The sequence below is a fragment of the Mucilaginibacter sp. R-33 genome (assembly GCF_049949235.1).
Lineage (GTDB): Bacteria > Bacteroidota > Bacteroidia > Sphingobacteriales > Sphingobacteriaceae > Mucilaginibacter.
Window position 1 is genome coordinate 2,537,547 of sequence record NZ_CP188089.1, and the last position, 57,671, is coordinate 2,595,217.

A 57,671-nucleotide genomic window follows, 5' to 3' on the forward strand; every position below is an offset into this window, starting at 1 on the left:
CGAAGTGGTGACCCGATTATGGTGCCAACCGAGGCTTATGAGCTTAGCGGGTTTTTCGGTTATGTTGTTTTCACTAACGGCCATATTGTCGATGGCGACCGTTTAACCATCTATTATGGAGCAGCCGATGAGTTTGTTTGCGGCGCACATTTCTCTATCAGTGCCATCCTCCAAACCTTAATTTATTATTAAAATAATAAATTACAACAAAACAAAACCGTATTTCCGGAGGTTTTTATAGAGTCTGTAATCGACAGGCCTGGATCAAGTAATCATGGCAGAAAATAAGATTAAAGAATGTAGTAAACGGATAGCTCAACAGGGGATGACCATTGCTTTTGCCGAAAGCGCTACGGCCGGCTGGCTTTGTTCGGAGTTTGCACTTACCGACGAATCCGGCCAGGTGCTCAAGGGCGGGATCGCCTGCTATGATGCCGATCTCAAAGTATCCCTGTTAGGAGTACCGAAAGGATTGATTGATCAGTTTACACCAGAGTCGATGGAGGTGACGAGGGAAATGGCATACCGCCTGGCACATCTTATCCCATCCGACATACAGGTAACCGTTACCGGGCTCACTACACCCGGTGGCAGCGAAACCCCGGAAAAACCGGTTGGAACTATGTTTGTATATGCGCTGATCCATGACAGGCACCTCAGTTTTCGAAAAGTATTTCAGGGATCATGCGAAGAAATTATTCAGCAAACTATCCAGGCTACCGCGGAGATGCTGATCAGGGGGCTAACTCAATTTAATTATCATCAACATATATCTACTATGGCAACAAAAAACAACAAAAAGACCGCAGCAGCGGCCAGTCGCAGTCCGGAAGCCGAGAGCGCGCTGAAAGAACTATTCATCGACGAGATCAAGGACCTTTATTGGGCCGAGAAGCATTTGGCCACCGCTCTGCCCAAATTGATCAAGGGAGCTACCTCAGAAGATCTGAAGCAAACTATCACCACCCACCTGGAAGAAACCAAAAACCATGTAACCCGACTGGAAAGCGTATTCGAGTCTATTGGTGAGAAAGCTTCGGCTAAAAAATGCCTGGCCATGGAAGGTTTGCTGAATGAAGCAACAGAATTGCTGTCAGATACCGACAAAGGCACCGAAGTACGCGACGTAGCGATCATTTCAGCGGCACAGAAAGTGGAGCATTATGAAATCGCGTCATACGGCACCTTGCGCACGCTGGCCGGTACATTAGGCTATAGCGAAGCGCAAAGCCTGCTTGAGGAAACCCTGGCCGAGGAGAAAAATGCCGATGCACTGTTAACCCAGGTAGCTGAAAACTATGTAAATGAAGCCGCAGCAGCGGAAACAGAATAAAACAAACCGATTGTTAGGGCGGCTTTCGCCGCCCTATTTATTAACCTTTTATTTTAGTGCTTAACCGAAAATTGCAGCAGGGACTTTGCGTTGGGAATAGCTGCCACTGCCGCGTCATTGTTAAAATAACACCATGCTTCCCGGACTTCCGGTTTTGAATTAATCTCATCGGCAAATTTCCGTAATTGAGCATCACTATAAGATGAGCGGTATAAATCCGGAACACCGTGAAAACGATAATATACCACAGGGCCGGTTACAACAGACTTATCCGGCAGTTCGGGATGGCTCATACCGCAAAAAGAAACACCACGCTCCCTAAGCCGTGAATAAACATCTTCCTGCCACCAGCCCGGGTGCCTGAATTCCAATACATTACTAAAGCTGGGATCCAATTGCGCCAACACGCGTGCCAAACGTTCTTCATCATAATGAAAGCGCGGCGGAAACTGGAACAATACAGGCCCTAACTTTTCCTGTAAACCATCGCGAATGGTATCATAAAAACTCGTGATCATATCCACGGTTCCGTGAAACTGCTTAAAATGGGTAATAGCCTTGGGGGCTTTCACCGCGAAGCGAAACTCAGCCGGCGCTTTTTCGTACCAGGTACGCAACATAGATAATTGCGGAAAACGGTAAAAGGTTACATTTAATTCCAGGGTACGGAATTGCCCGGCGTAAAACTCAAACCAGCGTTTTTGCGCCAACCCTTCCGGGTAAAAAGTATTTTTCCAGTGACGATAGTAAAACCCTGAACATCCTATATGCCAATCCATACATATCATTTTTTAATGGCGCTGATATCGCCATTCCGTTCCATATACACCTTGTCTATCTTTTCTAAATCTTCAGTAAGTGCAGATTTGCGTACACCCTGCATGACATCTTCGCGGCAAACCAGTGCCCGTTTCATCCGCTCTTCATCAAACCGGCCGCCACGAAAAAGCGGGATCTTCTCCCCTTCTACCCAACTAACTAAAGGACTGTTACGTGCAATAAGCCAGCCCAGCAGCCGGTGTAGCAGAACGATCACAAAGCAGCAAACAATAACCGGTACAAAAGCCGAGGCACCAACCACCGCCCTGCTCATAACAGCCCCAAGCGAAATACTGACGATATTATCAAGCGGGGTACGTAACCCAAAAGAGCGACGTCCTGAAATGCGGATCAGCATAAGCGCGATAAAAAAGATAACAACGCCGCGGCTACTCATTTGCAGCGCATTCAGGTCCTTCCCCTCTCCAAAAACAGTGATCAATAACTTTTCCATAACTCAATTTTTTAAAGGTCCGCTGCAAACAACTACGGGCTTGACGTTTTGGGCCGAACGATACCTTACCGCCAGCCAAATGTCCGCTGCAACAAACCCAATGATGATCAAAAATCTTATTTTGCTTATCATAATCTCAATAACTGACGCGCCACCGGCGCTTCCAGGTATCCGGTTACTCTGACCTCTTATTACTCCTGGTATAACGTTTTGATTTATTTTGTTGATTTACCCGCGCGGCATCAATAGAATGTGTTTTGGTAAGGTCACTTTCTTTTTGCGCCAGTTCGGACAAACGGATATAAAATTTGTATAGGTGATCCAGCTCCTCTTCACTCAGGTCCTCAATATTAACCATCCTGTTACTGGTACCTTCATGAGAAGCCAGCAATTCATTCAGTTTTAAATGGACGGCTTTCGAATCCTTATTCTGCGCCTTCTGAATAAGGAAGACCATTAAAAAAGTAATGATGGTTGTGCCGGTATTTATAATAAGTTGCCAGGTTTCCGAGTAGTGAAATACCGGCCCGGTAACAGCCCATATCACTATGGTGGACGCGGCTATAATAAAAGCGGCCGAACTGCCGGTTGCCGCGGTAGCCCAGTTAGAGAACCGCTCAAAGTAATTGATTTTCTTTTTCATGTTATTTCCAGCTAATAGTGATTTCGGCATTGCCGGGTATTAAATATTCAAAGTGGCCGCCTTTGATTTTTTTTCCGTCGATAGGCTTCTGATTAACACGCACTTCTACCCCTGGTAATTTACCGGTACTGCTCTTAACCACCATCAGGCGGCAGTCGATGCGATTATCGCCCGCCATGCGGACATGAAGATAATCTTGCTTCCTGGTGGTAAATCGGTAAACAGGATAATCAGTGAAGATCATGAAAGGCTGATCAGGTATACGGATATAGTGGCGCGGCAGGATCCCGAAAGCGTTGCCTGCCCCATATACTTCCTGACCTACCTGCCCTGATTTTTCCCAGCCGTCGTGTAAATCCTCAAGCGCGATCCACAGGTTCGGATCAACCTCTCCTATTTTGGGCTTTTCCTGGAGCATTTCTTTTGGAAGCATTGTTGGGTAATAATAAGCGGCTCGGTCTACAAGGTAACGGACATATTCGGTTATCAGGAGGCGTACTGATGGTAAAATCTCAATATCCTGGGCGTGGCGGAGGTAGTCATGCAGCGCGCAGAACACTTCCTGCTCTTCGTATACTGCCGTATAAGGAGCATCATTAAGCGGGAACAATGCAAAAAATGTCGGAAAGTTTTTTCCATAGCCATAATCACAGTCCCACAGCTTCACGTTGTTAAACACACCAGCCAGGCACAGGTAACTAAGCTCGCGGTAAATTTCTTTTTTGGTGATTTTATATAAGCGCAGCATTGCACCAGCTGAAAAGGCGGTATTGTTGGCCTGGTAGAACAGGTCGAAACCCTGGCCGCGCAAATGCATAGCGGCTTTTTCCGCTTCGGTTAAATAGCGTTTTTCGCCCGTAAGCTCCCAGGCCTGCAGCATGACATGGGCATATAAACCCGGCACATCCTTTTCACCTCCTTTGCCTGGCTGCGTTTCGGCTTTCACTACCTCAAGGGTATCTACTTTATAAAAAACCGGCCATTTGTAATTAAAATGATGCGCCACCCGTATCGAAAATTCCAAAGAATCTAAAAAGAGTTTGCTGGCAACCTTATCGCCTTTCAGCGCAAGACGCGACAGGTTTAACAAAGGGTGGTGCAGGTACCAGGAATCCATAACCAGCGGTTGTTTTTGCTCCTCCTCACCTTCCAGCGTATCGGCTACTTTTGGGTGCCAGCGCATTATGGTGCCGTATTTTTCACTATAGAATGATGGCAAGCCGGCTTTAACTTTTTTCATTACTTCCAGTTCCGCGCCGCTCCATTCCACATAATCAAGTAAAGGAAGCAGTACCGCCAGTTGCACCATGATTTCGGGAGGAGTGGCATAGTCTGATACATAGGCGTTAAAATAATGATGACCATCAAGTTGTACCCAGCAGCCCGGGCTGTCTATCAGGTCCTTTAGTCCTTTGCCAAGTATGTCGGGCCAATGAGTATAATTGGTTGCCGGTTTGGGTAAAGCCAGGTAAACTTCAGCCAGCAGGTTGAGATATTGCTGAACCATAGCCGCCTCATCAGCAGGCACTTCTTCCGAAAAAACAATAAAGGCATCACTCAAAGTATAGCTTTTACCTGCTGCCAGAGGTTTATTTTTAATGGTGGGCGGCAGGGCAAAGCCGATTTCAGGCCATTCGCCCCCTACACTATCTCCTGCGGAGGTTTCGGTTTGCTGGTTGTAACCGGCCAACGCGGTTAGATTTTGCAGGTACAATACCGAACCCGCTTTTGGCCGGCTCATACTAAAATAGAGCTGTCCCGAACGCGTACCAACCTGCCTGGTATGTATTTCTCCGTCGGCCATGCTTTCACTTCCGCCGGAACCAAGCGGTACAATGTCGCGCGGCCAGTAAGGGAACAATAAGGTGGAGGCCGGCGTTAACCTGGTGGTGTAATGAAGTACGGGCCGGTTTTCTGTGGGTAGCGTCAAAACAACTTCGTAGTCGCCCAGTAACGAGCCAATCTTCAATCGCACGTCGTTTTTCCTTTCTTTTATTGCGATCTGTAACCTGTCGTTTGGTGAATAGGCCAACCGGAAAGCAATCTGGCTGCTATTTGGCCATCCGGCCACCAGCCAGCAGCTGTCTCCAAGGTCATATATTTTAAAATCATAACTACCTGCTGTGGTTTTATATACCGGAATAAGGTCAGGCAAATGCAGGGCGGCTTTGGTATTCCTGAGCCAGGGTGATGCGTTCATAGGTTTAAATCGATTAACAATTAAAAAAATCGCTGAAAAATATCTTTTAAATGATAATTAAAACATCGCTTGCTGTTTTAAGTTTTAATTATAAAACTATCAGTCTATGAAAAAGTTAATTACACCACTATTCTTAAGCCTTTGCCTGTTATTGAGCAGCTGTGATGCCATTGTCGGTATTTTTAAAGCCGGTGCTGCCGTGGGCATTTTCGCGGTAATCGTCGTTATCGCGGTCATCATCTGGGTTATCTCATTGTTTCGCGGCCGCGGCAATTAACAGGTAAATCATGGAAAAAGAGCTGCAGAATTTCAAGATCGCCCGCTTCGCGCTTAATGCCCGTTATGATGACATCGGCGAAGCCTCCATCGAACAACTGAAACGCCATTTGCTTGATGCTTTGGGATCGCTGATCCACGCCGGTAACAAACCTGCCATCCAAAAATTATTGAGGCAATTACAGGTTATGGGTGAAGGCGGCAAATGCAAGGTGCCGCTTATGGAAAACTTACCCTATGACCGGGCGGCGCAACTGTACACAGCGCTTATCCGTTACCCGGATTTTATGGATAACTTTATGGGCAAGGAAGCTACTTGCCATCCCAGTGATAATATTGGGCCGCTGCTGGCGGTAGCTCAGTTTGGGCCGGTATCAGGTAAGGATTTCCTTGCTGCCATGGCCGTGGCGTACCAGATAGAATGCCGCCTCGTGCTGGAAATTCCAGTCATGAAGGAAGGCATCGATCATACCTTGCTTTTAGGCTACTCAATGACGGCTGGAATTGCCCGCCTGTTAAACCTGACTGAACAACAAACAGCTCATGCACTGGGCATTACCGGCACTTCAATAAGCCCCATGGTAAGCAGCCGGGCATCATATACCTATGAATGGAAGGGGTTTGCATCTTCTTTGGACGCACTGAACTGCGTTAACATCTGTTTCCTGGCCCGAGAAGGGATGACCGGCCCGGTGGCCATTTTTGAAGGCCCCAAGGGCTTTGATGATGTGTTTGGTATGAGGCTGGATTATGACTGGGATAGAGAGACCTTTGAACTGCTACCACGCTGCGTATTGAAGAAATATAATGTAGAAGTACATGCACAGGCCACACTGGAAGCCCTTGACGAGCTGCGCAAACAGCAGCAGGTTAACCCGGAAGAGATTGAAAGCGTTGAGCTGACCACATTTTTAACTGCCTATCACATCATAGGATCCGGTGCTTACGGCAACCGACAAATTGTAGAAACTAAGGAACAGGCTGATCACAGTTTATTTTATGCCGCCGCAGTGCTCCTTCTGGATGGCGAAGTTTATCCCGAACAATATGAGCCGGAAAGAATTAAAAATAACGATGTACAGCAATTGCTAAAGAAAGTGAAAGTAAGTACGGGCTTCCCGCTTCATCAACCGCTGATAGTTGCTGGTATCCTTGATCCTTATACCGTTGCTTATCCCGATAAAATGAAAACCAAGGTGGAGATCAGCCTGAAAAACGGCCAAACCCTAACCAGGGAACAGGAAGATTACCATGGCTTTTTTACCCGTCCGTTTACATGGAATGATACGATTGAAAAGTTCCGGCGGCTGAGCAACAATATTGTATCCGCAGAAATGCAGGAGCAACTGATCGGCACTGTTCGTAACCTCGAAAACATTCCCGAAATTTCAACCTTAATTAACCTGCTGGCAGCTATATAAAGAATTTATTTGAGCCACTATGGCAATTGCAGGGCTATGTCACAGCCGGAGATTTACGGCATGGCGCCAATCAAGCGGCAAAATGGCGCACATGATTAATGAGCTCATTCACATCAAAAGGCTTGGCCAGATAATCATTGGCGCCGCATTGTTTTTCGTGCATCGTATGCAACCCGTGACTTGCCGAAACAATAATTATAGGTATATCCTGCATACCTGGGTCATTCTTCAAATGTTTACAAATATCGCGGCCATCCATATCGCCCAGCATAACATCCAGCAACACAACATCTGGTCGTAAAGCCTGTATGGCTTCAAGGACGTCATGACCATTATCCAGTTCGGTCACCGCATATCCCTCCATTTCCAGGATCAGGTGCATTAATTCACGAATGTCCTTATCATCATCAACAACCAGGACTCTCTTCTGATAAGAGGCAATCATTATAGTTCTAAAAGCTACGTTTTAACATAGCTCCTTTCACACAAACATCATGCCCTGATATCGGAGGATTATTGAAAAATAAGTAGACACCCCATCTTCCGACCTGTTTAAAGCGGCCTTAAACAGCAACCAACTCTTCGTTTTCTATTGGCACAGTAAAACAGAACGTACTTCCTATCCCGGCCTTACTTTCAAACCATATGGTGCCATTGTTTCTTTCCACAAGCTCTTTACATAATAACAGCCCAAGACCGCTTCCTTTTTCACTGGCTGTACCAAAAGTAGTATATGAGGTATATTTGTTAAATATTTTTGATTGTGCTTCTTCAGGGATACCTTTCCCGTTGTCCCGAATCTTCAATATCCCAAAAGCCTCGCTTTTTTCCGCGGTTACGGTAACATGATCACCCGCTTTTGAAAACTTTACGGCATTCTCCAATAAGTTCCTGATCACAATATCAATCATAGTTTCGTCTCCGAATACCATCACGGGCTCAGCCATCTCCTCACTTGTTATTACCACTTTCTTTTCAGCGGCCCGTTGTTTCAGCAGCATAACATTTTGATCAATTAGCTTTCGCAGATCAAAACCGGCAGGGTTAAGTTGGATTCCGTCTAACTGGCTTTTTGCCCAGTATAGCAGGTTTTCAACCAAGCTGGAGGTTATAATCAGGGTCTCATCTATCTTTTCAATCCAGTAATCGCTTTCTTCTTCCGACAGGCTTTTTTCCTTTACAATATCCATCATATGGCTGATGGTATGGATCGGTCCCCTTAAATCGTGCCCGATAATTGAAAACAGGCGGTCCTTTACGTGTACAAGTTCTTCGAGGTGAAGATTTTGCTCAGATATGTTTTTATTTTGCAGAGCCAGTTGCTCACTGAGCTTCTTTTTTTGCATGTAATTTCTGAGCAGGATAAAAGCGAGCAATACTAAAAGTATGGTGCCCGCAGTTAAAATATCCCGCTTCAGGCTCACTTTCTCCAGTTCTTTCTGACCTATAATTTTATTTTTATTCAGCAAATCAATTTGCTGTTCCTTTTTTTCCAGCTCGTAAACAGACTGCATATTTCTGATAGTTTTCAGTCGTTGTTCGGTTTTCAAACTATCGTTCAAAGCCACTTCAAGGTTACGATAATACAGCGCCTGTTTATAATTACCTGTTTTTTTAAGGGTTAAGTACAATACGTTATAGGCAGTTTGAATAAGCTCAACAATGCCGGACCTCTTGCTTTCTTCAAGAGCTTTTTGTGCATAAAGTGTACTGGAGTTGTATTTGCCTGTATAATAAGATGTAAGTGCCAGCCCGCCATGACAGTATGCAACATCTTCATCATCACCTTCTTTTTGCGCGATATCAAGCGCCTTGTTTAAATAATCTTCGGCCAGCCGGTAATTTTTCTTTGTAATATAATTTTCGGCGATATTATACATGGTGGCGGCTATATAGATGGGGTTCTTTATTCGTTGAGCTATGGCTAACGCTTTTGAATTATAGGCAATAGCCGAATCGGGTTTTCCTTTTTTCTTAAATATTTCGCCAATATTTACCAATGGGCTGAAAGTGCCTTCATGTGCGGAGTCATTTTGCTTCAGGGCTATGTTGTAAGCTTGCTGGTTATAATAAAGCGCTTTTGAATAATCCTCCATAGAGGTGTACAGGCCGGCGATATTATTATATTCATTTCCGCTTAATCCTTCCATGCCCAGTTTTTCACTTATGCGCAGGCACTGTAAATGACTGTTAAGAGCTTCAGGCCATCTTCCTTTGTATCCAAGGGCTACCCCTTCTGCAAGATATGCCAAAGCTTTGCCTTTTTCAAAATTGATCTTTTTCGCAAGCTCAAGGGATTTTTGCGCCATCAACAATGCGCTGTCTGCATTTTTGCTCCAATACAACCTTGAAATAGCGTAATAGATCTTTACCCTGTCGGTGTCGTGTTTTGCTTTATCGAGATTTTTAATTTGCGTATTTATGCTGTTAACCTGGGCCTGGCAGGGTGACGCGCCCACAATCGTAAATCCACAGCAAGCCAGGATACCATGCATAATAACACACAGCGTATATAAACGAAGTTTACTAATCGTTGCAAAGCCGAACATTGATATGTTTTCTAAATGTTTATATAATGGTTTATTCCCTGACACTTTATGACCTGCTCAATATCCCCCTGCGTGTTAACGACCGAAGGCATGTTGCTTTTTGTGCAGGCGGATTGCAGTAAGAATAAGAACTAATATGAATATATAAATAGTCCAGGTATCCAGCGGACAATTATTATCCAGCGGGTCGCTGTCATCACACGGTGCGCCCGGATCATCGGCAAACAGCAAAATGGGGCTGATAACCAGGTACAAGGTCAATAATATCTTACTGACCCGGTAGATTGTTTTGCAGAGGTAAAATTTCATTTTTTATTAAATTTTTTAATCCCAATCAGCCTTTTGGTTGACTTGTCCGAAATCTCAACAATGTAGTTTCCGGGCAGCAGACTGCCTACGTTCTGTTGTATATTATTGCCATCCGTTTCCCGGTAAAACATTACCTGGCCGGTTATACCGGTTACTTTAAGTATCACCCTGTCTGGTGCATTTCTATTGATCTTAATATAAAGTTCGCTGTTAACCGGATTAGGATAAAGTGTAATTTGCTCATTAATAATGCCAGGTGCATTGAAGCTTACCGCTACTATTTTGCTATAGCTGATCGTATTAAAAGCATCATTTTGCTGCAAGCGGTAGTAATTGGTTCCTGCTGACGGGAACCTGTCTATATAAGTGTAAGACCCGCTGCCATTGCTTAACATAGATGTTAAAAGAACAAATTCCTTTGAGCCGTCCTGCCTTTGCAGTGTAAAGCCGGACAAGTTTCCTTCATGCTCAGTTCTCCAGGTTAACTGAATACCGTCTTTAACCGGGCTTGCCTCAAAACTCAGCAACCGGTAGTTTAATGAACTTTTTTTATGAAATACGATTTCGAACCTGTTTGCACCGTAGCTGGTTGTATCTGTTTTGTTGATATTGAACGGATAACGTTTATACTGGCTGAAAAGCAAAGAATCCTTTTTATAATGATCAAGCAGATATATGTCATATCTTGAATCAAGCGATTCAAACCCCGAGCCGGAAATTGTATCAGTGGTTGCCGAATTATTAACGTTCACAAATAACTTAACCCGGGTAGTGGAATCTATAACATTCATCCTGTTAATGGCGAGCATATTTGGACTCCTGTATCCGTAACTGGCCAGTGTCGAAACATTTCCAATCCCGTTTAACCGGTCTGAATCATAAAAAGGCTCATATTCGTTTTTGGATCCGGGATCAAATAATACCATGATCTCATCCGTATTAACCGAATCAGATGAGAGTTTCACCCGCATTAACTGGGGCCTGGCTAATGCCTGGCTTTTTTTGCTCATCAACATATAAAGGGTGCTCCCCAAGGAGCTGGGTTGCACCGTTGTTTTGGCTGCTTCATTAAAAGTCAATGAAGCCGAGGTTGTAGTAGCCTGCACAAAAAAGCCCTGCCCGCTTGCAATGTAACGGGTTGCATTATTGGTGCCAATGCCCCCCGGGATCAAAGCGGTATAAGTACCATAATTTTTATTGGTATAATTGAAAACATATATGGTAGCAGATACACCGGGGCCGTAAATACCGTTTGTTGAACTGCTTTGCGAAAACGTATCCCAATCAATAGAAGAGGCATATGGGTTGCCTACCAGGTTATAACCGGTTTGTGCTTTACTTAAAGTGGTGCTGCTGCTGTTCCACCATAGTTTTACCGGGATGCTGCCCTGGTTTAACGTACCGACAGCTACCATCGTTGAAGCATCCGGGTCAATATAGCTTCCGCCAAAGCGGTATTGTTTATTCAGTGCTGTTGTTGAGGTAACATTGTTAACATTATTTCCGGCATAATATAACATGTAGCCGTTACCTACCGGAAGTGTTGTTGTTGCAGTGGTGGTGCCTGTGCCGGTATAATAAGATATGGTGTTACCCGAAATGCCTGTTAAGCCCTTAAAATTTCCGGAGTTAAAAGTAGTGCTGCTTGCAGGCAGGTTCTCTTTGTATAAATAAACCGTAGAGGCGGCGTTGGTGACAGTAAATCCACCCGCCGTCCCGGTTGGGCCGGCAACAAAAACCCCGGTGAAATTGCCTGAATTGGCGTTCAGATAACTAAGGTTATAGGCACCTGTAGTGGTATTTACCGGGGAAGACAGAAGCCGGTAATTGCGGGTATTGGTAGCAATAGTCCCGGCCTTGAAATAACGTTCTGCATATACTGTTCCTGTAATACTGTACCCCGTAGGGATAGGATCGACAGAGGCCGTTTGAGATACACTGCTTTTGAGTACCATAATGGCCCCGGAGGCAACCGCCAGGTTCCCCTTGGTAATTTTGAGCTCGCTGTAAATATCAAGTGTATCACTATTAACCGTTATTGTTCCACCTGCCGAATTATTCACCTCCATAGTGCTTACATGCGCATACCCTGTAGAAGCTGCACCATTGTAGCTTTGGGCGGCACTGGTCCCATTCCAGGTTATCTTTGATGTGTTTAAATTATTCCAATCTATTTTTCCGGTGTCCTGGTTATAGATATTACATCCAACGCTTAAATTTGCCTGAAGGCTTATTGAAGCCGTACCGCTTAGTGTTAACCCGTATACCGAGGCATCAGAGTTAATTGTAATACTTTTTCCTGTAGGGATAATTAAAGTAGCTGTACCGTCAAAGGCAGGTGCCTGGTTGGTGGTACCAGCGGTGGTGTTATCCCAGTTGCTGGCATCGGTATAAGTCCCAGTAACGCCTTTATAAGTATAGGTTAGCGCGCCTGGTATACTCGCAGCATTAGTGACATTAACAGAGGTTGTACCAACAGTAGTAAACGTTACCGGGTTATTTTGATTTACATATTCTGCCTTAAGCCAATCGGCCGTTTTTGCAACATTGGAAACGCGTGGTTCATCAATTACCCCGTTAAAATAATAGCTGTTCCCCCCTTCTCCTACTCCAATATAAAAGCTTGTATTAGCCGAAGGATTATTGATAGTAGTTAATATTTTATATTGTGTTCCATCAACGTATGTACTGAGGGTCGTACCTGTATAAACACTTTGTATATAATGCCATGCGCCGCTGGCAAAAGCCGTTGGGTTGGGGATACTGAGCCGGTTTGTTGCGATACCCGATTCCGATTCAGGGATGTTATTAGTATAGATTCCCATTTTATAGCCGCCGCTAAGCCCTCCTGTGGCGTCCTGGTTTGTCATTACTTTTTGATCCAGGCCTGTAGCCCCTAATTTAACCCAGGCAGATAAGGTGAAGGGGCCTGTAACAGATACGGCATTGGTTGTAATTTTTTTACTTGATCCGTTAAAGCTGTAAGCCGTACCGATTTTACCGGTAACAAGGTCTGCCGAGGTCATCCCGCTGGAGGTGCCCGTATGCCCTCCCGCGGTACCATCAGCAACCGAACCCGTATAGCTCGATTCATTAAAATGAAATACTGCCAGGTAATTACTTGCCCAGGTATTTGCAAAAAATGCCGTATTGTGTGTTACCGTAGGTGATTTTGAACCGTAATAAAAAGATATGATATTGTTGGTAGCATAAGTTAAAGTAGGTATTTGTACCCAGACCAGCAGCGTTCCAGTGGTTTGGTTATAGCTTTCAACCTGGTAATACAACTCGCTGCCGCCACTTACAAATGCAAAATCGTAATTGGGACCGTTGGGATTTTGCACCTTATCCGCACAGGCATTTGAAATAATCAGGTTATTATCCTGTATGCTGAGTAATGCCGGAAAATTGGTAAGATTTGATGTGATGCCAAGCGAGGTTGTATTTAATGTGATGGTTTCACCAAAAGCATAATTACCATAGGTACCCAGGCTTACAGTTACATTTTGTGTTGATGACGACGAGCAGCCCGTAGCATTGGTTACAGTCAAAGTAATTGTTTTTGTTCCGGGCGTAGTCCATTGTACCGAAAACGGTCCTTGCCCGGTACCGGTTGAGGGTGTGCCTCCACTAAAATCCCAACTATAAGTTGAAGTTGAGGGGTCAGTCCCTGTATAAGTGACAGTTGCGTTTGAGTTAATATTTACCGAAGACGTCGCTGTAAATGCTGTTGAAGGGAGTGCATTTACAACCGCGGTTACATTTAATTGCGAGGTACAGCCATTTGAACCGGTTACAGTAAGTACATAAGTGCCCGCATTTGCTGATGTAACATTGCTGATGGTAGGATTTTGAGAGGCAGATGTAAAGCTGCCCGGCCCCGACCAGGAGTAGGTAGCGCCGCTTACTGTATTGGCCTGGAAAGTAAGCGTGCCCCCTGAACAAACCGGGGCGCTGCCTGCACCGTATAATGTATACACTTGAGCCGCAGTTAACTCTGTTTGATAAACAGCTATGTCATCCAATGAGCCGTTAAAATAATAACTGGATGGTGCACCCGGCCAACTTGCTAAATTGTCATAAGCAACCCGCCAATAACCTGTGTAAGCTCCTGCTGATGTCATCGTAGGGTCACTGGCCTGCAGTGCACCATCTACATACAGGTTGGCCCCATTAGTAGATGACATAGTTACAACTGCATGGTGCCATGCACCATCAGCATAGGATGCAGTAGTGTTTATTGTATTATATGTACTGCCAGGTTTAACCCCAAAGTATAGTTGTCCGCTGCTATTCATATAAATATGACGATCGTAACCCAAGATACCTGAGCTTGACCCAAATTCTGACGAACCGAAACCGACCAGCTTACCTCCTGCCGAACTTGTTTTAAACCACACACTGATAGAAAAAGTTTGCGGACTAATTAGTATAAGGCTGGAAGTAGCCATGTACTGACTTGAACCATTAAAACTATAGGCGCTGCTTGCTGCTCCATAACGATCAGTAGTAAGTGTGGGAGCATTCTGAGGTATTCCGTTATTTAAGTTACCGGAGGCATCATTGGCATTGCCGGTAAAAGGATAGGAAAGATATAAACTACCCGTAGTGGGTGCAGTTGATATAACAGGTTTGGCATTTACAGTTGCAGTTACGGCGATGCGTGGCGTGCTTGTTGCCCCGTTTTGAGTGTAGCTTACATAATAAGTGGTAGTTGTTGTTAGGGTTGGTGTAGTAAAGGTTGAGCCCGTTCCTAAAGATGAGCCGCCGGTAAGAGCTGCATACCAGTTATATACCCCGCCCGACGGGGAGCTTCCTGAAGCTGAAAGCGTTACGGTGCCCGAACCGCATGTTGAGCCGCCCGTACCTGTAGGTGTTGTAGGGTTAACCGTAATAGAAAATGTATTACTGGTACCTGCACCACTGGCATTATAGCCCGTTACAGTATAGTTGGTGGCGGCCATCGCTGCTGTCGGGGTACCGCTGATGCTGCCTGTTGAACTATTAAAGCTTAAGCCGGCAGGTAAGGATCCGCTCAGGAAAAAGCCACCCGTTGGGGTAGATTTATTCATCTGGTTGGCATAATAAGCCGAGGTATACAGTACGCCTTTACTGTCAATAGCAATCCCTTCAGGATCTGTAAGGGCTTTACTGGTAAGTAAGGTACTGCTTTGATTGTAAACATAAACTGTATTGGTAGCTGCATTGTCGCCCACATAAAAATTTCCGGCGCCATCAATGGTTATGGCTTGCGCTGATGTATACCCGCTAAGAAAAATAGATTGAAATGTTCCGGCCGAGTTATATTTTGTTACGTTCCCGGTGCCGTTATTTAACACGTAAATATTACCGGATGCATCCACAGCTACTCCAAGAGGAGTGCTTAAATTAGTAGTGGGCAGCGATAGTAACAGTGTACCGCTGGTGTTGTATTTTTGCACCGTAACGGCACCCTGATCGGCGATGTAAATGTTATTCGAATTGTCGATGGTCATTCCCAAAGCATAATTTAAGCCGCTGAGTATGGTTGACTGGTATACACCGCTTGAATTATATTTATATACGCTCCCCGTGCCCGGAGTGGCGCCAAGGTTTAATACGTAAGCGTTACCCGATGAGTCAAAAACCAGGTCTTTAGGGAGAGACATGGTAGCGCCGGTACCGAAGGTCCCCTGGTAGGTACCGCTTGAATTATACTTACTGATGGTATTGTTACCCGTATTGGTCACATAAATATTGCCGGCTGCATCGATAGCTACACCGCGGGGATTATTTAAGGTAGCGCCCGTAAGCGCCGTAGCCGCGCTATAACCTATCGCGCTAACGCCGTTAGTAACCGTAGGTGTCAGGGTAGTAATGGCTGTGCCAACTGTATAGACATTGGATGAAGTATAGGTAATGACCGGAATCGCGGCAAAAATGTTATTCCCCAGCAATATTAAAACAACCGATAGTAAAAAGTAAGCATGACGCCCTCTCATATTCACAGGTAAAAACGTTATTAAATAATATCTTTAATAATATCCCACCTTTATACGACCAGTCAAAACAATTGGTTTAGTTATTTACAGAAAATCAGCTATTTGAGCAAAGTATTATAGGCACGAGATCAACACTTAAACATATGCTTAATAATATGAAAGCTAATCCTCCGATAGACGCGCAGGAAATAAGCTATGGAGCGACTTCGGCTTTACTGCCTGATGAGCAGCGAACAGGATCGCCTTAATTTTCAAAGATTGTTATTACGCCAGTGGCTATCCCATAAAAGTATAGTCGCCGGCTTTCTTCATTCTTGGCCAAACAATAGTCGATAATCATTAAGGTTAGACTTGTAAAAAATAGTTAATCAGGGGAAAGCGAAATAATGCCGCCGTGACAGCGGCAATGTATGATCTGACTCGTCCATGCATTTTGATTACCGGGCGGGTATATCCGTATGGATATTTATTGTTACTGGTTTTACTGCGCTGTCATCACACTGCTTACGGTTAGCCTACAGACGATAAAAGCTGCGTTAACCACTCCGGTAAAGAGCCTGAAAGCGAGTAGCCAGAACAATTGCGGCTACGGTATATATATTGGAGTATAATGCTAAAAAAAACGTCGTAATTTTATTCAGACCGATTTTTGCTAAAGCGCCTTGAGGTTTGTTTTTACTAAGTCTTTATGCTAACCATTAAATTAACTGTTTAAAGATCGCGCGCAATTTGCATTACTTTTTCCGCTTCAATGCGACGGTGAATCTCATGCACCATGCTGTCCATTTCCCGCGCGCATTCGCGGAGTTTTGAAAAGATCTCTCTTCGCTCGTTCTCATCTTCGGCCATATCCAGCAGGTTTACCAATCCGAGCATGGTTGCCACAGGCCGCCTGATCTCATGCGAGCTTATCCATGCAATCTCACGGAGTAAACGGTTCTGCCTGTTAACCTCTTCTTCTTTTTCTTTACGGTAAGTTATATCCTGACAAACGATGATGTAACCCTGAAAAGCGTTATCTTCATCATATGCCGGGGTTAACTGGGCTGATACCCAAACCGGGGTTCTGTTTTTGGTATAAATGATCGTATCTATACCAAAAGCTTCCCTGGCCTGTTGTTTTCTTATTAACGTTTGGATCACCGGGTCATCGGGATCTGTCAAAAAATCACCCGGCATTTTATTTACCACTTCTTCCATAGCGTAGCCGGTCAGCTCTACAAACGCATTATTTACCCATTGTACCCTTCGCAGATCATCGGTAATAAGCACCATATTATTTACCTGTTTGATGATGCGTGCCAGCCGCTTATTTTCCTGGGTGCTGCGTTTAAGGGCATCAATATCTCTTACCGCCCCTATCAGTCGTATCGGTTGCTTTTGTTCGTTATAAATAAAATACCCCTGGTCCATCACGTATTTATATTCACCTTTACCGCAATTGAGCCGGTATTCGCATTCCCAGTTGGTTAAACCGGCACGGCTGATCCTTTCCTGGCTGCTCACTACTTCTTCCATATCATCCGGATGGATCAGCGACCGCCACCATTCCAGTTCATAACTGATTTCGTCGAGCGATATTTGCACCAAATGTGTAAGGCTTGTATTGTATATCAGTTTGTTTTCAACAATATTAAGGTCATAAACAACATCCCTCGTCGCCTGGGCCACCAGTTCGTAACGTTCAACTGCTTCTTTTAACCGTTCGTCTTTAAGCCTGTCTTCGGTAATGTCGGCGAAGTATACGGCAACACCTTCATCGGTAGGATAAGCAGCCATCCTGAGCCAGCGCTGCAGGATAACCGAGTAATCTTCGTGCCTTACAATAACCCTTTCTTCAAGCGCTTTATGGTAAACATGATAAAACTTATTTTCGGCTTTAGGAAAAAACTCAAAAATACTTGCACCAATAATCTGGCTTCTGTCTGTTTTAACCATCTCCCGAAAGATGTCGTTTATCCGGGTTATCTTCATTTGGCGGTCGAGCTCAAAAAAGCAATCGGTAATACTGTTCAGCGTATGCTCAAAGCTATACTGATACCGATTACGCTCCATTTCCAATTGCTTGAGCTCAGTAATATCCTGTAGCGAACCTGCTATCTTAAGTTCCTGCTCCCCGGTGCTTTCAACGCGGGCAAGCTGCCGGATATAACGGGTTGTGCCATCCAGGGCAGTGATGCGGTGCGTTACATCGAGTTGTTTACCGGTACTGATGAGCTCATGCAAAGCGTTGATCATCAGCGGCCGGTCTTCCGGAAAAATGTGATTTACATAAATATCGAATGCTTCGCGCCCATCCCGCTTCAAACCTGCGATGCGATAAACTTCGTCTGACCATATCAGCTTGTTTTCACGGGGGTAGAATTCCCATCCGGCCACCCGCGACAACAACTGGGTTTCACTAAGCTTGTGTTTTTCTTCTAAAAGCTCCTGGTTTACTTTTTCAAGAGCTTGCTCAAATGCTACCCGTTCGGTCATGTCACGAGCCATAACCATGATATGGGGCTTTTTATTGAACCAGATTTTATGCGAGGTAATATTTACATAAATCAGTTGCCCGTCCTTTTTAATGTGACGCCAGGTACCGCTATCATTGAGCTTACTGTCTACCCGATCGGACGAAGCAATCACATTCTCCCGGTCTTCCAAAGGCCTGATATCCAATATTGTCCGTTGCCTGAACTCCTCCGCACTGTAGCCATAAACCGCAACTGCGGCATCGTTTACCGAAATGAAACGGAGTGTCCCCGGCTCGTAAATCCACATTGGGTTTGGATTGGATTCATACATGCTCCGGTATTGCTTTTCGCTCTGTTTCAACCTTCGTTCTTCTGACCTGATCAAAACGTAAAGAGCAATTGCTGTAACCATCACAAACAGGCACCCCTTTCCTAAACTCAGCCACAGGTATTGGTGGGGGCTAAGTATTCCTTCGAAATAAAACAACAGCCGGTCACTGAACAGGATCCACAGCAGGCTAATCAACAAATAAGCAAAGGCAATTCCGAACGCCCCTTTTCTCATATATAGTCAGTAAAATCAATAAAGTTGTTAAACGTTATTGTTAATTAGTAAGTTACCAATTAAAAAAATTAAGCCCCTGAATTAAAATTAAACCGTTGTATAAATAGCAAGCCCCAATAATTGTAACATCTATGTTACCTTCGATATTTATTACCGGTAACGCCAAACCATCCCTTTGGTTTTTTTCGTAAAAACATAAATTATTGTATACCACTTAACATCATTGATACCCGGTATCTCCATGCGACTGAACTTTACCCGCAATTTACAGCTCGGCTACGGGTTTTCGATATTGATCCTGCTGATCGTCGGATTCTTTTCCTATAATACGATTAATAATTTGCTAAATAGCAATAACGCTGTTGGCCACAGCACGCTGGTGATCCAGAAGCTTGAACAAGCTATTTCATCGATGAAAGATGCAGAAACAGGGCAGCGTGGCTTTCTGCTTACCGGCAAAACCGCCTTCTTAGGCCCTTATAAGGGTGCCTATCTCAAAACACAGCGCCTGATTAGTGAGGTAAGTGCCTTAACCGCCGATAACGCTCTGCAGCAAGCCAACCTGGCAAGCATTCAAGCGATACTAACCCGGCGAATGGCCATCCTGGAACAACTTGTTTCAAAAAAACAACATCAACAGGTTGTTTCCACAGCCGATCTGGAAGAAGGAAGATCTGCCATGGATGCATTGCGCCTTGCCGTTGACCATGCAGAAGATACCGAAAGCAAACTATTGGACGAACGCAGGGCGGTTTTGGAACGTTATACCTTTGTTGCTCCTGCAGCCATAATCGCAATGCTCATACTCGCCGTTGTGATCGCCTCTCTGTCATATATTAGTGCAATTCGGGATGTAAAGGTAAAAGAACGCCTGCAGCAGGAACTGGAGGTGAAAGAACAGGAGACCGCGGCTTTTAACGAGGAGCTTACCGCGGCTAATGAAGAGATCAGCACAACAAACGAGGAACTCCTCTCAATCAATGGGGAGCTTTTGGAGGCACAGCAGGCACTTTCACGGATGAACGGATCGCTGGAGGAATTGGTAGCTTCACGCACTAAATCCCTTGCAGAAAGTGAAGAGGAAACGCAAGCTCTTAATGAGGAGCTTACCGCGATTAACGAAGAACTTGCGGCATCAAACGAAGAAATGCTGGCAAGTAATGAGGAACTACAAAAAAGCAGGGACGAAATACAAAAGAAGGAGCAGTTATTCCGTTCTATCGCCGTCAATATTCCCCGCTCGCTGGTCCTCGTTATTGACAGAGAACATAACCTGATAACGATGGAAGGTGAACTGATGCAAAAATTAGGGTACAATGGAGATAGTTATGCAGGTTTACATATGGCCGAACTTAACTCTCCGGAGCGATATGCCATAACCAGGGAGTATTATGAGCGGATGTTGAACGGTGAGCAGATAAGGACCGAACTTAAAAGCACCGGCGGCCATGATCTGCAGGTAGATTTTGTACCATTAACAGATGAACGGGGAATGGTGTATGCCGGACTGGTGATCGCGCTTGACATATCCGATCAGAAAAAAGCAGAGGAACGCAGTGCCAAACTGGCCGCCATCGTAGAATCATCAGATGATGCAATAATAGGCAAATCGCTGGAGGGGACGATCACCAGCTGGAACAAATCGGCAGAAAGGATCTTTGGTTACCCGGCCTCCGAAATGATAGGACAATCTATTCTTAAACTGGTTCCGGAAGACCGGCAGGATGAGGAACCGCAGATCATAACCCGCCTGAAAAACGGGGAACGCATGGAGCATTTTGAGACAAAAAGGCTGGCAAACGGTGGTCGTGTCCTGGACGTATCCCTAACCATTTCGCCTATACGCGACAAACACGGAAAGATCACCGGGGTTTCCAAGATCGCCAGGGATATTTCAGAACAGAAACAGGACGAGCTGCGAAAAAATGATTTTATAGGTATGGTGAGCCATGAACTTAAAACCCCATTAACCTCACTAATGGCGTTGATCCAGGTAGCTAATCTCAAATTGAAAAATAATCCTGATAGTTTTCTCGCGGGCGCTATGGAAAAGGCGGAGATCCAGGCGAAGAGAATGAGCAGCATGATCAACGGTTTCCTGAATATATCGCGCCTGGAATCAGGTAAAATCGCTATTAATAAAGAATTATTTGATTTGGACCTACTGATCAGGGAAGTTGTTGAGGAATACGGGCTCACTGTTTCCACTCATATTATTGACATTGATATCAGTAATCATGTGCAGGTTAACGCCGACAGGGAAAAGATCGGCTCGGTAATTTCCAACCTGATTAGCAACGCCGTTAAATACTCGCCCAAACGCGGGAAGATTGAAGTGAAATGCGCTCCGGTCAATGGCTTTGCCCAGGTTAGCATAAAAGATGAGGGGATGGGGGTTAATGCCCAGGACCTGCCGAGGATCTTTGACCGTTATTACCGGGTTGAAAGTAACCAAACCCGTCATATTTCAGGTTTCGGTATAGGGCTTTATTTAAGTGCCGAGATCGTCCGCCGGCACGAAGGACAGATCTGGGCAGAAAGCGAAAGCGGTACAGGATCTGTTTTTCACTTCAGTTTACCACTGGCTTAAACCGAGCATCATTACGGGTAACCGGGGATTTTTTATTAATTTACCTATCGCACCCGTTAAAGTTTAAAGTAACATACGATGCCCGAAAAAAACACCATTCTATTTACATTGCATCACCTGGGCAATAGCGAACGTATCCATACACTCCCCGGGCAATATCACAGTTTAATGTCGCTCATATGTGATAAGCTGGCAATTCCGGGCTTTGGGCTGTGCTGCGGAATGGGGAGCTGCGGCACCTGTTTGGTACAAATTACCGGCCATCACTCAACAATTAAAAGAAATGTATTGAGCTGCAGCATCCTGATCAATGAGGATCTATCAAATACGGATATATTTATACCGGATAGAATATATTAAAAGATCCCGTGAATGCTGATATAGCCTTGCTAATGTTTTTTTTATGCTATTTCTTTTTCGATGTTGTTAATCATTTCTTTTAACAAAGCTTTAAAATCACTGAATGCTAATAAATTACATCACACAAGTATAGCTTTTAAATTAGCAGATGTACTTGAATATACCTAAATTTAAAAAAAAGATTGATGCAGACAGGCTCCCAACCAAAGATGAAACGAGCTGACACGATACGAAAATGCAAACTGATTATCCTGTGCTTTCTTTTGGCCATTTCGGCAAACGCGCAGGAAATTACCAGGCGCCATGTTGATTCTTTGCTTTCGCAAAAAAGCTTCCTGGGTTCTGCCGCCAACCGCATCCATGTTGCGCTGCAACTGGCGGAGTTTTTCACCCATCTGCGCCACCCTTCCACTGCACAATTGGATAGTGCTTCTCACTTTATTAACCAGGCCGAACAGCTTAATTACCGCTCTCCGCAGTCTGAAACCAACTTTCGCATTGCATTGATCCGTTCGGCTTTTTACAAGTCGAAAGGCCAATCCAAAAACGGCCGCGCATTGCTTGAACAAACCACACAGCAAATTAAGCAGGCACATAACTGGGCGCTGCTCGGTAAAGCTTATTTTGAGTTATCTGAATATTACAGTCAGGATTTTTTGCAGCAAACCATGGTTTCCCGAATTCGCTATTTAAATCTGGCCGTCGGTGCTTTTGAACGTACAAACCAACTGGTTGAACTTGCCAGGTGTTACCGGTTATTAGCCGACCTGCACCAGATGATGAATGATTATACCCTTGCTTTTGCCGAAACTAAAAAGGCATTAGCCTATTATGACCAGGCTCACTACACCGAAACCCAGGGGCTTTACGCGTTATTAGGAAGGCTGTATTATACCCAGGGCGACTATAAAACAGCTATCAGCTATGAACTAAGGGCCCTGAAAATTGCCACCGCAAGCCACGCGGATAATGTGAGGTTAATATGCCAGATCAACAATAACCTGGGCTATGATTTTGTAAAGCTTGGCGACAATCAAAAGGCCATCAATTATTTTTCACGTGCTTTGGAAATTGCTAAATCAGAGAAAGATAATGCAACCATATACCTGCTGGCAGGCAATATAGTTGATGTTTACCTCCGGATGCATCAGCCCCAAAAAGCCAAAGCCTTTTTAACACAGGTGACTCAAAAATTTGCGCATCCCTCCGGTAAGTTATATGAAGGAGGCGATGAGGTAAGTCAAACCTATCTTAAAATTTACCTGGCATTAAAACAGTATGATACGGCTAAACTTTACTGCGACAAACTGATACAACAAACCAACAATCCCAACCTCAATTTATATGCGCGGACCAGCTATTATGAACTGATCATTAAGTTTTACACCGCAACCGCAAGGTTTGCCGAAGCGTTAAAATACCTCAAAATGAACCAGGACCTATTGAGGAAGATTGGTAATGACAATGACCTTGGCACCAATGAAACTCTTTGGTTTGGCCTGGATACCAGCCGGAGACAGTATCAGTCGGCTATTCATCATCTTATATCAGCCAATACCATCAAAGACTCGATATTTAATACCACCAAAAGCAAACAGATTGAGCAGTTGCAAATTGAGTATGAAACCCGGCAAAAAGAAGCACAAATTACACTTTTAAACCAAAAGAGCAAGCTTGAGCAGGCTAATTTACAGCAGGCCAACCTGGTTAAAAACCTTACTATCGGCGCCATATTTTTATTGCTGGTCATAGCGGCTTTATTATTCAGGCAAAACGTACATAAGCAAAAAAGCAACGAGGTGATCACTTCCAAAAACGTTTTGCTGGAAGATCTGCTGCTACAAAAGGAATGGTTGTTGAAAGAAGTACATCACCGTGTAAAAAACAACCTGCAAATTGTAATGAGCATTCTGAACACACAATCGGCTTATTTACAAAACGATATCGCGCTTGAAGCAATTCGCGGCAGCCAGCACCGGGTAAATGCTATCGCACTTTTACACCAGAAACTCTACAGCAGTACAACCACCGCCCTTGTATCTATGCCCGCTTATATCGGCGAATTGATCGATTACCTGAGCGATTCATTCGATACAGGTTACAGGCAGATCAAAATAAACCAGGTATTAAATCCTCTTAACCTTGATCCGGCCCTGGCGGTACCCATCGGTTTAATATTAAACGAAGCTATCACCAACGCTATAAAATATGCTTTTGATCATAGGGGCGGCGAGATCAAGGTGAGCCTGTCAACATCAGACGATGAAAACGCAATTTTAAAGGTATCTGATACCGGTCGCGGCCTCCCTCCCGACTTTGACTTTAGTGAAGCTAATTCCCTTGGGATGGAAATGATGAAAGCGCTTGGCAGACAGTTAAAAGGGAAATTTGTAATTGAAAATGGCCATGGCGTTACCGTAATGATAACCTTTCCTATTGAACAAAACCGGGAAGAAGCTTTTGTAGAAAAGGACTATTTATAGTGCACGTTAATTGAAAACCCTTCGACCCGGCAAAATCTTAGATTGTTCATAAATATTTAACATATCACAATGAAAAATAAACTTCTTTTAATCAAAAGCTTTTCGGGTTGATCGTTGTTTTTTCACAGCGCAGTCGTTTTATTACCGTTAGCTTTCGTCTTCTAAAAACTTGAAGTAAAGCACAATATTCACTAACACTTTTCGACCAATGATTGAAAAAACTAAAAAAACTTATTTATTTATACCAGGTGGGTGACATGGTGCGTGGGTATTTGATCCAATAACAACGCGAATGAAATCGTATGAAAAAGATTGTTTTTCTTTAACATTACCCGGACTCGAGCAAAAAACCGTTAGCCAACACAAGATCATCAATTTGACAACTCATATTCAATTTGTCATTGATTTTATTGTTGAAAAGAAATTGACCAATGTGATATTATGCGGGCATAGCTATGCTGGAATGGTTATTACAGGTGTAGCTGATATTATTCCTGAAAATATTTTCGGGCTTGTACACATAGATGCCTATATTCCAAAAGACGGGGATTCATGTTGGAAGCTAACTAGCGATCAATATCGCGAGCTTTTTGCAGCTGGCGCCGCGGCGGATGGATTTAATGTAGTTAGCAGACCAGGTTCTGATAGTAGAAGGCGCCCACACCCTTTGGCTACCTTTATGCAAAGTCTACGATTAATTGGTAACTACAAGCAAATTCGAAATCTTACTTTTATCTATCTCAGCGGCTGGGAAAATACTCCTTTCCGGCAACTATATGAATTACATAAAAATTCTCCGGAATGGCGAGTGGAGGTGATTGATTGTGAACATAATGTTATGGAGCATCGCCCCGATGAATTGACTGAAATTTTACTGAGTATAGATAAATAGGTCATTTACGTAGTCCTGACCCATAATATTTGAATGATGCGATACGGCAAATCAGTCAACAAACGAGGAAACTCTCAAAGACAATTTTCTTCTTCGGTCTGAAAATACAGCCATTCAACCGAGCTATAGCCCAAATGCCAAACAGGTTCATGATTGTATTTATTTTTAGGAGTTGTTAGGTCGAAAAAGAAAGTGAAGACTATCTGAATGCTTTTTAAGACAAAAACATATTTTCACAGAAATGGTTAATTAATCATGCGTTTGCGTCTTTGTTTTTTGATATGCTTTTCAATATCAGGCTTATGGGCCGCAGCGCAGACGTTAGTAACAGGGCAAGTGGTAGATGCCTCCAGTGGTGAGCCCCTCGCATCAGTTTCAGTGACTTTTGCAGGTAGTAATATTGGCACCCAGGCAGATTCGCTGGGACGGTTTCGGCTGGCCGGAGCAGTAACGTTTACACAGGTAGCATTTTCACATGTTGGTTATTTACCCACCGTCAAAGTAATTGTACCCGGGCAAGCGAATAAATTACAAGTATTGCTTGAACGGGATGCTAATGAGCTGGCAAATGTAACGATAACCTCGGTGAGAGGGCAGCGTTATCGCAACAAAGGAAATCTGGCAGTCGCGCTCATTCAGCAAGTGATCGATCATAAGCAGGAGAACCGGGCAGAGGCTGCAGCTTATTTGCAATATGAACAGTATGAACGAATGGGGCTATCTTTTTTTAATTTACCGCAGAAAGTGGTTGAAAGTAAATTTTTTAGCCAATATAAGTTTATGTTGGATACGGTGCAGGGGCAAACTTTTTTGCCAGTGTTGCTGGAAGAAAAGCTCTCGGACATTTATTTTCGAAAGGAACCGGAGAAGAAAATACAGATACAGAGAGCCCATAAAGGCGTTAATATATTGCAGTTTATTGACACCGCGGGGGTTAAACTTTATGTAAATCAACTGTACGGTCATCAGGTGGATATTTATGAGAATAACCTATTTATTATAGCTAACCAGTTTTTGAGCCCGATAGCGGATCATGCGCCAAATTATTATAAGTTTTTTATTACAGATACCATTAGCACAGCTATGGGTAAACAGGTGGAGCTCGCTTTTACGCCGCGTACAAAAGGAGATCTATTATTTGAGGGCAAGTTGGTTGTGACGTTGGACGGGCGTTTTTCAGTAACCGCTTGTGAATTAAGGCTAAATGGAAAGATCAATGTAAATTTCGTAAGAAGCTTTGACGTACTGTTAGATTTTGCCCGGCAAACTGGCGGTCGGTATGAACTGGCCAGCAGTAGGGTTAAGGCAGATTTTGGGCTGACTAAAAAAGGCTGGGGTGTATTTGGTGAGCGTAAGGTGATATATCGTAACTACAAAATCGGTGCGCCGCAGACTGCTGCATTTTACCAGGGTGAGACTTTACAGGTGGCTACGGGCAAAGCTGGTTTTGATACGCTTAGCAAAGGCCAGGCGCAGGTTTACGAAAAGTTGTACAAACTGGAACAGATGCCGTCTTACAAAAGAACAATGTGGTGGCTGTCTACACTTACAGCGGGCTATGCCGATACCGGCCCAGTCCAAATCGGACCAATTGCACATTTTTTATCTTTTAATAGCCAGGAAGGCCTGCATTTGGAATTGGGCGGACGAACTACTCCATTGTTGGATAGCACCTTTTATTTTGAGGGATACGGTGCTTATGGCACTAAAGACCATCGGGTAAAAGGGAATGCGATTGCTTATCTTTCATTAAATAAAACAGCGCCCTACCGTTTTCCTAATAATTATTTTAAGGTAAGCTATTTATATGATGTAGATGTACCTGGTCATACTTTTTCGGTAACCAACCGTGCTACAGCATTCTCATCTTTTCAAACCGGGAAAACCAACTATTGGCTATATAGTAGAATATTTGAGCTACAATATTTTCGTGATTTCGAAAATCATTTCTCGTACATTCTGGGTTATAAAAACTGGCAGCAAACACCGGCTGCAGCACTGGTTTATCAAAAAAATGATGATGGCAGTTTGGTGAACAATTTAACTACCAGCGAGTTAAATCTTCACTTGCGCTATGCGCCGCATGAAGAGCTTATTCAGGGCAGCCGCACGCGGCATAGTATCCATAACCCTTATCCTATTTATGACCTTCTTATTAACCGTAGCCTTGGTGGCAAGTATGCATATACCGACTTTGGAATTAACATTTATAAGCGCTTTTATCTCTCTCAGGCCGGCTTTACCGATGTTACCCTGCTCGGCGGCTATGTGCTGGGCAAAGTGCCTTTTCCCTTGCTCAATATCAGCCCTGCCAATCAATCGCTCGCTTACAAGCGAGATGCTTATAATGCCATGAACTATCTTGAATTTGTAAGCGATCATTACGTTGGTCTTAACCTTACGCACACCTTTAACGGCTTCCTGCTAAACAAAGTCCCACTAATCAAGCATCTAAAATGGCGGGAATTCATCTCTGCCAAAATATTGTACGGTGGCTTGCGTGCCGAAAATGATCCGGCGCAAAGCACAGGCCTTTATCGCTTACCTGCTGCAACCAAAAGCTCCAACGGCACTTACACCCTTGGCAGCGCACCGTATGTTGAAGTCGGGGCCGGGATAGCCAATATTTTCAAATTTTTGCGGATCGACCTTATTCGCCGTTGCAATTATCTTGACCAACCCGGCGCACGCGTCTTCAGCATCAAATTCAGTTTCCAGCCTGAATTTTAAAACCAATGAAACTTAAATTGAAGCGGGGTTAAAAACTTTGAAGGAAAATAACACCGAACAGCTGATAACGCCGAAATTATAGACGGAGCATTGTTGCGGCTAAATATGCTATTTAAACTTGGTTCGGTTTTTCCAAAAAAATGGAAGAATTTAGAAAAAGCTGTAATAACCAGTCAAATTAGCTCGGCGGCATTTTTAATTCACCACACTAACAATAAGTTAGGAAAAAAAAAGCCGGGATAAAAACTGCGAAAAGCTTTCATCCCGGCTCGGTACTCAAACCCGTCGTCCACAGGAACCAATTTATCGATGACCAGAGGCGATTATCTGCTTTATTTAATGATTGAGGCCGATTTAAAATATCTTAGCAGTTTTTGCTTGAACCACATTTTAAATCCTAACAATCTAAACTGCCGGTTAAAACAGCTAATATTTGCGGGTTGATTATTTACAATTAAGGGAGTAGCTTTATAAACTTACTCCTTTCCAGCTCTCCTATCTGCTTAAGCGATCTGATTTCGTCTGGTATAAGTTTATAAGATGTCTCAAACTGTTTTAAATACTTCTCAAAATTTATTGGATAATAGCTCAGTAAACGATTAGTTTCCTCCGCTATACCCAGATTTTTCGGTATGTACATTCCTTCGTTGCCGTTATCGGTACTTTTCAATACTGCTGTTATCATGGTTAGGCGTTTAAATTTCTCTACGAGTCCAGCCGCAGCCAAGGATCCGGGAATCTTGTTATAGGCTATGCGTATTTGCCTGGCAACCCTGCTATTTTGATCCGGAAGAAAAACATTTAAACAAAGGTTACTCCCATCATAATTCCAGCTGCCATCGTGGCTATCGGGGTTAAATTGCAGAGGCTTACCGTCTACCAATATCTTTGTCGGCGGTTGGGTGCCAAATAGCTTTAATGTAAACTTTTTCCGTTTGGCCATACCTTGATAACTTCCAACAGCAGGAGCAATATTCACGATCTGCTCGTTGCCGTTAATTTGTGATTTTATGTTCGTTTTGGCGAATTGACCTTCATAATTTTTATCGTTTCCGCTATCCTCGTAAATTTGAAATTTACCGCCATCACCCGGAAATATGCCAAGCGTAATACCATTTGGGTTCTTATCCAGGTTTTGTATCTGATCATTGTACATTGGTATAATCGAACCTGCTTTTATATACACCGGATACTCGTTAATGGAGAAAGAGCGTTCAAGCTCCTGGCCTCCCTTTAGCAACGTACCGGTGTGCCACTCGTACCAATCATTTCCCTTGGGCAACCAAACCTTAACAGTAGCGAAACCGTCTCTAGATGGTGTTGTAACCGGCCTGATCAGCATATTGTCGCCAAACATGTATTCTTCTTTATAGCTGTAGGCTTCCGGCTGCTTCTCATAATCATAATACATTGGCCGGCAAAGCCCGATACCTGTTTCGAAAGTTTTTCTCGACATGGTGTAGATGTAGGGTACAAGCGCGTAGCGCAGCCTGATAGCATCGTGCTGAGCCGTGGCATATTCGGGAGCAAAATTCCAGATCTCCTTTTTTATAGCTGCGTTTTTGGTTGAGTGCGTGCGCATTATCGGGCTAAAGCCACCGTATTGTAACCAGCGTGTATAAAGCTCAGGCTCCACGCCTTTCTCATTGCCTTTTAGAATATGCCCGCCGATATCATGGCTCCAGTAGCTGTACAAAACATTAGATGCGGTGCTGGTAAAATAAGGCTCGTAGGCTAATGATTCCCACGACATGAAAGTATCTCCCGAAAACCCGATCTGGTAGCGGTGATTACCAAGGCCGCCCCAACGGTGATATAGTAATGGTCTCGTTTCGCCATGTCTGGCCTTGTCGGTAAAAAAGGTGTAATTAAGCCACCATGTGTTACTTAGTTGCGGTATTTTATTATCGTTTGGCCATTGTTGCCAGTCCAGCCACCAAAAGTTAACTCCCGCTTTTTCAATCGGCCTTAAAACAATATCAAATAAGCCGCGCATAAAAGCCTTGTTTGATGCTTCAAACGGAACAGATTGTTTTTTTGAAGTATCAGCTTTCATGTATGAGGTAAAATCTTTATAACGTTCTTCGGTTGGTTGGATACCATCTGCCGGATGAAGATTTAAAGTTGTTTTCAGGTGATTTTCTTTTGTCCACTTCAAAAAACCATCAGGATTTGGAAAAAGGTTTTTATTCCAGGTGTAGCCCGTCCACCCTTTGGTATGCCAGTCCATATCTATTACCAAAACATCTGTAGGCACATCAAAACGTTTAAGGCTTTGAACCAATTCCCGCAGTTCATTATCCGAATAACTCCAATATCTTGACCACCAGTAGCCAAACACGTAGCGCGGCAGCATAGGTACCCGGCCTGCTATTTTGCTAAAATCCAACAGGGCCGATTTGTAATCATTGCCATAGCCCAGAAAATACCAATCTAATTTTGGCGCGCCGGGAGTGGTTACCCATGGCCAATCAGAATTATCTAGTCTTAAAGACTGCGAATCGTCAAGAAGAAACCAGCCATCCCTTGAAAGTATGCCATCTTCCAGTTGCAGTTTTTGATTGCTGTACAGGTTCATTTCACCATCCTGCCCATCAAGGGTTCGGAAGGTTCCTTTTAAATTAAATTTCTGTTTTTGCCCAGGTTTCCAGGCAATGGTATCCGTATTTAAATAGCGAATTTTAAGATTGGTACTATCAAACGCACCCGAGTTCATTTTATAAGCGAGTTCGATCTTGTTGGTTTTCAAGTAAAACCAATTGTCCTGATTGTGTGTAGTAAAAGCGGGAACAGGTAATTTGCGGTTAACAACAACTAACGATGCCCTGTTATCGTAGCCGCCCAATTCGCCCCATTGCAACCTGATCATTTGATCGGTAAGCACTGTAAAGCGGGCATTGCCCAATTGCACAACGGCCCTGGTATCGGGCGTTAACTGATTACCGCTCTGTGCATAAGTTTTGGTTGTGAGCAGTACAAAGGCAAAAGCTATCGCGCTGCATATTGTGTTTAATTTTAGTTTGTAGGTGACGATCATGTAATGAATATTAAAATTTTGATTAAGGGAAAACCTAAGTGTGCGGACACAGTACACCCAGCAGGGTTAAAAAATCCTGGTGCTATCTGATATTAAAAGAAAATGAGGGTAATTATAAAATCAGCACATAAACTAAATGCCTTTGCTCATTATTAGCTGTCGGTTTAAAGCGGTTGCCCTATCCGGAACAACCGCTTTATCAAATTTCCGGGTCTGGCACTTTATCCGAATCTCATTAAAGACATTGATAAAAGCCAAGGCACCGGTATCAGGGTTTAGGTTACCATCCAAAATTTTGTACTAGCGCCGGATCAATATTGATTTCGGTTTGCGGTATTGGCATCAGGTAATGCCTGTCGGCAAAAACACGGGTTTGATCTACCACGGTTTTGTAAAACACGGCTACGCCCGCAGCTTCGCTATTGGGGTCCAATCCGGTCGAGTTAAGCTCTGCCGGAGTTGGTCTGGCGTTCATGCCGTGCATATCGCCATTATCTACACTTTTGGCTATTAACCAGCGGCGTACATCCCAAAAACGCTGATTTTCGAACGCAAATTCTATACGTTTTTCATTTTGGATCCTTTTGCGCATTCCTTCTTTAGTATTATCAGATGCGATGATAGGCAGGCTCGGCATAGATACCCGCCTCCTTACGGCATTTATGGCATTGTAAACATCGCTATTGGGCGCCCCCAAATATTCGTTCATAGCTTCAGCATAGATCAAATAAATTTCGGCCAGGCGAATTATTGGGAAATTGCGGTTAGCGCTGCCGCCGCCTTTCAGGTTAACGTTAGGATCGGCCCATTTTCGCCAGTTGTAACCGGTTTCGCAGTTGGTGCCCGGTTTTGGCCAGCCATCACATCCGCCGCCATTGTTTCCAAACCAGGCAAATTTTAGGGGCCGGGCATTGTTGGTGTAATTCCATACACCATATTGAAAAAATATGGTAGCATAAAAACGAGGATCCCTGTTTTTATACATGTTAGAGATATTAGATACCGAAGTATTGCGCACGCCATCCCAAAGCTGGCCATTCCAAAAACCAGTGGTTTGATAGCCCGATTGAGCATCTGTTATAGGCCTGCCGTTATTCATCTCGTAAGCATCAACCAGCTCCTGAAAAACGCTCATCTTCCCGTTGCCATTTACCGCGTTGCCATCCCGACCGTTAGGCATGTAATTGCCTTCAAAATCACGATTGCCCGGCACAATCAAAGGAAGGATAGTTTCATCATAATTCCGTGTAAAAAACAACTGTGCATAGTTATCAACCGGGTTTGACGGATTTGGGTTTGATAGCGAATAAGCATTCAGATCCAACACCGCTTTGGCAGCATTTGCCGCCTGCAACCATTTATTATTATCATACGTTTGCGGAAATAGCTGTGTGCCATCGGCATTCTTAACTCCTGCATACATGGTATTACCGTTAAATAAAGGGCTGGCCGCATAAACTAAAGTACGCGCTTTTAAAGCTAAAGCAGCGCCCTTGGTAATACGTCCATAATCGCTCGAGCCACTAGTGTATGATACCGGTAAAATGGCGGCAATGGCATCACACTCGGATGTGATGAACTTCACCACATCATCAACAGTATTTCGGGTTGTGGTTGTGGCCGATGGATCAGTAGTGACTAAAACGGTATTAATTAAAGGCACAGCGCCATATCTCCTGAATAATTCGAAATATTGATTTGCACGCAGAAACCTTGCCTCGGCTTTGTAAAGCGGAATGCGTGGCGCATAATAATCACTTCTTGAAGCCGGGATAGGTGTTTTATCAATACTTGCCAAAAAGATATTTGATGAGCGGATGTATTGATACGCCCTGCCCCAAATATCAAGTGAGTTATTGGTAGCATTCCACGCGCCCGAGTTAAATGCCAATTCGGGCACGTTTTCCCAGTGATTTTTACACTCATCTGTACAGGCACCTAAAGCCGGACCACCGCCACGCACATATTGTACATCGTTGTTATTTAATGATGCGTACAAATGCGCCCAGGCGCTTTCGGCATTTTGGATATTATTAAACACCGCATCTTGCGTAACTAGTTCGGTAGGCACTACGTTGAGGTATTTTTTACAGGAAACCACAGTAATGCAGGCAATTAAAAATAAGTATATAAGTTTATTGCTTTTCATGTTAAATCTTTTAAAATGTAAATCTTAAACCGGCGTTGATCACCTTTTGCTGCGGATAGGTTCCGGTACCGTTGTTACCAATTTCGGGGTCGAAATTAAAATCTTTAAGCTTGCTCCAGGTGAGCAGATTAATACCATTCACAAAAATACGCGCGTTCTCAATCCCTATCCGTTTCATCCAGGTTGTAGGTAAGGTGTAACCCAGTTCAACTGTTTTTAGGCGGATGTAATTTGAAGAATAGATCCAAAAGGTTGATGCCTGCTGGTTGTTCACATTATCGGCCGATGAAATGCGTGGGAACATATAATTAGCATCTGGATTTGAAGCAACCCAATGATTATCAACAACCTGAACCAACGAACTGGCAAACCTCGAGAAAGAATAAACGCCCGACCCCGACAGTAATGTAGAACCACCCAAACCACCCTGAAACAACACACTCAAATCAAAATTGGCATAATGGTAACCAAGTGCAACACCAAATTGCGATTTGGGATTGGCTACTTTTCCGGGAAGAAAACCTGCATCAAGGCTATTAATCACGTTGTCGCCGTTCAAATCCTTGTACTTGATATCGCCAGGCTTGGTAACACCAAGGCTGGCCTGCGAGGGGCTGCTGTTAATGTCCTGCTGGCTTTTAAACAGACCGAGAGCGGTGTAACCATAAATCTCGTTAATGCTTGTGCCTTTTAAAGCCTGCCATTCACGGCCTGGATAATCCGGTTGCGCGTAAAACAGGATCTTGTTGGTGGCATAAGCATAATTTATAGTAATACTGTATCCTTGTTTTTTACCAAACTCACGCCTGTGCGTAAGCGAAATTTCATATCCCCTGTTGTCGGTTATACCTGCGTTAACGGCCGGTATTTGTGGCAAACCTATAAAGGCAGGTATCAGTTGCGAAGTTGCGAGGATATTATTACGACGTTCCTTAAACACATCGGCCGAAAGCGAGAACATCCCTTTCCATAAGCTCAGATCAAGGCCTATGTTCAGTTTTTTTGATCGTTCCCAGGTTAGCATGGTGTTGCCCGCCTGGCCTTCCAGGTAGCCTCCATAGCTATTACCATCGTTATTAAAACCAAATTTGTACCCGTCGCCTTGTACCCAGGTGCTTAGATAAAGAAATCTGCTCGATCCTATCTTATCGTTACCAACAATACCGTACGATCCTCTTAACTTAAGTTGATCGATAAAACTAAGTGATGGATTATCTTTAATAAAGTGCTCGTTCGAGGCTATCCAGCCAGCCGAAACAGCCGGGAAAAATCCGAACCGGTGCCCTTGCGCAAAGTTTTCTGATCCGTTATAGCCAAAGTTAAACTCGGCAAGGTAACGATCATCATAAGCATAAGCGGCACGACCCAACACGCCCTGGTATTTGTATGGCAAACCGGCCCTGGCATTTTGAATGCCATCGGGTACAGCATCAAAAAAGCTCGATTGGTTGTAGATGGCCATAGCTTTTACGGAGTGCTTACCAAAATCGCGGTCGTAATTGACATAAGATTCCAGTACGGTACGCCGCGAACCGTTGGCATTTACGCCGTAGCCAAGTGTGCCATTGCCATTATTTACAATTACATAATGACCATTGGCCGCCAAATCCGTTTCGGTATCAGCAACACCCTGATTTAATAAATATTGATAGGTGATATTGGATAATGATCTGTTTACATTCCGGAAGTTATTATTATCAAATGATAACCTAACCCGGGTACTTAACCCCTTGGTTAACCAGCCCAAATCCCACTTAAAACCTGCTGTTGATTGCAATGAGGTTTCAAAGTTTCGCTGGTAACCAGATTGTGTGAGATCAACATACGGAGATTGATTGGTATTAGGCGCGGCACCCGGCGAACCATCCGGATTGGTGATTGGGTAATACCAGGCCGGTGTTTGTTTGATGTCGTTAAAGATCTGAGAGGCGTTTGCGCCGGGATAATTCCTATCATACACAATAGCACCTAAGTTCAGCTCCATCGACAGGTTTTTGGTAAGGTTTAAGTCGATATTTGAGCGGAAGTTGTATTTATGGGTGATGGCCTGGATATCGTATTGGCTTACAGCATCTTCGTAGTTATATAAACCATTTTGTTGTAAATATGATAAGGAGATAAAATATCTTGTTTTTTCCGTACCGCCAACAACGTTCAAATTACCTTGCGACAGGTATGAAAATGGCTTCAGCATTGTTTTTGTCCAGTTAACATTGGGGTACAAATACTGGTATGCCGGGTATGTGCGGTCGCGGTATTTATTCAGCAAAACATCAGTATAAGCACTGGTATCCGCAAAAAGTCCATCGTTTATCAAACCTTCCTTGTAAAGCTTTCGGCCAGTATATGAATCTACATATTGAGGCAACGAGGTTGGCGACTGCCAGCCATTTTGCGCAGTTGCCGAGATACGTGATGTGCCTATTTTACCACGTTTGGTAGTAACCAGCACAACGCCATTGGCACCCTGAATACCATAAATAGCGGTCGAGGCAGCATCTTTCAGGATACTCACGCTCTCAACCTCATTAGCATCCAGGCCGCTAAAATCCCTCTGAATCCCATCCACCAATACCAACGGGGCCGAATTATTGGTAGTACCAAAGCCCCTGATATTCAAGTATGAACCATCAGCCCCCGGTTCACCACTGTTTTGAACCGTTAATAAACCAGGTAAGCGGCCGGCCAGCGCATTGCTTAAATTAGCAACCGGGCTTTGCTGCAGTTCTTTAGTACCTACTGATACTATCGAACCGGTAACACGTTCTTTGCGCTGCGTTCCGTAACCTACTACCACAATTTCCTGCAGGCCGGTGCCGGGTACAAGGCCGATAACGCCCAAATCTTTCGCGGCCTGAACTTCTTTGGTTGTGTAGCCAATAAATGATATAACCAGCGTACTGTTATCGGAGATATTTTTAAAGGCAAACTCACCTTTTTCGTTCGTGGTCATTCCCTGCGCTGTGCCCTTAATTTTTACCGATGCACCGGGCAATGGCCTGCCTGCTTCATCCACTACGGTACCTTTAACATCAATGTTTGCTGCAGCCACCTTTTTACCGGCATCCGAATCATTGGATTCTCCGTTGCCTTTAATAACGATGGTTTTTTCGGCAAAGCTGTATGACAGCGCCTGGCCTTTCAATAATACATCAAGCACATCTTTAATATCGGCATCTTTAACGTTAATAGATACCGAGGGAGAGTTTTGCAGCAGCTTATTCTTATAAAAGAAAGTATAGCCGCTTTGCTTATTGATATCCTTTAATACTTTTTCGAGCGATACCCCGTTTTCAGACAAGGTGATCTTCTGGGCGAAAACATCTGCTTTAACCTGGAAAGTAAAAGCAATCGTTAACAAAATAATTAGCTTCATCACTAAAAATATTCTTCTACTTAAAAACAGAAATTCGCAGTTTTTCGAACTACGTAGATTAATTTTCATAGTTTCGTTAGGTTTTTGGTTTGGTTAAAAAGTAAACTTCGACGGTTTCTTATAATCTCTGATCCAGAAACTACCGCGCAAGCGGAACCTGCCGGTGGTGTTGGAAGCACTTCCGGCATTTTTTTTGAATGAGATTTTGATGGGAGCTTTTTTAAGTATCTTTTTTCTTCATCGTAAATTGGTTTTTAGGTTAATAACTGGTTATTGGTTTTATAATTTTTATAGGATGATGTAGGGCCGCTATTGAGAAACTATAAGTTTTCGTCCGCTTGATTTCACATTGATATCATCTAGTTTGAGTATTTTGATCACTTCAGAAAAAGCCGCGTTTCTCGGAATTTCTCCGTTGTAGGTATCGTTGCCTATTTGCCCCTGGTATTCTATCTCAACATTGTACCACCTAGCAATTTTGCTCATCACATCGTGGATATCGGCATTCTTAAACAAGATCACGCCATTTTTCCAGGCCACAAATTCGTCGGCATCTACCGTTGTTTTTGATAGCTTATCGCTTTTAAAAACGGCCTGCTCGTTTGGTTTTATAATGATTTGCTGTGTGATAGCTGTTTGATTTTTTCGATAAACTTTAACGCTGCCTTGAAGCAGGGTTGTTTTAACCGCAGCTTCATCAGGATAAGCATTGATATCGAAATGCGTACCCAACACCTGTACTACCTGACCGGCACTGGTTACTTTAAAGGGTCTCATAGCATCATGAGCCACTTCAAAGTATGCCTCGCCGGATAACTCAACGGCTCTTTCATCACTTGTAAAATCTACCGGAAACTTAATAGTACTACCTGCATTAAGCCAAATCTTGCTACCATCGGCCAGTGTTATTTGATACTTACCGCCGCGAGGCGTTGACAATACATTGTAGGGCTGCGATTTGCCGGTAATTTGAGAGGCAGTTTTTTGATAGGTTATACTGCTATCTACATCATTATTGACGGTAACATCATTAAGTGTAAACAATTTTCCTTTGCGCAAACCATCAAGGGCAATTTGCTTTCCATCGGCAAGCGTTAGCGTAGCTTTATTGCCACCTGGTTTAATAATATTTTTATCTGATGCTAATTGGTAAGGCTTAGTGTTGCTATTGAAATACTTATTGGCAAATAATAGGCCACCAAGAACAAAAACCACAGCTGCGGCAGCTGCCCACCAGCCTACCGGGATAAGATGTTTTACCTGGTTTTTAAATAGCCTGTTCTGCAAATCTGTTTTCAGGCGTTGCTCAATTTCTGCTTTATTGCCAAAATCTGATGTCCATGGCATATCCGATAAATCGAAGTTATCACGATATTCTTCAAATAATTTTTGCTCCTGGGGCGTGCAATTGCCCAACGTGCAACGCTCGTATAATTCAACAAACTCTTTGTATAACATAGCTATAACGGTTATCGGTATAGACAACTTTCGCGGTAATAACTCACATACTTTTTTTATTTTTTTTAGATTTTATCATACAATCGATATCGAGCCGCCAACTATCCCTCAACAATAAAACTTTGTTATTACCTTGCATGGTTCAAGCTCAGATCGGGATCTTTTTAAATGAACTACACGAAACAATCAGATGAAAATTTATTTGCCGCGGTAAAACGTAACGACAAGAAGGCGTTTACTCTGCTTTATGATCGTTACTGGGAGTTGGTTTATAAAAAAGCATTTTCTTATTTGCATGATACAGATACCTGCATGTCCATTGTAAACGATATTTTTATTAATATCTGGGAAAAGCGGGATGTGCTCAACATTATCACATTTAAAAATTACCTAAACGCTGCCGCCCGGTACCGCGTATATAACGCTATAAAAGCAAGCAATACATCGCCGGTAAAATATGTTGAAGATTATGAAAAGCTGGATGATTTAACGGTTGTATACAACAATGCCGAAAGCAGTATTGAAGTTAACCAACTTAGCACCAATCTGGATAAGCTGCTTGATAAACTACCTCCACGCTGCAAAGAAATATTCCTGTTGAGCAGGGTAAATCAGTTAAGCAACGCCGAGATCGCCGAGCGCCTGTCTATTTCGAAACGGGCGGTCGAAAACCAAATCTCTCTGGCTGTTAAACACCTTAAGCCTCATTTTAAACATTACCCTACCGTTATATTGGTTGCCAAGCTTGTGCTTTTGCATAGCAAATTGGGATTATAAATTGCAACCATCTATTTAATAAGACATTGGTACTCTTATGGATTAGTGAAACAACTAAGCGTATATTTACCAACAGCAGGAAAAGCGGATAATCTTCAAATTTTAAAAAACGTCACCCAATAACGCGTTTGCCTGACATCAGGAGACCATTATTGGGTAACGTATATAACTAAAATGCTCAATCTCACTTAAGCACTATTCAAATAACGCAAATTGTTTAATGAGCAAGTGATCGCACCATATCAATTTAAAATCAAAAGGTATCAATTGTCGCCAGCCCTTATCAACCTAAAATGATCTAACATTGCCTGGTTAATGTTGATGTTCATGTTCTCGTTGGCGTTTTTAAAATAAATCGATACAATGTGCTTACCCTTACTTAATTTAAGTTTTATGCCATTGCTGTACCCCCAATTGCTCCATTCACCTTTCCCGCGTTGGGGCAATACAATGGTACCCGCAAAACTATCATCCACAGTTAATGTGCGTATGGCGCATTTATTTTCGGTATTGATAGGCCCGTTGCCGTTAGCATATCGCAGATCGATAATATAGGTACCAGTCCTAATAATATTTACCGGTATATCCAATTTGGTAATCGTGGTTTTACTCACCTCAACAAAACCACAGCCTGTAAAACCCTGGTAAGGAAGTTCTGATTTTCCGGTGATCGTTTCAGCTTCAATGATTTGCTGCGCCGTTGCTGGAATTACGGAAACAGGTTCGCTTGCGAATGAGCTTACTCCTTTGGCATCTACCGCAACAACCTGGTATTCGGCGTACTTCCCGGCAATTATATTAAAGGTTGATGATTTGGTCAGCCCAATCGGTTGCCCATTCTTGATAACCCGATAACTCACTGCATTTTTCGTTTTTAACCAAGACAGCTTTTTTTTAGCATTGGTAACTACAGGTGTTTCCGGCGCGGTATATCCCGGCACCAGATTGCTTTTTCCAGAGACTGTATTGTTGGCGAGAACTATGCCTACCTGGTGGCTTCCTTTCAGATCTGCCGGAAGTAAGGCCCTGCTCATATTCCTTCCGTCAAGGCTTATGCTTTTTATTTGGTTACCGTAGCCACTCATTTTAATATCCAATACGGCATCACGGTATTTAAAATGATGTAATGAACGTTTGCCAGCCAAAGTTTTAGGCACAAATGGCGTAAACTCCAAACTGTTTTCGCTATAATGAATACCAAACAGAACTTTGTATACCAAAGCAATATTGCCCGACAGGCTCCACAGCATATTACTGCTGTTAATCTGGGTACCGGCGAAATCGCCATCGCTGGCAACAAAATTTTCTTTATTGGTAAGCCAAAGCGCGGCCGGGCGGTAAATAGCAGCAATAGCCCGCAAAAGCGATGTTTCATTACCCGCCTTTGCCGATGCCATTGCCCAATAACTTTCAACAAAGGGCCATACCGCGTTATTGTGATACGGTAAAATATTAGGTATTTGCGGGTAAATACACGGGATACCAAATTCGTTTACCGGCGTATTGTTAATTACAGACTGCTGTTTATCGGCATCAGCGGCATCGAATAGCACAGTCAGAGCTTCGCCTAATGCTTCCGATCGTGGCGATATTATTTTGTTGTTCCTGCCATAAAGATATTGGCCGTAGTAGCCTTTACCTGATAACCATAAGCTGCCGAGGCCTTTTTTGATCAGCTCAGCCTGTTGAAGATAGCCCGAAACAGCTTTATGATCACCCATTAAACCAGCCATAGCTGCCAAGACCTTGTTAACCTGGTAATGCACTACACTGGTGCCTAAGCATTCAGACTCATAAATATCGGCCGGCTGCATCCATTTTGGATAGGTTTCTTCGCGCCAGTCTAAAAACGAAGATTCGCCCCTGACAAGACCGGTTTGTCTGTCATACACGTTATAAGCATCATCGGCCGCTGATTTTTTAATGATCGGGTATACCTTTTCCAGCCACTTTCTGTCGCCGGTTACCTTGTAAACCTCCCAGGCGGCAACAGCCCAGATCATCCTGTCGGACGATACCGGGTAAGCCCCGCCCGTACCGGTATCCTGTATAATACGGCCGTTCTGTACCTTCTTCATGAGGCTATACATGGCTACTTTGGGTTGCAAAACCGCCATGGAAAGAATAATGCTGTAACTGATATCCCGTGTCCATACACCGCTCCACTCCTTGCCTGTCCTAAACGTACTGTCGGGCTCAACAGCATTCTGCATTTCCTCTAAAGCAAGATTATAGATTGCATCGGATAACAAATAACCTGAACGATATTGAGGAAAAGCGCTTATATCTTTACTCAATTTCCATAATGAAGCTGTGTTATTGGCATCACCCGGTTTATTCAAAATAAGCGTGGTTTCGTAAATGCCATCACCATCGGGATCCTTTAGTTCCAGTTCGGGATGATTGATCAGATTGTTAAAATCCCAAATCAGGGGGGCGGTACTTCCTGCTACAAACAAACCTTTAAAATCGTCTTTGTAGATCTTGTCGCCATTAAAACAGGTGTAATAGCCCTTCGTTTTAAAAGCGCTCAATACATCGCGCATATCCACACGGATCTTAAATTGTGAAGATGGTTTTAGATAAATACCGGCCGGGGCGTTTTTTTTATCAGCATCAAGCTGCCCAAACCTGATAAGCGGGGTTGCATTTTCAGAACCTGAGCAAATAAAATGATGATCGTTGCCGGAGGGCATTTCATTATCCTTGCCGTTAATGCTAAATTTAAAGTCAACCACGGGGCTTTTAAACAGATTGGCCGGGCTTTGATAGTTGGATTGCAGATCGGTTGCTGATGCCGCTATTGCTGTGTACTTGCCCTGTACTACCCTATCCGGATAAATGGTATAAGCATCTGAAGTATAAATTGGTTTACCACTTTGCGCGCTCACATAACCGGCACTAAGCAATAAGCTAAGAATTACTGAAACAGAATTTTTCATTAAAAGATATTTTGATTATAAAACAGTATTCCGCCGGGGCAATAAGCCATGCCCGGCGGAATAAAAAGAGTAAACAGAACTATCTTGTTATTGATATTCAACCACCACCATATCCCAATATTTCAACATTGGCAATGTAAAGGTAACAGCATTGCCCGATTGTGTATACGCAACGTCCTTCGATGCACTTCCGTCGATATCCGGCGATGCAACCCAGATCTTTTTGACGGTTTTGGCTGCGGTAAAATTAAAGCGGCCATTACTAACCGGATGCGGAACGGCCTGTGTACCGTTGCGGTCGCGCCAATCGAAACTTGAGGCATTGGCAAAGTTAATAAGATGTATAATCTGTTTATTGCCCAAATCTTTGCCGATAACCGATACCTGCCCCGTTTGCGGCGGAAAGTTATTGAGTTTGGTTTGGTTATCACCCGGGGTAATGGCCGGGTTGTTAAATGTCCCCCCATCACGAAGCAAATTTTCGTAAGCTGTTAAAAAATCATAATAGCTAATCATTGCGGCTTTCAGGTCGTCGCGCATTTGCAGGTTGTTATTGGGAAAATACTCTTTGCCCAGCATATGTTCGCCTAATTCCAGGTGCGAGCCGCCGTGTGCAAAGATCACCGCGTCGGTAAATAAAACACCAGGGGTACTAAAATAACCGGGGCTGCCCGCCAGGTCGTAATCCATATATGCGGCAAGAACGGTCTTTTTGGCACCGCCGGTGAGGGCGTCGTTACTTTTAATAATGTCGGCCAGATCTTTATACCCCTCGTTCGGCGCCCATACTTCCGAATACAGAAAATCAACCGGTGCATCAGAAATTTGCGGTTGACCATACTGAGTTACCGCGTTCATTACCAAACTTTTTGTTGGCGATGCCACTTTCATCGCTTTTATAAAGGAATTGAAGGCTGTTGGCAGATCCACTGTTCCACCCGCATAGTTATACAACGTTTTATCCCGGTTACCCAACTGATCTATTTGGTAACCATCAAAATTAAATACCTTGTACATCTCATTGGTTTTACCCGCTAAGTATTGCTGCCAGCCGGTATTTGAGGGATCCATAATATAAAGATCGCTTTTAAAAGGCGGCTGCGGCAGTGAGGCAACCTCTTTTTTAGTATGGGTTGCATCATCAAACAAGTGCCATTGCTCGTTTACACCATCGGCAGCGGCATCGTTCAATGATCCATACGCGAGGTTATAATGCAGGGTTTTCATGTTGTAACCGTGTGCGCCCGTAATATAACCCTGAACAGTTGTAGAATAATTATCCCGGTTAGCGATGTCTTTCCAGCTTGCGTCGGGTTTGGCTACAGTACCAGCCAGCGGCTCATGGTGTTTATACTCCCAATCCTGAAACTGCACATAGTTCATGTGGTAACGGTTTAATGAGCTCATCACTCTTTTAATATCGCCATCGCTCAGTTTACCATAGGCGGATAAAAATCCATTTCGCGGAAAGCGCGCCGGGTCCGACGATACATCTACGGCAATAGTTCCGTAAATCTTTTCCTGGCCGTTCACTGTATCAAACAACTCAACCATATAACCGGTAAAATCCGGCGCGGGCGCTGTCCACTTCCACGATGTACCCGTTACCGTTCCGGATTGTATAACGCTGCCCGATTGTTTATACCTTACTTTCGCGGTCGCGGGCAAGGCCTTATCAAGAGTAAAAACAACCTCGTCTCCGGGTTTATAAAAAGCTTTATCGGTGCTGATGCCGGAAAGGCTGCTTGTGGCTACTGTTTTTATCAAACCGGTATTATCAACCAGTTTGTCCTTTGTGCAGCCGCAGCTAATGGCTGCGAACATCATTACACCTACGCTGTATATTTTCATTTCAAATATTTTATTTCCTGTTTTCAATTGATTATTGTTTTACAATAGCCACGCTCAAGTCTTTCATATTGAGCGTTATTTTATAGTTGCCGGCGGCTGAGGCCGTAACTATCCATTTATTATCCGGATCGCCGGCACTTAGCTGAACAGTTGTTGCAGATAGCGCGGGATGATCAGTTACCGGGCGATAAAATTTTGCGCCAAAATCCTTGGCCGTACCTATTTTGAATTCCCCGGCAACCAGCGGCCCGGTCCAGCTGAATACAAAAGGATCGGTAGCGCTTTTTACCATTGGTGTAGCAGCATCCAAACTCCAGCCGCCGGGCGAGGCATCGCCGATGATCCATAAGGCAGTATAAGGCGGAGTAGCAACAACCGTATTGACGATACTGATACTCTTTGTATGCAAATTCAGGGTTATTTTATAAGTGCTGCCTGTAGTAATGTGCCATTTGTTATCCGGATCGCCGGCATTGAGCTGTACTGCGGTAGCCGACAGATCAGGCGCGTTAGTGGTAGGCCTGTAAAACGGCGCGTTAAAATCTTTGGCTGTAGCTATTTTAAAATCGCCAGTAGTAAGCAGGCCCGTCCAGGTAAATATGAATGGATCGTTCGCGTCGACAATTAATGGAGTTACAGCGTCTATACTCCAGCCGCCTGATGTAGCATCGCCCAATAACCATAACTGGCTAAAGGGGGCCTTTGGCGGATCAGTATTGACAATACTGATGCTGTTGGTGTGCAGGTTAAGCGTAATTTTATAATTACCAGCTTGTGCGGCACCTATTTGCCATTTGTTATCCGGATCGCCACTACTTACCTGCACCGTAGTTTCGGTAAGTGCAGGGTGATTGGCCAGCGGACGATAAAACGCGCCGCCAAAATCCTTAACAGTAGCAATCTTAAATTCACCGGCAACCAATACTCCTGTATAGGTGAACAGGTACGGATCATTACCATCCTGAACCATAGGTGTGGCATTGCTGATATCCCAGCCTTTGGGTGCTGCATCGCCTACCATCCATAACTGGCTGTAAGGAGGCGGGATCGTTTTTGAATAGGTAGTTACAGTAAGCGCAACAACGTTAGAGTTAAACGGTGATACCGAACCATCCGACGTAGCTGTAACCAAACGCATTTCCACCGTAGTAGCCGTAGCCACAGGCAGCGTAATAAACATATCGTTCAGCGCCTCCTGTGTATAGGCTTTGGTTAGCGTGTCTTTTCCTAATTTAACAGTAGCCTCGTTGGCAAAGTTGTTCCCTTTTATATCCCACTGCAAAAAGTAGGTTACCGAACCCTGCATACCCTGTACGTTAGCTGCCGACCAGGTTAAAGTGAGGGCAGGCTTCGCGGCATTATCCCGCGTAAGCACCACCGAATTGGATGAAGCCGCCAATACAGGAGTTGACGTTACCTTAGCTGTTATTACATCCTTTTTACATGAAAAAGTAAAGAGGGACATGAAGGATAACATCATTAGCCCTAACCATGTGGGTTTTATATATTTTGATCCAGGTGTATAAACACCATTAAAATTTAAAGCTTTCATTTTTTGATGACCTGTGTTGTGATAAATTAATAACCCGGATTTTGTGTAAGATTTGGATTAGCATCTATTTCCTGCTGCGGTATAGGAAACAGCAGGAACTTAGCCGTGGTGTTCACCTTCCCTATCGAATGCAGGAAATCCAGTCCGTATTGCCCATTGTTAACCCTGATCAGATCAAACCAGCGCTGGCCCTCAAATGCAAGTTCCATGCGGCGCTCATGCAGTACTTTGGTACGGAACGCATCTTTTGATAAACCACTTGTGGTGCTTGCCAAACCGGCACGGTTACGCACCATGTTTAAAGGTACTTCGGCACCTGACTGACCAAGCTCGTTCATGGCTTCGGCCTGCATCAGTAATACATCCGCATAACGCAAAACCGGGAAATCTGCCGGACTGGTATTATAATCGGGCGGAATGGATTTAGGCACCAGGAACTTGCGTAGGTTAAAGCCTGTTGTGGAATATGATGCCAAATAGGTTTTACCATCAAAAGCAGGGCAACCTGGGTATAATACGGTTAAATCCTTGCGCAGATCGCCGCTTTCATAATCGTTTACAAACTCCTGCGTTGGTTGGTCCCATCCATAAGCGCCTCCAACAAAATCCGAATTGCGCGGCCCCGTAAAGGTGCTGGTCCACGATGCCTGGTTAAAATCATCAAAAAAGCCATAAGTGGTAGCGCCGCTATATTGCACCTCAAATAATGATTCGCCGGTATTCTTTTTTGTTGCAGAAAAGTTATCGGCATAACTGGCGTTGAGTGAATAGCCCAATGCCGTTACCTGTTTACATAGATCGACCGTTTTTTGGTAATCACCCAAAGTTAAATACACCTTGGCCAGCAAACCTGTGGCTGCGCCTTTTGATGCACGCCCTATATCGGTCCCGCCATAGCTACTCGCCGCAGGCAACACGGTTATCGCATCATTAAGATCCTGGATAATGAGGGCATAAACATCGGCTTTAGGCGCGCGTTTTACCTTCAGGTCGTCCCCTACCACCTGTGGTTTGGTTATCAGCGGTACATCGCCAAATAAACGAACGAGGTTGAAATAATAAAGCGCACGTAAAAATTTAGCTTCGCCAAGCACGCGGTTTTTCAGGGTTTCGTCCATGTTAATGGCAGGTACTTTTTGTAAAACAATATTGCATTGTAAAATACCTGGTGCCGGTCCGCGGTAAACATCAAGCACACCGGCATTGGCCGATGTGGTTACAAAGTTTTGTTCGTCCTGGGTTTCAATCCCGTCGGTGCCGCCACCGGCACCTGTTACACTGTTACCGGCCATGATATCGGTGGTCCAGATCCTGAAATTGTACAATTTGGGGCGCTGTAAGGGTTGGTATGCGGCATTAACCGCATTCACAGCGTCTTCGGCTGTTTTATAATAATTGGCAGTGTTTACAGAATCAAGCGGTGCTTTATCTAAAAAATCTTTTTTACAACCTACAAAGGTGGTAGTAAGCACTAAAGCGATAATATATTTATTGATTTTCATTATTTAATGCATTAAAAGTTAAAGTGTTAAATTGATACCTAAGCTGATGGTACGCGTAACGGGGTACACGCTGAAGTCGATACCGTTGCTGCCCACTTCAGGGTCGAAACCGGTGTATTTGGCAAAAGTGAACAGGTTTTGCCCGGTAACGTAAAGGTGGGCATTATTAAAGCCTGCTTTTTTAATGAGCTCCTTCGGCAGTGTATAACCTAATGTGGCCGTTTTTATCCGCAGGTATGAGCCATCCTCCACAAAACGGTCGGAGATGCGGGAGTTTTTATTGGGGTCGTTATAAATAGCCCTCGGCATGGTATTGCTGGTGCCCGGCCCTTCCCATCTACCTAAAACCCTGGTGGTTTGATTTTGCGCAACGGCCATGCTTTCCTGGTACACATTATTGGCGTTAAATATTGTATTGCCATATACACCCTGTAAAAATATGCTCAGGTCAAAACCCGCATAACTGAAGGTGTTGTTCATGGCATAGATGAATTTAGGGTTCGGGTTGCCGATAAAAGTTCTGTCGGCATCATTGATCACTCCATCGTTGTTAAGGTCTTTAAACCTGATGTCGCCCGGCGAGGTACGGTTGTACGGATCGGCACCGGTTTGCTGCGATGCATGCGCGTCTACATCAAACTGTGTTTGAAAAATACCCTGTGTTACAAAACCATAAAAATTATTGATTGGCCGGCCAACGGCATTGATATTGATGTTGCCATTAAGGCCAATATTACCGCCAAAAATTGACGTATTATCGCTGAGGGCGGTTATCTTATTTTGGTTGAAGGAGATATTGGCACTGGTAGTCCAGTTGAATTTACCGGTCATGTTTTTGGATGTAACCGAAAATTCGATACCCTTATTTTCTACATCCCCGGCATTAGTTGGCGGCGCAGCCCCGGAATAGCCGGTTGAAATAGGCAAATTAACCGGCACCAGCATTCCGGTAGTCTTTTTGATATAGGCATCAATATTTACCGTGATACGCTGCTTAAAGAAAGTGGCATCTAAACCGATATTGCTTTGCTTAACCGTTTCCCATCTTAGGTTAGGGTTAGCCGCATTTAAAGCAATCTGTGCCGGCACAACAGTACCATTAAAATTGTAAACAGCCGATGTAAGTACAGAAGCGAAAGAATAATTACCAATATTTTGGTTACCCGTAGTACCGTAACCGGCTCGCAATTTCAGGTCATCAAAAAAAGTAACTTTTTTAAAGAATGGCTCCTGCGATACACGCCATGCTATTGAACCCGAAGGGAAAGTACCATATTTATTATTATCGCCAAAGCGTGATGAGCCATCGCGCCTGATGGTAGCGGTTAACAAATACTTGTCTTTATAAGCATAATTGACACGGCCAACATACGAGAGCAAAGCCCATTCCGAGCCATCGCCATTAAGTACCGGATTCAATGTTCCGTTGTTAAGCTGCTGGGTAACATCGCTTGCAAAACCACTTACGTTGCCGCCTGCAAAATGGTAGCTGTTGGTTTGTGCATCGGTACCAGCTAAAACCGTAAGGTGATGGTCTTCGCCAAAATATTTATCGTAGGTAAGGAAATTGTCCCAGGTGTAGGTAATGCTTTTATTATACTGCTCGGCCAGGTAAGAATTTGGCTGCGGTATCGGCTGGTAATTATATTTTGGCGACCAGGTACGGCTGTTGAAAAACGAAGCCTGGATGCCAGCGGTACTTTTAAAAGTTAAACCGGGAATAATAGTGGCCTCTGCAAAAACAGAACCTAATACGTTATATCCTTCGGTATTATTTTGAACCAGCTTAGCGGTGGCGATAGGGTTTTTCACATCACCATAAAACTGCGGCTGACCAACCGGCCCGGAGTAGCTGCCATCGGCATTGTAAACTGGTTGCGCAGGATTGGCGGCCATGGTAGCGCGGATATCGTAAGAGCCACTTGGTTTTTCATCGTGGTTTAAGGTAAGGTTATGGCCAAACTTCAACCATTTAAGCACCTTATCGTTACCGTTGAATTGCAGGGTATACCTGCGGTAAGCGGTACTTGTTACAATTCCTTTTTGATTAAGGATACTACCCGATACATAGTAGTTGGATTTTTCCGTCCCTCCCGAATAGGATAGCGTATAATTTTGAATGGGCGCCTTGGTGAACAAGGCGTTTAACCAATTGGTACCCGTCCCTAATGAAGCAGGATCGGCGTAAGCAGGGTTGGTTGATTGATTGTTATTGGCAAGCAGCTCGTTATTGAGTTGGGCAAATTGGCTTGCATTTAATAGTTTTACCAGGTTAGTTGCCTGCTGTACCCCGGCAAAGGCATTAACATTAAGGTGGCTTGCACCTGCCGAACCTTTTTTTGTGGTGATTAGCACCACGCCATTGGCACCACGTGAGCCATAAATAGCCGAAGCCGAGGCGTCTTTCAGCACATCCAGCGAAGCTATATCATCGGGGTTAAGGGTATTGAGGGGCACATCGGTAGGTACGCCATCAATAACCAATAGCGGGTCGCTGTTATTAATGGTACCAACGCCCCGCACCCTCAGCGTAACGTTACTGCCCGGCGCCCCGGAAGTTACCGCCTGCACACCTGCCGCACGGCCTTCAATGGCCTGGCCAATATCCGGCACCGGCTGACCCGCAATTTCTTTTACATTTACCGAAGTTACAGCACCGGTAACATCTTTCTTTTTCTGGGTGCCATAACCTACCACCACTACCTCATTGAGGGCTTTAACATTTTCGGTCAGAACTACATCAAGTGTCGCCTGACCGGCCAGCACTACCTCACGGGTAACGTACCCAACAAAACTGAATACCAGTACGGCATTGCGATTTTTAACATTAAGTTTGTAGTTACCCGCGGCATCGGTAAGTGTACCGTTTGACGTACCTTTTTCGGTAACAGCAACACCAGGCATTGGGCCGGCGGCATCGGTAACCTTACCTGCTACCGGTATAGCTTGTGCCGCGTTTATGGCTGTCGGTGCTTTATTGGTGGCCGCGTTTGAAAAAGCGGGTAGCAGACAGGCCGCTATAAGTTGGAAGGCTAAAGCTTTAGGGCACAAGCCAACATATAAGTTTCGTAAACGAAATTTCATAAATGGTATTTTAGGTTATTTTTAAAGGCATTAGAGGCCTTTTTAATCGGTTGTTAAACTGGCTTATTTAAAGCGTAAAAAAGGTGTGATGTAAAATTCTCTTCATACTAATTGGTTTTGTTTTTTGGTTTATGCTCAGGCTGATACTGGCAGCCTTAAACTGGCACTAAGTAAGTGCTTTGCCACCCATGGCTGCAATCACAGCATTTCAATTTAAATTCAAAATGTATCAAAGTTTAAATCAGGAAATATCAAACAAGCAATGTCGCTATATTTACATGACCAGTTTAACCTTTTATTGATCGTGTAGCCAGAAATGCGGTACCCTTGATAACTACTGAACTATAATTTGATTTTGAAAAAAGCTTTTATCCTCCTGTTTCAGATCCTTTGTTTTATTGTGGCCCGCAGCCAGCAGGCAACGTACTATTTTAAAAATTACCAGGTTCAAAACGGTTTATCCAGCAATACCATTACCAGCATTTTGCAGGATAAGAAAGGCTTTATGTGGTATGGTAGCCGTAATGGCCTTAACCGATTTGACGGTAACGTGTTCAGGTTGTTTGGCAACAAATTAGGCGACAGCACCAGCATAGGAAGTAACTCTATTTTTAGCTTATATGAAGACAGTACCGAAAAACTTTGGGTCGGTACTTATAAGGGGATCTATATTTTCGATCCGATTACTGAAAAATTCAAGCCGTTTAAACTTATCCCACCCGGCGAGGTAAGATATATTGCCGGTGATAAACAGCATCATATCTGGATCATATCGAACCTTAATCTATACCTGTATGATGAGCATACCAACATATTGACAGCATACCCGCAAAAAAACGATCTCACAGTAACGATGAGCATGGCCAAGGATGGCTCGTTATGGACGGCTACTAATCAGGGCTTTGTTAAACACTTCAATGCTGGAGGCAGGCAATTGGCATCATACGATTTGTCAAGCGCTAACAAGGGGCGCAAATTTTCTACTGTTCAGGAAATTTTCACTGTTGGTGATACTGCTTTGATCATCGGCACCATGAACCAGGTGGTTTTATTCAACTACCGGAACAACAGTATTGCTAACGCGCTGAATGACCAATATAAATCAGGTGATATCCATGTACATGTTATTTTTCATCAAAATGATGATACCTACTGGTTAGGAACAGAAAACGGGCTTTACATATTTGATAAAAAGAACAACCGGACTACTGTTGTACAAAAACAATACAGCAACCCCTATTCTATCACCGATAATATCATTTCAGCCATTTACAAAGATCGCGAAGGCGGTACCTGGATAGGTACTTATTTTGGCGGGGTAAATTACTACCCCGGTCAGTACAATAATTTTAAAAAGTACTTCCCCGAGCCTGGCGTAAACAGCCTTAGCGGCAATATAGTGCATGAAATAACCAAAGATCAATTTGGCAATTTGTGGGTTGGCACTGAAGACGCCGGGTTAAACAAAATAGATTTAAAAACCGGTATCGTAAAGCACTTTATGCCCGGCAAATCGCCCGGCAGCTTGGCTTACCGCAATATCCACGGCCTGGTGGCCGACGGTGACCGCCTTTGGATAGGCACATATGAACATGGGCTCGATGTTATGGATCTGCACACAGAGCGAATCATCAAGCATTACAGCTCGGCGCAAAACAATAAATCGTTCAGCAGCGGTTTTATAGTCACTCTTTATAAAACCCGTAAGGGAGAGTTGCTTGTTGGTACCTGGAATGGGCTGTTTAGCTATAACCGGCCTGACGATACTTTTAGCGCGATGCCGTTTTTTGCCGATCATATCCAATCCATTCATGAAGAAAACGATGGTACGTTATGGGTAAGTACTTATGGCGGCGGCGTATACTATCTAAATACTGCGAGTGGTAAAAGCGGCCATATCAGTTCGCGGGCAGGTGCGACTAACACTATTTTAAACGATTATGTGAATGGCCTGTTTATTGATAGCCGCAATAACAAATGGTTTTGTACTGAAGGCGGCTTAAGCAGGTTTGATGCCAAAACAGGCGGGATAAAAAACTACACCACCGAAAACGGTCTGCCGGATAACCAGGTATTCAGGATACAGGAAGATAAAAATGGCAAATTATGGATTTCGACGGCGAAAGGCCTCGCCAGGTTTGATCCGGAAAATAACACATTCAGCAATTATCATACGGTTAACGGTTTGCCAACGGAGCAGTTCAATTATAACTCGTCATTCCGTGATGCCGATGGCACCATGTATTTTGGCACGGTTAAGGGGATGGTAAGTTTTGATCCTTCAAAGTTTGTCAGGAACCCCTATGTGCCGCCGGTTTATATTACCGGTTTACAGGTTAATAACGCCGATGTAACTGTTGGCAGTGCTAATTCTGCACTTAACCGATCCATTACTTATACCCCCTCAATTACCTTGCCTTACAACAGCTCAAATATTAGCCTGGATGTAGCTTCTCTTAGCTTTGTGATTCCGGAAATGAACGAGTATTCATACAAAATGGATGGTATTGATAAAACCTGGGTAACGTTTAAAAACAACCGCAAAATATATTATACCAAACTACCCGCCGGTAATTATGTTTTTAACTTAAAAGGCGCCAATAGCGAAGGGGTTTGGAATAACAGGGTTGTGCAGCTATCAATCCATATTATGCCGCCGCTTTGGGCTACCTCCTGGGCTTATACAATTTACCTGTTGGTAATAGCGGGTATTGTAACAACAATTGTGCGCTACTACCATTTGGCCGTGAGCGAAAAAAATAAACGGCGTATCGAAACTATCGAGATCAATACCGAGCGGGAGATCTATAATGCCAAGATCGAGTTTTTTACCAACGTAGCCCATGAGATCCGTACCCCCCTCACCCTGATAAAAATGCCCCTTGACAAACTGATAAGCAGCGAAATTAATCACCCCGAAACGATGGAGAATCTTGCCATGATAAAGAAAAATACCAACAGGTTGATCGGCTTGACCAATCAACTACTCGATTTCCGAAAAGCCGAAGCCAACAAGTTCAGCCTTAATTTTTCTAAAGCTGATATTAACGAGTTGCTTGAAGAGGTATATAACACTTTTAAGCCTGCGGCCGAATTAAAGGAAATAAGTTATAGGCTTGAACTGCCGAGGATAACATTGCACGCTTTTGTTGATCATGAGGCTTTGAAAAAGATACTGGGCAACCTGTTCAATAATGCCATTAAATACGCTTCGGCTACCGTAGCGATCAAGCTTTTGCCCTTTAGCAGTGAAGACGAAATGTTTAGGATTGAAGTTCGCAATGATGGTTTCCTGGTTCCCGAAGAGTTGAAAGAAAAGATATTTGAACCTTTTTATCGTATTAAAGAAACCGAAAAAGAGGCCGGTACCGGAATTGGCCTGCCCCTGGCCCGCTCATTAACTTTGCTGCACCAAGGCACCCTTGAATTAAAGCCCTCGATGAACAGCCAGAATATTTTCCTGCTATCGCTGCCTATCCACCAGGAAACAGAGATCAACCTTGAAATGGCCGATGAATCGGTTACCTTACCAACCGAAGAGCTTATGGTAAACGATCAAAAAAACGAAAAAGATAAGCCATCTGTTTTGCTGGTTGAGGATAACAAGGAGATCATCAATTACCTACAACGTGAGCTGGCAACTACCTACCGTATATTTAAAGCCTATAACGGGACCGAAACCATTGAAATACTAAAAAAGGAGAATATCCACCTGGTGATCAGCGATATCATGATGCCGGTGATGGATGGTATCGAGTTGTGCCGGAAGCTTAAAACCGACCTTGAATACAGTCATATCCCAATTATTCTGCTTACGGCAAAAAACTCCCTTAACTCAAAAATCGAAGGTCTGGAAGTTGGCGCAGACGCCTACATCGAAAAGCCTTTTGCATTTGAGCACCTTCAGGCACAAATGAGCAACCTGCTGATGAACCGCAACATGATGAAGCAATATTTCGCGGGGTCGCCACTTACGCATATCAAAGGCATAGCGGTTTCAAAAGCCGATAAGGATTTCCTGGACCGGCTAAATAAGGTGATTTATGATAACATTACCGATATGGACCTTGACGTAGACCAGCTATCAAACATGATGAACATGAGCAGGCCAACGCTTTACCGCAAGATCAAAGGGATATCGGATATGACGCCAAATGAGCTTATCAACCTTTCGCGTTTAAAAAAAGGTGCGGAACTGCTTGCCGGAGGTGACCTTAAAATAAATGAGGTAGCCAATATGATCGGTTATAGCTTGCCTACCAATTTTTCACGTGATTTTCAGCGGCAATTTGGTGTCAGTCCTTCTGTATATGTTAACAAATTAAAATGCGATCAATAAAGATAAAAAAGGATACCACCGGAAAAAATCCGGCGGTATCTGCAAAAAGGTAGTCTATTGTAACCTCGTAACAACCCATTGCTGGTTATTACCACCAGTATAGGTAAACTGCTTAACCAGGCCTCCGTTGGCAGTTGAAGCGCCGTATACATCAAGCACCTTCCCGCTGTTGAGGTTTACTATTTTGTAATATCCCGATCCAACACTTACAAGCGTCCATTTTTGGCTGTTAACATTCGAAGCCGTCCATTGGTGTATCTGCATGTCATCGGCAGTCCCTTGTTGATAAACGTCCAGGTTTTTATTGCTGTTTATATTAGTGAGGGTGAAATAACCATTGCCCGCACCGGTAAGCTTCCACTGTTGGCTGTTTGCATTAAGATAATCCCATTGATGAATAACAGCACCATCGGCAGTAGACTGTTGGTAAACATCAAGCGCCTTATTGCTATTGCGGTTAACGATCTTGTAAACTCCGCCAGAAACTATTTCAGGCACGATTTTCAGAATAACGCAACCGTGCGCAGGTACGCTGGCCGAATACATACCCATCGAGCCTAAATTACTGTGCAGCCACAGATCCCTCACAGCTGCGTTACCGGTTATACCTAAATCAGTCGTAAAATTAAGACTCCGCGTTTGGGCGTTATCCTCGCGGTTGAATAGGCCTACCAACCAGTCGCCATTGCTCATCTGTCCTTTCCATACCTGGCTTGACACGTTAGTAGGGTCGTTGCTAATTGGTTTACCTACAAAGCCGTCCTGATTAAGGGCAAGCATTTCGGCGTTTTGATATAACCATAAGTTACTGCCTATTGAGTTATACTGGTCTGCGACTGATACCGGCCCCCCTGCCATCAGGTTTAAAGAAATCACAGTCTTCTTTTCATCATCATTGGCAAACTTATTAAGCCTGATAAAATCACCATCGAGGATCAGGCTGCCCCGTCCTGACAGTTTTGACCAATAGGTATATCCATCAAAAGCATTGTCATACTGCGACCATACGTCTACCGTTCTTGTACCACGGTTCAGGCTGTTAAAACGTCCCCATCCGGCATCAAAGCCCGCATCATCATTTATCCTGATCATGTTACCGTACACTTTTTCCAGCTCACCTTCGTTTTTCAGGTTCGGCATTACCAGACTCAAAAATATCCCATTTGAGTCGCAGGCCTGCTTCATCCAGTTCAGCGCTTTTTCATAATCTGCCTTAGGTCGGCTGGGGCCTACCCTGCCCAGGTTTTGATCCTGACCTGTTTCAAACCAAGATAAAAAATCAACCCGCAGATATTTCACACCCATATCAGCATAATACTGGATATAGCCTTTTACGTATTGTTCGGCTCCCGGATTATTTACCTGTACCCAATTAAACCATGTAGAATTCTCACCGGTATTGATCAGGCTGGACAAAGGAATAGTTGTCCCTTTAACTTTCACACCCGCGTCGGCAGCGGCCTTATTAACCCATAATGGGTTATTGTACATACCCAACGTCATGCCCCGCTGCTGGAGATAGCCTGACCAGTAGGCATAATCATGCGCCCATTGGCTGGCATGCTTGGTGCGGTAACCGTCGGCATTGTATGATCCGTCATCGCCCCAGCCATCAATACACACCATATTATAACCGTATGATTTCAGATTGGTATTTACCCAATCAATATTGGCCTGCCACTCATTTTCCGGGATATAACTGTCATGAACAATATTGTATTCATAAGGATTCCAGTAAAGGGGCGCTTTGGCTGTGGCGCTTACCGAGAATGACTTGTTAGCTTTACCGGGATTAAAATCGGTTTTTAAGTCGTGGGATTTGATTTCCGCATTCTTTTTGCAGGAAAAAACAATGACGCACAGCGTCAGGATCATGAGGATTGTTTTCTTCATCATTAAATGATTTAATAATTGGTAATTGGTTTGTAGGCACAATTGGAAGTGCCTAACAAATGAACATTTTAACCACAACAAAAAACAATCACTGATTATCAATTTGTTATCAATCCGTATCAATTAATAAAGATAATTTTCGAGAAAAAGCCGATTACCCTCTAAAACTCCGATACCACTTCTCTATAGAATAACTTTTGCAGACGACGGTAAAAAAATGATCAGAATCTTTCAAGCTTTGAATGAGAATGCCTGAATTTGTTCAACTAAACCTATATTTTCTCTTGCCGGTTTAGGTTTAAAATTTATCCCATAAAAAAAGTTGCCAATAAAATTGACAACTTGCCTAAAAATGTACCCAGCGCCGGAGTCGAACCGGCACGGTTTCCCACAGGTGTTTGAGACCAGCGCGTCTACCAATTCCGCCAGCTGGGCATGTTGTAAGTGTCTTTCCTTACAAGCGGGCTGCAAATGTAGATAAACTCTCCTTAATTCGCAACAGATATTTTTGTTTATAGTAAATATTTGCAATTTCTATCCGGCGGCTTTCCTTCGCGGTATCGTCCAACTGTTCATAGTCTTTTGTCAACTTCGCCAGCTCTTCATTCATATCCCCTTCAATAGCAAGTGTTTCTGCGGTTATGGCAGCCAGGTGCGTTGCATCATCAACCTCCATAAGGCGTTCATTAATATCCATCATTTCCATTAAAAAATCTGCAGGCAATTGTGGTTTTGACCCTTCAGATACGAGGTCGTGCAGTTTTAAAATGTATTCCATGCGCTTTGCCGGGTCACCAAGCGCATGGTAAGCCTTGTTATTTAGGGTAGATAGCTCCAGGATTTCCTGCTGCCTGGTTTCATCCTCATTGGCATAAAAATCGGGATGGTAAAGCTTGCTCAGCTCGTAAAACTTTTTCTTAAGCAGCGCCTGGTCAACCTTAAAAGATTCAGGGATGCCGTAAAATTCAAAATAGTTCATAGGGCAAAGATAACTATTAACAAGGTATTCATGCCGCAATCAACTTCATGTTAAAATAAGTTATCTGCTACGCGTTTGGTCGGTTTCGGCTTTTTCTACAAATTCTGTTTTGGGGTACATATCAACAAACAGCTTTCTGTCTTTAGTTAAAGTGGGCGCCACACCCAATATACCTATCCCGGCAGTGGCCAATGCCATAAACAATATAAGCCCGCAAATCCTTATGAACTTTTTAAGTCTTTTCATTTCGATCTCAGAAAATAAACGACAGGTATTATCCTTTTAGGGTTTGTCCCTAAATAATTAAAATGGAAATGATTACCACATTGGATAATCAGTAAGGAAGGATTATCCTATAAGGGGATTATCGTCATCTCCTAAATTGAGATTGAAGACTTTGTTGAAAAGAGCGCGTTTAACGAGCTTGCCTGGTATAAACAATTTCGAAGTTTGCTTAATGCTCATATCGGCTTCCAGGCTATGCAAAAAGCATAACGCGGGCAGACTGATATCCCCGGAAATTAAAGTTGAACAATTATTCCGCTTAGCCGCTTTAAGAGCAGCTTTATATGATAATGATTTTGAGACCCTGTTTACAAAACCGGCAACCAAAGTTGTATCGGGCAGAGCTGCCTTATTTGTGGTTTGGATAGTAAGACCGGAAAAAG

Annotated in this window: 32 protein-coding genes, 1 tRNA gene and 1 pseudogene (2 of these 34 cut by a window edge); 11 read left to right on the forward strand and 23 right to left on the reverse strand. The window is 43.8% G+C overall.

The features are described 5' to 3' along the window. On the forward strand, positions 1–192 hold the 3' portion of the coding sequence (locus ACP26M_RS10680; RefSeq protein WP_426588682.1) for a glycoside hydrolase family 130 protein. It extends 861 nt beyond the left edge of the window; 192 of the gene's 1,053 nt are visible here — the last part of the coding sequence; its start codon lies beyond the left edge, outside the window; the stop codon is at positions 190–192. An 82-nt stretch (positions 193–274) separates the two neighbouring features. Continuing rightward, positions 275–1,333, forward strand: a complete 1,059-nt coding sequence (locus ACP26M_RS10685; protein WP_426588684.1) for a DUF892 family protein — start codon at positions 275–277, stop codon at positions 1,331–1,333. Between the two features lie 53 nt (positions 1,334–1,386). Here ACP26M_RS10685 and ACP26M_RS10690 read toward each other — a convergent pair whose 3' ends face one another. The 4 genes from ACP26M_RS10690 to ACP26M_RS10705 form a co-directional block, all read right to left on the reverse strand. Further along, on the reverse strand, positions 1,387–2,112 hold the full coding sequence (locus tag ACP26M_RS10690; RefSeq protein WP_426588686.1) for a DUF72 domain-containing protein: 726 nt from the start codon (positions 2,110–2,112) through the stop codon (positions 1,387–1,389). 5 nt (positions 2,113–2,117) lie between these two features. Then, entirely contained in the window at positions 2,118–2,606 is a 489-nt protein-coding gene (locus ACP26M_RS10695) for a DUF421 domain-containing protein (protein WP_112655007.1), read from the reverse strand. Positions 2,607–2,781: 175 nt separating this feature from the next. Next, positions 2,782–3,249, reverse strand: coding sequence for a low affinity iron permease family protein (locus ACP26M_RS10700; RefSeq protein WP_426588688.1), 468 nt, complete (start codon positions 3,247–3,249; stop codon positions 2,782–2,784). Between the two features lies 1 nt (position 3,250). Further along, positions 3,251–5,449, reverse strand: a complete 2,199-nt coding sequence (locus tag ACP26M_RS10705) for a hypothetical protein (RefSeq protein ID WP_426588690.1) — start codon at positions 5,447–5,449, stop codon at positions 3,251–3,253. 106 nt (positions 5,450–5,555) lie between these two features. Between ACP26M_RS10705 and ACP26M_RS10710 the strand changes: the two genes are divergently transcribed. Further along, positions 5,556–5,726 (forward strand): hypothetical protein, encoded by a 171-nt coding sequence (locus ACP26M_RS10710; protein WP_426588692.1) that lies wholly within the window; start codon positions 5,556–5,558, stop codon positions 5,724–5,726. A 10-nt stretch (positions 5,727–5,736) separates the two neighbouring features. Beyond that, positions 5,737–7,146, forward strand: coding sequence for an MmgE/PrpD family protein (locus tag ACP26M_RS10715; RefSeq protein ID WP_426588694.1), 1,410 nt, complete (start codon positions 5,737–5,739; stop codon positions 7,144–7,146). A 70-nt stretch (positions 7,147–7,216) separates the two neighbouring features. On the opposite strand, the gene ACP26M_RS10720 is transcribed toward ACP26M_RS10715, so the two are convergent. The 5 genes from ACP26M_RS10720 to ACP26M_RS10740 all read right to left on the reverse strand — a co-directional run bounded on the left by ACP26M_RS10720 (position 7,217) and on the right by ACP26M_RS10740 (position 19,009). Next, complete coding sequence (locus ACP26M_RS10720) at positions 7,217–7,591, reverse strand: response regulator (protein WP_426588696.1); 375 nt, start codon at positions 7,589–7,591, stop codon at positions 7,217–7,219. A gap of 118 nt (positions 7,592–7,709) precedes the next feature. Continuing rightward, positions 7,710–9,695, reverse strand: a complete 1,986-nt coding sequence (locus ACP26M_RS10725) for a tetratricopeptide repeat protein (RefSeq protein ID WP_426588698.1) — start codon at positions 9,693–9,695, stop codon at positions 7,710–7,712. A 75-nt stretch (positions 9,696–9,770) separates the two neighbouring features. Further along, a complete protein-coding gene (locus tag ACP26M_RS10730) occupies positions 9,771–10,004 on the reverse strand; it encodes a hypothetical protein (protein ID WP_426588700.1) in 234 nt (77 codons plus the stop codon). Next, positions 10,001–15,985 (reverse strand): DUF2341 domain-containing protein, encoded by a 5,985-nt coding sequence (locus ACP26M_RS10735; protein ID WP_426588702.1) that lies wholly within the window; start codon positions 15,983–15,985, stop codon positions 10,001–10,003. Before ACP26M_RS10735 ends, ACP26M_RS10730 begins: the two co-directional genes overlap by 4 nt. Before the next feature lie 711 nt (positions 15,986–16,696). Beyond that, positions 16,697–19,009 carry a PAS domain S-box protein gene (locus tag ACP26M_RS10740; RefSeq protein ID WP_426588704.1) on the reverse strand — a complete coding sequence of 771 codons (2,313 nt, stop codon included), beginning with the start codon at positions 19,007–19,009 and terminating at the stop codon, positions 16,697–16,699. A 241-nt stretch (positions 19,010–19,250) separates the two neighbouring features. On the opposite strand from ACP26M_RS10740, the gene ACP26M_RS10745 reads away from it, so the two are divergent. The 5 genes and pseudogenes from ACP26M_RS10745 to ACP26M_RS10765 all read left to right on the forward strand — a co-directional run bounded on the left by ACP26M_RS10745 (position 19,251) and on the right by ACP26M_RS10765 (position 28,064). Further along, the gene (locus ACP26M_RS10745; protein ID WP_188831777.1) at positions 19,251–21,599 is read left to right on the forward strand and encodes a PAS domain S-box protein; all 2,349 of its coding nucleotides are present in this window, start codon (positions 19,251–19,253) and stop codon (positions 21,597–21,599) included. Positions 21,600–21,677: 78 nt separating this feature from the next. Continuing rightward, complete coding sequence (locus ACP26M_RS10750) at positions 21,678–21,959, forward strand: 2Fe-2S iron-sulfur cluster-binding protein (RefSeq protein WP_188831776.1); 282 nt, start codon at positions 21,678–21,680, stop codon at positions 21,957–21,959. A gap of 209 nt (positions 21,960–22,168) precedes the next feature. Then, the gene (locus ACP26M_RS10755; protein ID WP_188831775.1) at positions 22,169–24,442 is read left to right on the forward strand and encodes a tetratricopeptide repeat-containing sensor histidine kinase; all 2,274 of its coding nucleotides are present in this window, start codon (positions 22,169–22,171) and stop codon (positions 24,440–24,442) included. 268 nt (positions 24,443–24,710) lie between these two features. Further along, positions 24,711–25,334 (forward strand): annotated as a pseudogene (locus ACP26M_RS10760) (alpha/beta fold hydrolase); the annotation flags it as partial. A gap of 255 nt (positions 25,335–25,589) precedes the next feature. Then, positions 25,590–28,064, forward strand: coding sequence for a DUF5686 family protein (locus tag ACP26M_RS10765; protein ID WP_426588707.1), 2,475 nt, complete (start codon positions 25,590–25,592; stop codon positions 28,062–28,064). Positions 28,065–28,518: 454 nt separating this feature from the next. Here ACP26M_RS10765 and ACP26M_RS10770 read toward each other — a convergent pair whose 3' ends face one another. The 4 genes from ACP26M_RS10770 to ACP26M_RS10785 all read right to left on the reverse strand — a co-directional run bounded on the left by ACP26M_RS10770 (position 28,519) and on the right by ACP26M_RS10785 (position 38,084). Continuing rightward, positions 28,519–31,101: a TIM-barrel domain-containing protein gene (locus ACP26M_RS10770; protein ID WP_426588709.1), complete on the reverse strand. Its 2,583-nt coding sequence runs from the start codon at positions 31,099–31,101 to the stop codon at positions 28,519–28,521. A 280-nt stretch (positions 31,102–31,381) separates the two neighbouring features. Next, complete coding sequence (locus ACP26M_RS10775) at positions 31,382–33,250, reverse strand: RagB/SusD family nutrient uptake outer membrane protein (RefSeq protein ID WP_426588711.1); 1,869 nt, start codon at positions 33,248–33,250, stop codon at positions 31,382–31,384. A gap of 10 nt (positions 33,251–33,260) precedes the next feature. Continuing rightward, a complete protein-coding gene (locus ACP26M_RS10780; RefSeq protein WP_426588713.1) occupies positions 33,261–36,626 on the reverse strand; it encodes a TonB-dependent receptor in 3,366 nt (1,121 codons plus the stop codon). Between the two features lie 309 nt (positions 36,627–36,935). Further along, positions 36,936–38,084, reverse strand: coding sequence for a FecR family protein (locus ACP26M_RS10785; protein ID WP_426588715.1), 1,149 nt, complete (start codon positions 38,082–38,084; stop codon positions 36,936–36,938). Positions 38,085–38,252: 168 nt separating this feature from the next. Between ACP26M_RS10785 and ACP26M_RS10790 the strand changes: the two genes are divergently transcribed. Next, positions 38,253–38,861 (forward strand): RNA polymerase sigma factor, encoded by a 609-nt coding sequence (locus tag ACP26M_RS10790; protein WP_426588717.1) that lies wholly within the window; start codon positions 38,253–38,255, stop codon positions 38,859–38,861. Between the two features lie 263 nt (positions 38,862–39,124). Here the strand turns inward: ACP26M_RS10790 and ACP26M_RS10795 are convergent, their stop codons facing one another. From ACP26M_RS10795 to ACP26M_RS10815, 5 genes are all read right to left on the reverse strand, one after another. Continuing rightward, the gene (locus ACP26M_RS10795; RefSeq protein WP_426588719.1) at positions 39,125–41,803 is read right to left on the reverse strand and encodes a glycogen debranching protein; all 2,679 of its coding nucleotides are present in this window, start codon (positions 41,801–41,803) and stop codon (positions 39,125–39,127) included. 87 nt (positions 41,804–41,890) lie between these two features. Continuing rightward, a complete protein-coding gene (locus tag ACP26M_RS10800) occupies positions 41,891–43,654 on the reverse strand; it encodes a glycoside hydrolase family 66 protein (protein WP_426588721.1) in 1,764 nt (587 codons plus the stop codon). Positions 43,655–43,685: 31 nt separating this feature from the next. Further along, positions 43,686–45,206: a SusF/SusE family outer membrane protein gene (locus tag ACP26M_RS10805; RefSeq protein ID WP_426588723.1), complete on the reverse strand. Its 1,521-nt coding sequence runs from the start codon at positions 45,204–45,206 to the stop codon at positions 43,686–43,688. Positions 45,207–45,232: 26 nt separating this feature from the next. Continuing rightward, complete coding sequence (locus tag ACP26M_RS10810; protein WP_426588725.1) at positions 45,233–46,708, reverse strand: RagB/SusD family nutrient uptake outer membrane protein; 1,476 nt, start codon at positions 46,706–46,708, stop codon at positions 45,233–45,235. 18 nt (positions 46,709–46,726) lie between these two features. Next, positions 46,727–49,792, reverse strand: a complete 3,066-nt coding sequence (locus ACP26M_RS10815; RefSeq protein WP_426588727.1) for a SusC/RagA family TonB-linked outer membrane protein — start codon at positions 49,790–49,792, stop codon at positions 46,727–46,729. 355 nt (positions 49,793–50,147) lie between these two features. On the opposite strand from ACP26M_RS10815, the gene ACP26M_RS10820 reads away from it, so the two are divergent. Next, a complete protein-coding gene (locus ACP26M_RS10820) occupies positions 50,148–54,131 on the forward strand; it encodes a hybrid sensor histidine kinase/response regulator transcription factor (RefSeq protein ID WP_426588729.1) in 3,984 nt (1,327 codons plus the stop codon). Positions 54,132–54,185: 54 nt separating this feature from the next. Here the strand turns inward: ACP26M_RS10820 and ACP26M_RS10825 are convergent, their stop codons facing one another. The 5 genes from ACP26M_RS10825 to ACP26M_RS10845 all read right to left on the reverse strand — a co-directional run. Beyond that, positions 54,186–56,027, reverse strand: a complete 1,842-nt coding sequence (locus ACP26M_RS10825) for an RICIN domain-containing protein (protein WP_426588731.1) — start codon at positions 56,025–56,027, stop codon at positions 54,186–54,188. Positions 56,028–56,379: 352 nt separating this feature from the next. Further along, a tRNA-Leu gene (locus ACP26M_RS10830) sits at positions 56,380–56,459 on the reverse strand. 19 nt (positions 56,460–56,478) lie between these two features. Beyond that, entirely contained in the window at positions 56,479–57,003 is a 525-nt protein-coding gene (gene hscB / locus ACP26M_RS10835) for a Fe-S protein assembly co-chaperone HscB (protein ID WP_188831770.1), read from the reverse strand. Between the two features lie 60 nt (positions 57,004–57,063). After that, positions 57,064–57,249 carry a hypothetical protein gene (locus tag ACP26M_RS10840; RefSeq protein WP_426588734.1) on the reverse strand — a complete coding sequence of 62 codons (186 nt, stop codon included), beginning with the start codon at positions 57,247–57,249 and terminating at the stop codon, positions 57,064–57,066. A gap of 102 nt (positions 57,250–57,351) precedes the next feature. Continuing rightward, positions 57,352–57,671, reverse strand: partial view of a hypothetical protein gene (locus ACP26M_RS10845; protein ID WP_426588736.1) — the 3' portion only. It continues 73 nt past the right edge of the window; only the last 320 of its 393 coding nucleotides appear in the window; its start codon lies off the right edge, out of view — the gene reads right to left on this strand; it ends in the stop codon at positions 57,352–57,354.

What these genes read in the sequence shown, in the direction of transcription:
- ACP26M_RS10745 (WP_188831777.1), top strand. Translation starts at nt 19,251, where the DNA reads ATGCGACTGAACTTTACCCGCAATTTACAGCTCGGCTACGGGTTTTCG.
- ACP26M_RS10805 (WP_426588723.1), bottom strand. Translation starts at nt 45,206, where the DNA reads ATGAAAGCTTTAAATTTTAATGGTGTTTATACACCTGGATCAAAATAT.
- ACP26M_RS10840 (WP_426588734.1), bottom strand. Translation starts at nt 57,249, where the DNA reads ATGAAAAGACTTAAAAAGTTCATAAGGATTTGCGGGCTTATATTGTTT.
- ACP26M_RS10750 (WP_188831776.1), top strand. Translation starts at nt 21,678, where the DNA reads ATGCCCGAAAAAAACACCATTCTATTTACATTGCATCACCTGGGCAAT.
- ACP26M_RS10690 (WP_426588686.1), bottom strand. Translation starts at nt 2,112, where the DNA reads ATGGATTGGCATATAGGATGTTCAGGGTTTTACTATCGTCACTGGAAA.
- ACP26M_RS10695 (WP_112655007.1), bottom strand. Translation starts at nt 2,606, where the DNA reads ATGGAAAAGTTATTGATCACTGTTTTTGGAGAGGGGAAGGACCTGAAT.
- ACP26M_RS10810 (WP_426588725.1), bottom strand. Translation starts at nt 46,708, where the DNA reads ATGAAAATCAATAAATATATTATCGCTTTAGTGCTTACTACCACCTTT.
- ACP26M_RS10725 (WP_426588698.1), bottom strand. Translation starts at nt 9,695, where the DNA reads ATGTTCGGCTTTGCAACGATTAGTAAACTTCGTTTATATACGCTGTGT.
- ACP26M_RS10825 (WP_426588731.1), bottom strand. Translation starts at nt 56,027, where the DNA reads ATGATGAAGAAAACAATCCTCATGATCCTGACGCTGTGCGTCATTGTT.
- ACP26M_RS10700 (WP_426588688.1), bottom strand. Translation starts at nt 3,249, where the DNA reads ATGAAAAAGAAAATCAATTACTTTGAGCGGTTCTCTAACTGGGCTACC.
- ACP26M_RS10730 (WP_426588700.1), bottom strand. Translation starts at nt 10,004, where the DNA reads ATGAAATTTTACCTCTGCAAAACAATCTACCGGGTCAGTAAGATATTA.
- hscB (WP_188831770.1), bottom strand. Translation starts at nt 57,003, where the DNA reads ATGAACTATTTTGAATTTTACGGCATCCCTGAATCTTTTAAGGTTGAC.
- ACP26M_RS10685 (WP_426588684.1), top strand. Translation starts at nt 275, where the DNA reads ATGGCAGAAAATAAGATTAAAGAATGTAGTAAACGGATAGCTCAACAG.
- ACP26M_RS10775 (WP_426588711.1), bottom strand. Translation starts at nt 33,250, where the DNA reads ATGAAAAGCAATAAACTTATATACTTATTTTTAATTGCCTGCATTACT.
- ACP26M_RS10705 (WP_426588690.1), bottom strand. Translation starts at nt 5,449, where the DNA reads ATGAACGCATCACCCTGGCTCAGGAATACCAAAGCCGCCCTGCATTTG.
- ACP26M_RS10770 (WP_426588709.1), bottom strand. Translation starts at nt 31,101, where the DNA reads ATGATCGTCACCTACAAACTAAAATTAAACACAATATGCAGCGCGATA.
- ACP26M_RS10735 (WP_426588702.1), bottom strand. Translation starts at nt 15,985, where the DNA reads ATGAGAGGGCGTCATGCTTACTTTTTACTATCGGTTGTTTTAATATTG.
- ACP26M_RS10740 (WP_426588704.1), bottom strand. Translation starts at nt 19,009, where the DNA reads ATGAGAAAAGGGGCGTTCGGAATTGCCTTTGCTTATTTGTTGATTAGC.
- ACP26M_RS10780 (WP_426588713.1), bottom strand. Translation starts at nt 36,626, where the DNA reads ATGAAGCTAATTATTTTGTTAACGATTGCTTTTACTTTCCAGGTTAAA.
- ACP26M_RS10710 (WP_426588692.1), top strand. Translation starts at nt 5,556, where the DNA reads ATGAAAAAGTTAATTACACCACTATTCTTAAGCCTTTGCCTGTTATTG.
- ACP26M_RS10815 (WP_426588727.1), bottom strand. Translation starts at nt 49,792, where the DNA reads ATGAAATTTCGTTTACGAAACTTATATGTTGGCTTGTGCCCTAAAGCT.
- ACP26M_RS10765 (WP_426588707.1), top strand. Translation starts at nt 25,590, where the DNA reads ATGCGTTTGCGTCTTTGTTTTTTGATATGCTTTTCAATATCAGGCTTA.
- ACP26M_RS10720 (WP_426588696.1), bottom strand. Translation starts at nt 7,591, where the DNA reads ATGATTGCCTCTTATCAGAAGAGAGTCCTGGTTGTTGATGATGATAAG.
- ACP26M_RS10795 (WP_426588719.1), bottom strand. Translation starts at nt 41,803, where the DNA reads ATGAAAAATTCTGTTTCAGTAATTCTTAGCTTATTGCTTAGTGCCGGT.
- ACP26M_RS10755 (WP_188831775.1), top strand. Translation starts at nt 22,169, where the DNA reads ATGAAACGAGCTGACACGATACGAAAATGCAAACTGATTATCCTGTGC.
- ACP26M_RS10785 (WP_426588715.1), bottom strand. Translation starts at nt 38,084, where the DNA reads ATGTTATACAAAGAGTTTGTTGAATTATACGAGCGTTGCACGTTGGGC.
- ACP26M_RS10790 (WP_426588717.1), top strand. Translation starts at nt 38,253, where the DNA reads ATGAACTACACGAAACAATCAGATGAAAATTTATTTGCCGCGGTAAAA.
- ACP26M_RS10800 (WP_426588721.1), bottom strand. Translation starts at nt 43,654, where the DNA reads ATGAAAATATACAGCGTAGGTGTAATGATGTTCGCAGCCATTAGCTGC.
- ACP26M_RS10715 (WP_426588694.1), top strand. Translation starts at nt 5,737, where the DNA reads ATGGAAAAAGAGCTGCAGAATTTCAAGATCGCCCGCTTCGCGCTTAAT.